The sequence below is a fragment of the Curvibacter sp. GW821-FHT09D12 genome (assembly GCF_059416245.1).
Genome location: NZ_JBWKOU010000029.1, coordinates 1 through 55446, shown reverse-complemented (window position 1 = coordinate 55446; position 55446 = coordinate 1). Strand labels below are relative to the sequence as shown.

The window sequence follows — 55446 nt, the reverse complement described above, 5'->3', positions numbered from 1 at the left end:
AGTCATCGTTGATGGCGACTTCGAGTTGGTGCACAGTGCGACGCCTTCTCCGACTCAGATCGCTGCTGGCGCCGTGAGGCGCGAGGATGGCGTTTGGGTCTATCGCAGAGTGCGAGCACGTGAGTTGTATGACACCATCATGCAGATCACCTACGAACGAGCAGAGCAGGGGGGCGTGATCTTTCTGGATCGAATTCAGGAAGAAAACAATCTTCGCTACTGCGAGCAAATCACGGCATCCACGCCTTGCGGTGGAGATCCGCTCCCGCCTTATGGCTGCTGCGAGCAGGGGCACCTGGTGCTTTCGCGCTTCGTGACAAGGGCAGCTTGGGAGGGGGCCCCGACGTTCGACTTCGAGAAGCTTGAACGACAGGCCACGGTTCTGGTGCGCATGCTTGACAACGTTTTGGATCTGATGCCCTGGCCTTTGCCTGAGCACCAGGCTGAAGCGCATTCCAAGCGCCGTATCGGTCTCGGATTTACCGGCCTGGCTGATGCATTGATCATGATGGGACTTCGGTACTCATCGAATGAGGGACGCGCATTCGCTGCGCGTGTTGCCCAGACCATTTGCAATGCTGCCTACGCCGCCTCGGTCGATCTGGCCTTGGAGCGGGGAGCATTCCCATTGTTTGACGCATCACAGTTCCTTCAGGGCGTGAGTGATGATGCCGAGGGAACCTTTGCCAGTCGCTTGCCAAGGGAGCTGAGACGGATGATCCGTACCCACGGAATTCGAAACAGCCACCTGCTGGCGCTGGGGACTACGGTCGCAGGTTCGCTCACTCTCGGCAACAACTGCTCAAGCGGTTGCGAGCCCGTCAAAGCGCTCGAAGAGGTCCGAGAAATCCGCCAAGCGGATGGGACGAACAAGACAGAGAGGTTGCTCAATGCGGCCTATCTCCAGTTCCTTCGCATGGGTGGAGATGCGGACAATCTGCCGAGCTACTTCGAGACTTCGAAGTCGATCGATTTGCAAGCGCACCTGGACATGCTGATCACGTTGGCGCCCTTTGTGGATGCCTCAATCAGCAAGACGTTGAAGGTTCCCGTTGGCTATCCCTTCGAGGATTTCAAACGCATCTTCATGGATGCCTGGGTAGGGGGGCTGAAGGGCCTCTCGGCCTGTCGTGTCAGCAAGGATCGGGCGTCGGCCTTCACCGTGGACAACGGAGGAAGCGGTGATGCCGAATGGCCATTGGCTTTGCTCAGTTCCGAGTTGGACCAGGAGTACCCAGATATCAGGGTTCGGATGCAATCGATAGAAGACACTGTGATGGCCAGCTACGCTGGCCTGATCTATATCGGGAGTTGCGGCTGACACACGTCGCGCACATTCCTTAACCCCCTCGCGGGGGTTTTCCAAAGCCAGCCTCCATTCAGAGGAGGTTTTGGAAAACAGGTTTTTGATCCTTGTCCGTAATGGCCTGGTGAAGAAAAAGGGTTGCTGCCCTTGTCGTAAGACGAACAGCTACTTTGCGCCGCATGTCGGCGTTATCAAACCCCATCGGGAACACCTCCCGTTGGGAATGGTGTGCACGGTGGAATTCCACTTGAAAGGTACATCATCATGAAACCAGAACAATTCGTTCTCATCCTGGCTCTCATTGGCTCCATCATTTCGCTGAAGAACGAGGTCATCTCGATCTTTGCGCGTGTGGCTGCGAGGCACAAGCAGAAGCTCGAACAGGAGGCCAAGGCATTGGAGGAGGCGAAAGCCCAGCTCCAAGCCGACGCCCAGGCCCGTCAAATCGAAAGTGCTCAACAGAGCATGCAGGCGTTCATGAAGTCCATCCGTGGGCTGAATGGCGCTATTGCTGGATTTGCGCCGGCACAAGAAGAAGGTGCGGCTCAGCAAGTCGCAGAGCCGCAAAAGCCGTCAGGCAAGCCCATGGGCACACTGACGATTGAGGAGCAACTGCGATGGCTTGCTGAAACTGTGATTGCTCAATCTGAGCAGTTGGAGCGGATCAATGCCACGCAGACCGCTCCAGCGGAGCCGCAGCAACGTCGCCGTCAGGCCGCCCGCAAGGGGGGTAATGAGGCTGTGTTGTCTGCATCCGCATCCGGCGCTGCACCTGCAGCTGCTGCAAAGCGTAAGGGCGGGGGCGATGCCATTCCACTGGAAGGGCTCGATCTCGGTCCTGAGCCGCAGCGTACTGGTGACTTCGAAGTCGTTCCTCATTGAGCGCCTGAAGAAGTAATTTTTCATCAACCCTTGCGGGCAATCCAGCCCGCAAGGGGGTTGGTGCGCCCGCGCATGCGGAGTACACATCATGGAAAAGAAAGAAGTCGCGCGTCCGGATTGGGCAAAGTTGTTTGAATCCATCCTGACTGAACCAGGTCGGCTTGGGGACTACTACAACGCCTTCCACAACTACAGCCTGGGAAATCAGTTATTGGCCATGGATCAGATGCACGAACGGAGGATCCCGATCTCTCCAATCGCATCGTTCAACGCCTGGAAGGAAAAGGGTCGTAGCGTGATGAAAGGGCAGCGAGCAATCGCACTCTGGATGCCCGTGACGATCAAAGGAAAGCCTGCAGAAGGTGAGGCGCCAGCAAGTGCCAAGGAAGCGCGCGAAGAAGGGAAGCCCGACAAGCGCATCTTTGTCATGCGCAACAACTGGTTTGCCTTTGCACAGACTCAGCCAGATCCGCACAGCGATGTGCCCTGCGAGTCTTTGCCACCAGCACCAAAGTTCGTTTGGAACAAGGTGCTGGCGCTGGAAACCCTTGGTATCACTGAACTTCCCTTTTCGCACGTCAACGGCAACTGCCAAGGGTTGGCTTGGACACAAATGCAGCAGATCGCCATCAACCCGATGGCAGGAATGCCGCACAAGACCGTCTTTCACGAACTCGCCCACTGCCTGCTACACGCTGGCAAGGACGATGAGGATGAAGTGGCGTGTGCGATTGAACTGAGCAAAAACCTCAAAGAGGCTGAAGCTGAGTCCGCCGCCTTTCTGTGCTGCGCTGCTTTGGGTCTCCCTGGCCTCCAAGAGGCTCGTGGCTATGTTCAGTCATGGCTGTCGAGCAAAAGCTCACGCGAGGCGTTCCAAAAGAGCGCTGGACGTGTCTTTCGTGCAGCGGATCGCATTCTCAAGGCCGGCATCGTGGAGCAGGAGCAATCTTGCCCCGATGTGGCACCCAGCACCCAGCTCCCGGAAACGGAGGCCGTGCTTGAAGGTCAGGGGATGTTGTTCGCTTGAGCCGTTGGCTTTATTACCATTTACCGGAGTGCCACCAGTCGTGGGGTTCTTCGGGTTTCATTTCTAGGAGTTCTTTATGTTGAAGTTTGAAGTTGCAAATGTGATGGGTCTGCACTATGCCAATCCTGCTCTGCGCAAGCCTTGTGCAGTTGTCGGTCAGGCCGAGCGTCAGAGTTATCTCCAACGCCTTCGCGCGATTTTCAAGCGTTGAAGATCTCTATACGGCGTCGGTAGTACGCGTGTGTGCCTTGGCGCTGCAGCCTTTCCTAGGGTAAAGCCCACCGTTGTAAAGTGCCCAATTGGACTTGATCTGATTGCGCTAAGCCACTGTTTCGACAGTTCACCCTGAGTCCTTGCGCCCCCCTGGGGGTGCGAGGGCTTTTCAAGTCGCCCATGCTCCATCAAGAGCGACTTGAAAAGTCACTTTTCGCCGAGTTGCTGCTAGAATAATTTTCACGTTGAGAGCCTTTCGAAGAAGTTCTGCGAGTTGCGATCCTTCTTCCAAAGTTTCTCTGCACCAAGCTATGCTTGATGCTCTGAACTCCTAGCTCGGGAGTCTAATCTGTAGCAATTTCCGGGTTCGCCCGTTTTTTAAACCCAATGGGGCCTTCAGTCCCTGTTGGGGATCGTGGCCTCTGTTTTTTCGGAGGTCATATGAATATGAAAATTGTCGAGAAGTCGCCACGACTGTCTCGGCTCATGCGGCGTCGAGTCCGCTTACGCTCTCGCTCTGAGCGCGCTGTACCAAGCCAGCAATGGTTCTGGTCGCGGCGTCACAAAAGCGAAAGGAACACCACCATGCCTCAAATTGTCATCAACTTCGACGATGACGACACGATGCCCGATCGCCTGCGCGAGCGGGCGGATGAATGGGGGATCTCTACTGAAGCAATGATCCATCGTGCGATCAACAGCTTCATGGGCGACTACGGACTCAAGTCGCCACCACCAGGCTTTGAAGCCAAAAACTTGCGCGAATTCTTCCAGGCCCATGGCGTGATGAAGACCGACAGCAAGTAACCACCACAACTCACCCCTCGGGGTAGGAGGCATCATGATTGAGCTTTCTGCCCCAATGGGGGCAATCGTGCGCGTCTGGTTTCCTGAATCAGAAGCGGTAATGCAGCCGGGACCAAAATTCCGGCCTGCTCTTGTGTTGGATGTGACCGAAGTCGATGGATGCCGAAAGGTGTTGGTCGCCTACGGAACCAGTCAAAACACAGAGCGCACAGGGCGCGGTGAATTCACCATTCGCGCCGAAAAAACGTATTCCCTGGAAAGTGACACCAAGTTCTGCCTCATGAGGCGGTTGTGGTTGCCATTGACCAAGGAATACTTTGCTGCAGGTAAGGGTCAGCCCAAGCCTGAGGAAGTCGTTCAGAAGTGCTTTTCCAGCTTCCGCACGGCAGCGGTAGAAGCATCCCTCATCTGAGGGGTCTGAGCATCTGTACCACCCATCGGGGCACGACCCCGATGGGGGCAGTGTCTCGATCCTTTGGAGACGTTCATGAACGCAATGCCCGCGACCCGACCCGCCCCTTTGGGCAGTCAGGCGCTGCTCATGCGCATGCACAAGCATTCGCACGTGCGCACCGAAAACCATGCAAGTCTTTTCAAGACCGGCGAGCTGGACCTGCAGCTGCTCGTTGATGCGGGATTGTCCGCGCCAGCTGAGGTGAACGAAGGTGGAATTGTCCAGGTGAAGCTTTTCCAGATGGCGTATTGCCAGCTGCAGAAATCGTTGCGCCCTCTCTATGAAACCTACAGCACCAGTGGTCAGTTTCTTGGCCACTATTTCATCAGCGCCTTCCGGTCGCTGACCTTGTAAACAACATCAGCCCCAGGGGGCGTCGTGCCCTTGGGGCATGACCGCTCCCATTTCAAATGGAGAAGTCATGAACGATAAAAGTGCAATCACCGCTGAGATGGTCGCAGCTGCCGAAATGGTATTGGCGCTGCAGGCATACATCCGGCTCATTGAGCCGGTAGTGCAGGGCTATCAGCGCAAGATCCTGCTCGACATGCAGGCTCGCCCGGCAAAGGATCTGCGTCAGTTTTCTTGAGCCGTGTTGTGCTGGACGAGACGCAGGCGTACCTTCTGGGCGACGAGGACCGCGCCCGATTCATCATCGAGTGCAACAAAGCCCGTGAGGCCGCAGGCTTGCTTGTCGAGTCGCCTGAACAGTGCCCACTGCTGGTTGCGCGAAACCAACTTATTGATGCCGAGAGCGCATTACTTGCGGCCATGGAACAGCATCGACGTGTGGGCTACCTATTCGGACCCGGCATGGTTTCGACCATCACTCATCGAACGCAAATGCTGGCTCTGGCCGTGCAGATGCTCACACCCCATATTCGTGACGCCCAGTCCATCTTGAGGGATCTCGTCAAGAAGGGCATGCGGTAATGCATGGTTGCTACACCTTGACCTAATTCAGGTTGATTCTTTAACCCCTGCGGTTTGCCCCGCTGGGGCGACCGCTTTTTTACTTGGAGTTCCCATGTCAAAAATGACTTTCGCCCCCGCCGATCAATCGACTGACACGGCAGAAGAAAAGCCCACCAAAGAGCAGCTAGAGGCCCTGAAGCGTTTCGCTACGGCCCATGGCCGTTCCTGGAAGCAGCGGCTCTCTACTGCATGGACAACCGGTCGAGATGAGCGTTTGCGTGATGGGGCTTTGCTGCGCCAGGTCCGTAATCAACTCGGGCCTGAGTGGCTGAGCGCTGTGCCCGTGAACATTCACAAGCTGGCTTGAGCTGGACACGCCACCTTCTTGGTGGCGTGTCCACCAAAACCGCTGGCCTGCCCTACACGGGCAGGCCAGCGGTAGCCAGGCTTTTGGTGCCTCCCACCCACCTTCAACCATCCTGGCAACAACAGGTGGTTTCTCAAAGGGCATTCCGTGCTCTTTGAGAAGCTAGCTTTTGACATCGCTGCGTAATGCGTCGGTGACATCGATCTGAGCTGCCAGAGATAAATCAAGTAGCAAACGATCCGCCAACTGGCGGCATTTCAACTCCCTGCGGGACACCACCCGCATGGGAGTGGTGTCTGCGGGGTCTTCCCAAAGGCACCAAATGAAAGTCAAAGAAATTGCTGAAGCATGCATGTGGCTTGCTTCGGCGGCAAATCGAACTCGATGCCGAGCTGGATCTGAGTACCGGTGATATGTCGGCGGTGGACGAATCAGAGCAATCTGACGAGGCCATGACAGTCTGACCAATTAAATCTACCTCGCGCCCCCAATAGGGTGTCGAGGTAGGTTTGCTCAAGCGCCCTTGGCCTATCCAAGGACGTTTCAGCAAACCAAGAATTGTCCCGTGCTGCGTAATGCGCTCGGTTCATGAGGCAGTCGCCCTCGCCACCCGGCAAGCGACAACAAGCAGGGGCCCTATGGCCTCTCTTATCTCAACCCTCGGGGCGACTTTTTGCCCCTGGGGCAAATCGTTGCCTTGGTCTTCTTTGGAGATCGCAATGATTGAAGGTACTTCTCACAACGTGCGCGAGCACGTCATCTCGTATGCATTCCCCTACAGCCGCAGCGCAGTTAAACGTGGCTTCGGCAACCGGGGGTGCTACATGGTCGCTGAGCGTGGTCGCACGATCGCGGTGGCCGATTACAACCAGGCGGTTCTTGAGGCGAGCAAGCTCGGTACGGTCCCAGGCCGTTGGTCTATCGACCATCCGAGCAATGCCCATCTGAGCGGTCTGCACAATCCGCATTGACCAACCCATAGGGGCACGCCCCTATGGGGGCGGTCTCTCTAACTTTCGGAGAAATCGATGCTGGATCAAATCTGTGAAATCGCGTGTGCTGGGATCCCCAAGTCCATCAGTGATGACGACTTGTGCTCTGGCTGCAGTAACTGCCAAGAAGCTGCATTTGGGATGAGTGTCTGCAAGGTCAACTTCCCTGGTCGCTTCGACTCGGATGGCTACGTACAGCAGTGCGATGCTTTTCTGAGCCTGAGCGAGTGATTGCTTCAAGCTGCTTGACGCCCGTTTCGAGGGGCTGAAATCACTTTCTAACCCATGGGGTGCTTGCCCTCATGGGGTAGGTGCCCCGACTTTAGGAGGGCATCAAATGCCAATCAATGAAACGTCGCACATGAAAGTGTCGTTGGCATCTCTGTCTACGCAGGGTGTGTCGAGCGACCAGTGGATTCAGTACCTGGTGAAGTCTCTCAGCACGGCCACATTGACGCTGGCGCTGGAAGAGACGGCGGTAGGAGTGAATGGCTGGCGCTTGCTTCGTGCACCACGTCTGGAGCTTGCAAGGAAATTCCTTGCCTTCAGGAGTGGGCCTGTATTCGAAGCAGAGGCGGGCATGCGGCTGCTCAACGGAAAGCGGGTTTCGGCCGAGACGTATCTGAAGTTCCACGAATCCTTGAAGGTTCAGGACTTTGGCGTCATGGCCATGGATCTGCTGGCCGACATCAGCGTCGATCGCGCCTACGAAAAGCGCATTCGCGGCTACCACGACCATGTTTGGGGGATCCATCCCACCATTCAGGACCATGGCGGCGACATGCTGCATGTTCAGGTTCGCCTGGACTGCGCAGAAGCGTTTGCATTTTTGGAAGCGTTGAACGCTACGGTTCACGTCAATGTGACCCCGAGTTCTCGACATGTCGCGCCGGCAGGCGAGACCATCGATATGTTTGCCTGAGGAGTTGCCATGTCTACAACCATCATCTACGAAATGAAGGCCATCCGTATCCCGGGGGCACCATTCGACCTTGCCTCTGATTTGTTCCTCCTCGCCATCCTCAGCGGTTCCAATAACTGCTACGCGGGCTGGGGTGCAAATGCGAAGCGAGCACGCAGCTGGGGCGCCCCGGTGTTGGGATCGTCCGAAGATGTCATTGCTCATGCCATCGATTGGGCTCGACATTTCGAGGGTAGGAACACCGTCTGGAAGAACATGGGAAAAACTGGGGAGTTGAGCGCAGCTGAATGGATCGGTAAGGTCCGTTCTACGCTCAGCCGACCCATTGAATGCCCTGAGCGTCACCTGGGCCTGACATCTGCAAATGTTGGATCTTTGACGCTCTCAGCCAAGCAGGCCGGGGATGAGTCTCTTGTGCGTGAGCTGCTTATCCAGCAGTTGATTTACGCGCGTGAGAAACCTGGCCAAAGCGCCTGGCACATCATCAAGGTTGAAGGCCCTGGTGCTGTCTAACGCGAGCGCCATCCCGTGATCCACGGGGTGCGTACTGCATTGGACTGGTGTACCATTGCTCTCAAAAAATCCCTCCAGCCTCCAGGCTGGGGTGGATTCCTAAAGCGCTTGATCTAGCGTTTTAGAAATCCAGTTTTTTTCGGAGTGGTTATCCACTTCGAGATGCTCCGAGCTGCCGGAGTTGAAACCGCAGAAACACTTACCTCTTCCAGAGGTTTTCATTCACCCATACGGGCTCGATCAAGCCCGTGATGGGATTTGAGACGGCTCGACTTTCATAGGAAGTTCATGAGCCTTGACGAGACATACGACGATCTCAAGAATCGTCTTTTGAGTGACCCGAGCACGTCCTTCACGCTGCGCAAGCGGATTGAGGAAGACGAGCGCCGGGATCCGGTGGACGCTTGTGCCGACGCGGAAATGCTGGTTCGCCTGCATGAGTTGCGTTGCAATGCCGTCTTGAACGGTAGTTAAGACTTCTCCTTGACCGTGCGTTTCCTGATGGCCTGAAGGCCAGATGGCAGCCGCAGCGGTGAGGGAAGTGTCGAGCCCACGAGTGCCAGATGGACGACGAGTCCGCTTCGCTTTCGTGGATGCCTCGACAAATTGACGGAGGGTCATCCCCTCCATTTGGCTGAGCTTTCGAGCTTGGTTCTTCTCAACCTGGCGCAAGCCAAAAAATCATTTTTCAACCCCATCATGGGCACGCTATCCCATGGTGGGATGGTGCGTCCATGGCTTTTCTTTTTTTGGAGAAACGACATGAACGAAACAACGACCAAGATCCTCGGTTCCTTCAAGGCTCAAGCGGCCCAATCCGCTGTGACCGGTGTCAAGAAGGACGATGTGTACAAGGTTCCCCCTGAGCAACTGGAAGAAGAGCCGGGCTTCAACGAGCGCGACTACTCGGATCCGCTGGTTGTCCAGCAAATTGAGGACTTTGCCTTTGCTTACGCTACGGGTGCGTTTGTGCCGCCGTTGGTGGTGCGCGTCGAAGCGACCACGGGAAAAAAAATCATTGTTGAGGGTCACCAGCGCAGGCGTGGCGCCCTGCTGGCCATCTCGCGCGGTGCGACCATCCCGCACCTCGTGTGCATCCCCTTCCGGGGCAATGACCGCGATCGGGTGATGTGCCAATTGAGCAGTCAAGAGGGTTTGAAGCTCTCAGCTGTGGGTGTTGGTCGCAACTACCTGAAGCTGATCCGCATGGGCATGACCGAGGAAGAAATTGCGAAAGAGCGCAACAAGTCTCTGGTGCACGTGCGTGACATGCTGGTCCTGGCAGAGGCTACGAGCGAAGTCCAAAAGATGATTCTCGCCGGATCTGTGGGTGCTTCGCTGGCTGTTGAGGTCATTCGTGAGCATGGCGATCAGGCGGCCGAATTCCTCAAGGGCAAGCTCGAAATCGCCAAAAGCCACGGTAAGACCAAAGTCAAGCCGTCTCTGGTTCGTGGGTGGATTCCTCCTCGCAAGAGCGTTGAACAGATCTACTCGTCATTGGGCTCTCTTGTGGGAGGGCTCAAGCAGCGCGCGGACATCGCTGAACTCATCCAACAGGTGGGCGAACGCGGTGCCCAGACCTTGGATGGCCAGGCCGTGTCTGTCGATGCATCCACTTTGATGCAATTGATGCAGGCCTTCGATGAGGCGGAACAGTTGAAGGCCAAGCGCCTTCGCAACACCGTCGAATCCAAGGGCGAGACAGATCCCGCTGAGGGTGCTGTTGAGCAGACTGCTGGTGAAGTCGCGGGCGCGTAATCCTGCAGCTTGCAAGCGAGTGCATTTTGTTGAAGTTCATCTTCGACAGAGGCACTTGCTTTGCATGGTTGCTTGGATGCGCCAGCAGGCATCACCACTTCCTGAATCCATGCGCCAGCTGGCGCGTGGGTTTTCGAAAGGTTCCAAGGAGGGGCCCTTTGGAAAGCTGTATTCACTCAACCGGCTACGCCTGTTGTTGATGCTCTAGCTGCAGAGTTAAAACGCAGCAAATCACGAGCCCATTCAGGGCTATTTCCTTGCGCTGGCCGTAATGGTTATCGCATTTCTCAACCCAGCGGGGTCACATCCGTTGGGGGTGGACTTCGCGTTTTTTTGGATCAGTCATGACTCTCAAAATCAAACCCGAAGACCTCGAAGTTCTTCGTTTGGCCGTTGCCCCCTTCGACACAGAGGAGCTGCGAGCCAAATACCGAAATGGTGACTTTCCACGTTCCGAACTGACTCGGGATCTGGACAAGCGCTATCGCTGGGATCTGATGTGGATGACCCGTCTGAAGTTGGGGGACGGCGTTGGCGTCAAGGGTGACCTTGATCTCTACGCCTATCTCAATGACCTGCACATCGATTCAGCACTGCGCTTTCTCGTGAAGCCACTGGGGGAAGCCGTCTGCGTCGCGGCTTGAAACGAACTCATCTTTAACCCACGCGGGCCTGGTCCCGTATGGGGGACTGGCTTCGCATCTCCAATGGAGGTCTACATGAAAGCATATGAAACCCGGAAAATCGGGTTGCATCGCGGGCGTCCACGCCTGTGGTTGCAGGGCCATCAGGCATCACGTGCGGGGTTCTTGCCAGGCAAACGCTTCTGTGTTCGCAAGGATGTAGAACGCAACATGCTCATCTTGGAACTCGCGGCTGATGGCTCTCGCCTGGTGTCGCGCAAGATGAAGGGCGAAGTTGAGCAGCCTGTCATTGACATCAACTCGGCTGAGGCCTTGTCGGTGTTCGAGGGCTTCGACTCGGTGCGCATCATCACGCAGAAGATGCGCATCATCATGCTGCCCTCGGCAGTGGAGTTGGGCAAGAAGGAGCGCTTGGCTCGCCTGCGGGCGAAAGTGGCCTCTGGGGCTCCGATCACTGTGGGGTCCATCTCTCACGGTGGCGGTGTCTTGTCGCATGCGTTGCACACGGGCTTGAAGGCTTCAGGCCTCCGGCCCAAGCTGGCGTTCGCCAATGACATTCGCCCAGAACTCCTCGACCAAGCATCGACTCACAACGACGCATGGGATGAGGAAACCATCTCATTGGCCGCCCCAATGCAGGAGTTGGCCTTTGACGTTTGGGCGATGGACCATTTGCCCAAAGTTGAGATATTGGAGGCCGGGATTCCTTGCTCGGGAGCGTCTCGCAGTGGACGAGCCAAGCGCGGTGCTGGGCATGCGGAAGCTCACCCAGAGGTTGGTCATTTGATCGCTCCGTTCCTGGCCATTGTCGCCAAGGTGCAGCCTTGCGTTTTGCTCGTCGAAAACGTGCCGGCATGGGGAAGTAGTGCGTCAAAGCACATACTGAACTACCAACTTCGTGACTTGGGCTACCAGGTGCACGAGACGGTCCTCCATGCTGGGGAATGGAATGTGCTGGAGCATCGTCAACGACTTTGCATCGTCGCAGTCACTGAAGGCCTTGAATTCGACTTCTCTCTGCTTCGGCGACCTGAAAAGGTCGAACGTCAAGTGGGTGAGGTGTTGGAAGATGTGCCTGAAGGTGACGAACGCTGGTCAACCATGTCCTACCTTGTTGAGAAAGAAATCCGTGATCGTGAAAAGGAGAACAGCAACTTCAAGATGCAAATCTTGACTGCGGCCAGTTCCTTTTGCCCCACGATCACTAAAGGGTACTCGCGCGTGAGGGGGACGGACCCCAAGTTGCGTTCACCTCATGATCCTTCGTTGCTCCGCCAATTCACCTTGGTGGAGCACGCGCGCATGAAGGGGATCCCTTTGCAGCTGATCGAGGGGCTGGGCTTGACCCTTGGACATGAACTGATGGGGCAGAGCGTCTGCTACGACCCATTTGTAGCGGTAGGTGAGTTGCTCGGCGTCACTGCTCGGGCGTCTTGCATACCAAAGGTGGTTCATCAAGTCACTGGCCCAGCGCAAGCGTCGCCGGCATCGGCAACTGAGGCTAGTCCTCAACTCGCGTTGCTCGATATCTAACGGTCTCCGAGGCTGGCCAGCACCCTTCCAGGTGTTGGCCAGCCGGTGATCGATTAGCCACGAGGGATTCGTTCCTCGGATTTATTCATTTCAACCCCGGTCGGGCCTTTCCCTTCCGGGGTAGGGCTCGCCTTTTTCTAGGAGAGTTCTCATGAAACCTAATGCTGCCAAATTGGCGTGCGTCTCAAACGGTCTGACGTTCGAGGAGTGGCGCTTTCGCCCCGTCTACCGGGTGCATTGCCACACCTTCCGCGTTGCTCGATCCTTGCTGAACCTTCCTGAGCTGCAGGGTGGGATGGTGACGGTCTATGGCGCGGCTGACTCAAGCGGCTTGACGCTGTTCCGAGCACTGGCGCCCTATCGGAGCCAGGAGGCGAACGCATTGCGCCAGCGTGTGGCTCGTCACCTTCGTGCCAATTCACAGCATCGAAAGATGCGTGTTGCGTAAACCGAAAGTAGTTCATTTCAACCCTATGGGGCAGCGCCCCAGGGGGGCCTGTCCGTACTTCTTGATGGAGCACGACATGGAATTGAAGATTCGAAGTCGAGATCTGCAGGTGCTGCGTGAAGCGGTGACTGCGGAGGACACGTGCGAGCGCCGCTCAGCCTACTGCTCTGGCAACTTTGCGTGGTCGGACAAGTGCAAGGACTGGCACATGCGATATCGCTGGGATCTCTTGCGCGCAAGTCGCATCCTCCTTGGTGGGGGCGCTCTCGCAAAAGGTGATCTCAACCTCTACGGCTACATGAACGACCGCAGCATCGATGACGTGCTGCGAGTGATCGTGCCGCCGCTGGGGAAGGGCGCTGATCCGCGACCCAACTCGCCGATGTAGTTCAAGGCTTCCAAGCCAACCCGAAATCAGCGATCGCATCCACTCAGTGGGCGATCGCTGGTGCATTTCAAGACTGGGTTTGGATATACTCTGTTGAAGAGTTTTTTCATCAGACTCCGGGTATGGAGTTCGATGAAAGAATTCTTCCTCTACTGGTGAACGCCAGCAGATGTTGTAACGGTAGCTGCCGTGTCCTTTGCGGGACGAGATGCATTTTTCAGACATGCTTGCATGGCTTTTTAAACCCACCCGGGAATCGACCCGGTGGGGATCGGTTCCTGATTTTTTGAAGGAACCGAATGAATCAAGAAGTATTTGCTGCGCCCAAACGCGCCAGCGATGTGCTCCCAGTGAGCGCTGTACAGCGGATCCTCGCTGCCGAGGATGAGTGTTGCGATTTCGATCGCATCGGGTACTACGACACCATTGACGGCCTCGCGGCGAAAGTCCGAAGCAGCAAGATGTGGTCGATCGGTGAAATCTTTGTGCACGCCGAATCTGCTGATCGCTTCATCATCATGAAGCAGGTGGCGCCGGAGAGCTGCGAGATGCTCACCATCACCCATCAAGGTAGCTTCGATGTGCTGACCGCCTACATGTACGAACAGGATGATTTGGTCAAAGTGCTGGCGCATCTCATGCGCTAACAACACTGTGCTCATGTCCTGATCCGCATTCTCTTTGCACCTCCGGGTTCCGCGCCCTGAGGGGCAGGGACTCGGTCTTCACTGGAACGATCCTATGAAAACCTCATCCACCACAGCTGGCGCCGATTCGCGTGCCGAAACTGAGCTTGGCCAGGACACTCCTCGCTTCTTCGTAGGCGAGTGGACACACCCTTTTGGCCCTGGCCTCAAGGAATCTCGATGCCGGCTGGTGCTCGATGCGAATGCGGGCCGCATGCTCGCTGCGCAGATCTGGACTGGCCTGCGCTTTGAGGGTATGAACCGCTTGATGCATGCTGATCTGGAAGAAACCGTCATCGGGGCCAACGCTGCCGATGAATGCCCTGATGAATTTGGGTTGGTGCCCTGTGACACTCTTCCTGAGTGGTCCGCCGCCAACTGACGAACCTCCTTTTACCAATTTTCAAAACCCTTGCGGGCCCACCGCATGGGGGCACCGCTTCCCCTGGAGTTGACGATGCCATTGAACAGTTCCCCCGCCATGACCAAGCTCGATGAATGGTCCCTTCGAATCCTTGCTGCTGCGCGATTGGGGCTCCATCCCAACCACGTGAAGGAAGCTCAGGATCACCTGCAGGGCAAGCCTCTGGAGGCCATGATGGACGTGTCCCTTTGTCGTGAAGCTGGCGCGATCAACAAGCGCCTTGCAGACGATGAGTTCATGGTCTGCGAAGCCAATGAGTGCATCTCCAGCCTGATGGCCCAGTTTGGGCTCAGTCAGGTGTCGTAGAGGCGCTCAATGCCGGCTGTGACACTCGAAATGTGATCAGCCCTGGTCACCCTATGTCCTGTGAGCCCAAGCGCTCACAGGGCTTTTCAAAGCCTCCGATGCTGGTGGTTTCGAAAAGTGATTTCTCTTTCCTCGCGTAATGCCTGGAATTGAAGCGGTAGCTGGCCGCGCAATAGCAACTCAGCAATCCTGTCGCCTCGGCGATTTTTCAACCCTCGCGGGCCTGCCCGACGAGGAAAGGGCTCGCGTATTCATCGGAGTGTGCATGCCTGTTGTTTTTTCCCCTGATCTGTCCCCTGCACAACGCATTGAGTTGCGCAATCAGACCAAAGCCCAAGTAGAGGAAGTCGTTCAAGCGCTTGATGGCAAGCTTGAATTGTGGTGCCAGAGCGCTGCTGTCGAGTGGGAGTACGTCAACGCATCTGTTGGCGACTTCACTTGTCGTGTCGGGGTTTCTCTGGGTGGCGTTGTCTCCGTCAATGGGGACCCTTTCACCGTCTCTGCGCGTGAGATGGTCACTTCGACGGAGCTTATTCGTCAATCCATCACTGAGCGCATCTCTCGCGGCTATTGAAGCCATTGTGTCGGCCCTCCGTGTTCGGTCACTCCTTGGAGTGATTTGAAGCGCTGGGGTCTAGCCTAAACGGCTCGTAAGAGCAATTTCACCCACCTGGGGCCAACCCCGGTGGGGAGGTGGCCCCCTTTCTATGGAGATCACCATGAAAAAAATGAAGACCGTTCGCACCAGCGAAATCTATGGCCGCGCTTTGGCCTGGGCAGTTGCTTTGGTTCAGGGCCGTGCGCTCAGAGAGCCGGTGTATGCCACCAATGACGATGTGAAGGATCTCCCGATCCCGTTCACGCTGTACGAGGTGACGCACGTTCTGCGCAACGATGTCTTGGTCAGCACGCATGTGCAGCCTGTGACGGTCGAGCGTTACGGCATCCTCCAGCACGTAAGGGCAACGGCGCCAAGCATCACCTTCCGAGGTGCTGACGGCCGCCGATCCCTGGGTTCTGTGAGTATGTTCTTCTTGACCGAGGAGGAAGCCCAGTTGGACGCCCAACTTCAAATGAAAGGCGGTCTGAAAGGCTTTGATCCCGAGAACGACTGGCGACAAACCGGCGACCTCATCGATGAGGTCGGGATCATGTTCCAGTCGAGCGGGCACCTTGAGGTTCTCGCATACACACGTATGCGTGGCACTAGCGGCCCCACAGCAATCGGCGCCAGCCACCGCCAGGCTGCATTGCGTTTGGTCGTGATGTTGAAATTTGGCAAGGAGATCGAGGTGCCCGTTGAGTTGTTGGGTTGACCCGATCCATATCGATGCAAGCTGCTCCGAGCCTGTGAAGGGTAGGGCAGCACGCTAGTCCCCTGTATTCGCTACAGGGGTTTTTGAAGCCTTGGGGCGTGACGCGATGCCCCAACAGGCCCGTCATGCCTCTTTCCATTGGAGAGACACATGACAGCAACAAGCCAGCAAAAGACGTTGGAGAAAAACACCAACATCGAATGCGAAAAGCCAGATCCTCTGTACGTCCGTACCGTGGCTGATGAATTGGGGCGCCATCTGGAGCGATCGAATACCTCAGTGCACTGGGCATCGCCTGCGGGTGGTGAGGTTTCCTGGGGGCCTCCCAAGCTGACCTGGCCAGCACTGCCCTGCCTTGGGTATGTGATTGAGCATGGCAGCAACGAAGGCATCAAGGTGACAGTCAAGCACAGCGAGTCGGCGCGCGATCCAGAGCACGGGAAGAGTCTCATCGTCATCAAGTTCCTGACGGGGATTCAAAATGCGCTCAAGGAAACGGCGCTGGTCGTGGACTTCCTGAAAAACATGAAGCCCGACGAAATGCTCAAGCTCCAGCAGGAGCGCGAGAAGAAAGAGAAACGGCGTCATTGACGCCTGCAGCGGTACCGGGCTCTGCCTGGTGCCTCAGAGAAGACCTTCCGATGGAGGGTTTTCCCAAGTGCCCCTGTGGACGCTTTGGAAAACGAATTCATCCGTCTGGCTTATGCCAGTCATTGAGACATTCCAAGCTGAGGAATCCAAACAAACAGCAAAACACTGACCGATAGCGCAAGCCAGAAGTCAAAATTCAACCCATAGGGGCACCGCTCTTATGGGGTAGTGCCTCTTTCTAAAGGAATCCATTTATGAAAGAGCCAAAGAAGCCACTACCCAAACCACAGGAACCAGCGCCTTTCCGTCACCCGGTCAGTCCGTTTGAACCTGTGAGCCAATTCCTTGGCCACTCCCTCGCTGCCGCCATCGGCTTCGTTGGGCTGGCCTTGATTTCTCGCATCCCCGTCCTGATACTGAGCCTCATCGCGAAGTGGCTGGGCATGGAGCTGCCTCCAGCTCTTCACGTTGTTGAAGAGTTGATGTTTTGGGCCGACGTAATCCTCTTCACCGTGGTGTTCGCATCCGGCGTGGTCATCTTCCTTGTGGAGATGTACGTCGAAACCAAAATCCGTATCATTGAGGCACTCCAACGGAGAACGTAATGAGCAATCCCATCGTTGATCGGTTTATCCTGGGTTTCCAGAAAGGCATGGCCATGTACTGGCACCCCTTTGTCACCATTTCCAACGAGGTTCGCAAGCTATGTCACTTACGGACACATCACAAGAAGAGACAGCACGCCTGACCTTCTAGGTGTTCCAAATCGAGCCACCTTCGGGTGGCTTTTTCGTGGGTCAATGACCCAACCGATCTGACGCCATCCTGGCGTTCGGTCTTTTCAACCCTTCGGGACTTTCACCCGAAGGGGTGGTGGTCCCGGTTTCCAAACAGGAGATCACCATGGAATGCACTGAAGTCATCACTGAGCCCCGCCGCATCTCTCGCGAAATCGAGGCGCGCATGTACAAGTTCTTGCAGCAGCGCTGCGAGGGCGACAGCTTGCGCTACGAGTTGATCGCGAAAAAGGTGCACCGCTCGGCCGATGGCACTGCCAACGACGGGGACTGGGCCATCGTCCAGGACTGGGTGGAAGCGATGCTCGAAGCAGAGCAGCCCAAGCAACTCCCGGCCCTCGCCGCCGCGATGAAGCCTCAAACCCCGTTTGAGTCTATTCGCTCAGGCAAGGCCGGAAATCCCCACTACCAGGCCTTTCTGGACACCCTGGAGCAGCACGAGCTGGATGCCATTGAGAACAACGCGCCATTCTTCATCTGGATGTCGCAACGGGTGGCTGAAAAGCCTGCCGGCGTTCAATTTGGCGCTGACTACCTGCGCGACTATGCCGACCGGCATCTTTCCGAGCGTGTGAAGGCCCTGCGGGCCGCCGTTTGAGTGAGGTTCACCGTGCCCCCCACCCAGCGCGTCCTCGCCAGTGAAAAGCGCCAGCGCTTCTTTGGCCACATTCGTGCCACCGATGTTCTGCCGCCTCACCACATGCTTCGTGTCATTCGCAGCAAGGAGCAGTACACCCCGTTCTTTCGGGCTGCTGTGCTGCGCAATCTGGTCTGCAACGCTCCCGTAGAGGTCACCCAAGGGCGACCCTACGCCGAGCGTCGCCGTCTCGTCAGAGACCATTACGGGGTCTGATTCACAACCACCCGGACGGGCCAGCCCCGTTCCGGGGTGGGGCTCGTCCATTTCTTGATAGAGGAATCCCATGAGCACCACGCAAGCAGAATTGTCCCCAGTCCGTAGCCTGATCGCCCAGCGATTGAAACGCTACGGCTGGAGACTCAACACTGGGTCGGCCTTGGCCGTGAAAACGTTCAAGACCGCCGTGGGCGATCGCGATGCGTTCGTCTACCTGGCCGACTTCGGCAAGGACTCCAGAGAGTTCATGCTGCAAGGCGACTATCAGAGCGAGGGGCGCAATCATCTCGATCCGCATCCCATTCTGTTTGCCAAGACATCGACGCCCGAGGAGATCCAGAACGCGGCCAGTCGGTTTGCTGTCCTGGTAGACGCTGCGATAGCTAACACCTACGCAATGCGCCTTGCATAGGCTCCAGGCACCTCACCCTTGCGGGTGAGGCTGCTTTTCAAAGCATCCCCAGAAGGATGCTCCGAAAAGTTGAATTTGTTGCTGCAGGGTAATCCTGAAGCTCAATGCTCCCAGCTGAGGAGTCGAATCACCAGCATTCAAGCTCCTTTGGAGCCTTTATCAACCCGGATGGGCCTACCCCATCCGGGGCTGGCTTGTCCATTTACCTGGAAAGCCAAGCAATTGCCACCCCACTAAAAATGGGGTGGCCACTGGAGTCCCTGATAGACCTTCCCTCAACCTGCCCGGGTTCTTGCCCGAGCGGGCAGGGCGCGGGCCACTTCGGAGATTTCAATGAATGAAAGAACAACGCATGCCCTTATCGATACCGGTGCACACCGATCACGGTCCTCGGCTGTCATGCAGTCTGGTGGTGTCAAAATGACGCCGCCTATTTATACTGGTGGTCTGAATTTTCAGGCTACCAAGGAGCCCTCCATGACCGTCGATACTGGAAAGCGGATCACCACACGTGTCACAGCTCATGTGCAGGGAAAGCTGCAGGCGGCTGCGGACCTGGTTGGTGCGACGCTCAACCAGTTCGTCGTGCAAGCTGCTTTGGAGAAGGCGGAAAAGGTCATCGAGAGCGAATCAACGATCTCCCTGACTCGTCGGGAGTCGCTGAGGCTGCTTGAGATGATCGAGAACCCTCCTCCCCGAAACGCGAAGTTTCTTCTGGCCAAGGCCCGCTACGAGAAGGTAAAGAACGATGCAAGTTCAACCTCTCAATGACGAACACGACAGGAAGAATTTCGACTGCGGTGAGCCAGCGCTGAACAACTGGCTGAAGCAGATGGCCAGGCAGCACAAAGAGAAGGGAGTTTCCTCGACCTTTGTCACCCTGGATCACGCCGAGGCCGTTGAAATTCTCGGCTTCTACTCGATCAGCCTGGCGGAGATGCTGAATACCCAGCTGCCTGCTCAATACGCAAAGCGATTGCCCTCCAGGGTTCCCGTTTTTCGGCTTGGTAGGCTTGCGACCGCACTCACGCACCAGGGCAAGCGCATCGGGGAGTTCATGCTCTTTGATGCGATTGACCGTGTGAAGAGGATCTCTGGAGAAGTTGGTGGCATCGGGCTTGTAGTCAATGCCAAACCAGCTGCACTTGGCTTCTACCAGGCCTACGGGTTTGAGCAGATGGTGGACCATCCTCATCATCTCTTCCTGCCCTGGTAGCACGTCTTCTGGTCCCTTGGATCGATGGCGACCTAACCCCTGATAGACCTTCCCCCAACCTGCCCGGGTTCTTGCCCGAGCGGGCAGGGCGCGGGCCCATTTAGGAGTTTTCAATGAATGCACGTGAGCAACTGAAGGCCATTGCCGAATGGTTCGGCTATCAAGAGGAATCACTGTCCTTTGGATTGGTCAACACGATGGACGCATTGCGCCTTTACGACTACGCCCAGTCACATCCAGATCTGCCCGAAATGGCTGATGACTGGAGCAGCCGAGATCGCATCACGGCCCTGGGTTACGACCCACTCAATACCCCCGAGGCGACAAAGGGGAGAGAGGTGGGGAGCACCGGCGCCCATGAGGCAATAGCAGCCCTGGTGCTGGCGCGAGAACTGTTGGACTCAGTGGCTTATGTTGCAAAGGAGGGTGACACCTCCGACGTTCTGAAAGCCATCGATTCAGTCCTGCATGAGAACAAGAGCAAGGCCCGAAAGGGTTCTTGAACCATTGCAACCCAGCCGGGGAACCAACCCCGGTCGGGGGATGGGTTCCCGGTATTCTTGAAGGAGAGAGCATGAACACCGATACCAATTCAGTTCAAGATTCCACGGTACTGATCGAGCCAGGTCAGAAATCGGGCTTTGCCAAGCGACTGGAGGCCCTCAGCAAAAAGGCGAAATCCTTCGGCTTGGCCCCTGTCGTGATTCGTAGCGTGACCGATGTCCTTTACGAGCGACGCACAGAGCAGATTGGACAGTCCGATGCAGTGATTTCGTATCTCAAGCCTGTGCCAGATGGGGTGCGTGTGCTTCACCCAGTGAAGCTGCTGCGCATCGATATCCAATATCCCATGGTCAAGCTAGGCAACTGGCAAGTCGTGGGAAAGCTGGAGGCGATGGACAAGGGCAACCTTCAGTTCCACGTCACAAAAAGAGAGGAGGATGGGAGGGCCATTTCGGACTTCGCATCTCGGCCCATTGCCTGTCAGCACTGCAAGACAAAGCGCCGCCGCAAGGACGGGTTTGTCCTGCGAGACCTGGTGGACGGTGGCTATAAGCAAGTCGGCGCCAGCTGCTTGCAGGATTTCACCGGGATTGACCCGGCCGCAGCGCTCTTCTTGGCGCGCATGTGGTCGGTGATTCGAGGTGAGGAAGATGGCTTGCGAGACTTCGCGGGGTCTGGGCGCCGCAATGCGGTGTCCACGCGCGAGTACCTCGCTGATGTGAGCTACCTTGCCGTGAAGACGGGCTTTCTGTCCTCGTCGAAAGCGCGAGACCTTGGAGTGCCGGCAACTTTCCACGACGCCATGGCGTTACCGAACCAGTTGCAGCGGGATGAAGATTTGCGCCTCGACTACATATCAAAGCGCGATCGTCACTTGGCCAAGGCCGACGAGATCCGAAAGTGGGTTGCGGAAAAGCCAGAGGCCTCAGCCTTCGACAGAAACGTCAAGTTGCTGCTGCAGGATGAAGCACTGGCCATCGACAACAAACACCTGGCGTTCGCCGCAGCTGCGGTGGCCTTGTTCAACAGGGCTCAGAGCACAGTGGTTGAAACAAGGGTCAGCCATCATGTTGGTGTGCCAGGTCAGAAAATGACAGGAGCACTCACTGTGCTGCGCGCAGTGCCCATTGATACGCGCTTTGGCACATCGATGCTGGTGTTGATGCGCGACGAGCAGGGCAACCACCTCACTTGGAAAACGAGTGCGTGCCCTCGTAGTCTGCTTGAACTCGAAGCACCACTTCGTGTTGAGGCTAGCTACAAGGTCAAGAAACATGACCTCTACAAAGGAGTCGCTCAAACCTCGGTCACCCATCTGAATGTGGCGGAGGTTGCGGCTTCTGCCTGAGATCGATGGATAGGGCAAAACCCTGTTCCTCGATGAGGAATCAATGCCCACAACAGATCTACCGATCCGTTGTGGGCATCCTTGACGGCTTTGCGCAAGCTCATTTCATTGAGTGACCTTGCGCAAGCTTTCAACCTGTCAGCCTAGTGCTGATGGTCGATACGGTCGCTGACCGTGCCATCCTGGCAATCAGCAAAGACGCGGCGAAAGTCGCATTGTTTTAAACCCTCGACGGGCCCCATGCCCGTGAGGGCTGGTGCCTGTCTCTTTTGGAGATGGAAACCATGAAAAATTGTCTTGGCGACGAAGCCGCATTGCCCTATTACATCTGGGCGAATGGCGATTGCGACGCAAAGTCTGAAGACTGGGTGGAGGCGAAAGCCATCTGCTTGACTCTCATTGCAGCTGGTGGCAAATCTGCGCACATCGTTGACGCCGATGGAGTGGAGGTGCCAGATGACGAGATTGACGCGGCAAAGCAGCCACCTGAGTCACCACCTGGTGGCAACTTCATCATGATGGACTACGAAACGAGCGCCGACCATCGGAACACACTGACTGAAGCGCGCCAGCGTGGTCAGGAGTTGTGTGATTCCGAGCCGGTTCCATGTTCGTGGAGCATTCATGATGCAGCTGGTGAACTTGTCGAGGGCATCACTCGTACTGATGGCCGCACCTTGGGCCAGGTGATGCAGGCGTTTAACACGCAGCATCTCAAACAACCTCGCTGATTCAGAGCTGGCGCTGGAGGCATCAACCTGGATGCCTCTCATTGATCAGCTCCGCGTGAGCCAGAACTTTCTTTTAACCCTGTGGGGCATGCCCACAGGGGGCATGTCTCTTTCTTTCATTAGGAAATGCCATGTCTATCTACATCCCTCTGTTCGTGACCATTTTTTCGTTCATCATCGTCACGTTCGTTGTCTGCAGGCGCTTGAACCTGCGGACGAACTACATAAGCCGCCACTTCATGACGGGGCCCACACCGGCTCTGGAGATGAATGTCTGGCATTGGTTCGTTTACTTCATCCTGGTCGTGATCTTTGTGCTGGTGCCAACCGTCATTGCATGGGTCGTTTGGCTGGGCTTCCAGGCCTTTTGAGCAATGCTTAGCTACACCTTTTCTACGATGAGCGGGGGTAAGAGCACTGCCCTATTGCAGCAGCGCTTCAATCTGACCTCAATCGGGAGGCGTGTTGTGGTCATGACCAGCGCGTTGGACAACCGCTTCGGCCTCGGCAAAGTGACCTCACGCATGGGGCCACAATGTGATGCTGAGTTGTTCGACCCAGAAACTGTCTTTGAGATGACTGAGAAACTGCGATCAGCAGATCACTTGCTCATCGATGAAGCGCAGTTCCTGACCAAGCAACAAGTGAAGCAAATCCACAAACACCTCTGTGCGGAATCCGGGCTCCGGGTTTCGTGCTTTGGTCTGCGAACTGACTTCATGGGCAATCCCTTCGAGGGTTCCTCGGCGCTTTTGGCCTTGGCCGATTCGCTGCAGGAAATCAGCACGCTGTGTCGTTGTGGAACCAATGCCACGCTGAATCAGCGGGTGGATGCTCACGGTAGCCCTGTTCGCAGTGGTGATGTCGTAGAGATTGGGGGTGACGGTCGGTATCGGCCTGTTTGCCCTCGCTGCTTCTATTGACGAACGATCCAGCCCCTTGTGGCTGGGTCTCTGCGCGGCGGTAGCTGCATGTACCAACTCAAGCGGGACTTCCCGTTTGAGTTGGCTACTGTCTCCTTCTGGGGATGGAAATTTGGAGCAAGTCATAGCTGACTGAGTGCTTCCCCAAATTACAGATTCGAAGGAATGAATTTGGGCAAGTATTCAACTCATCAGCGTAATGCTGATTTAGGCCCGTGTTTGCGTCAAACTTGGCCTAACTGGTCACGCTTGATCGAAAGCCCGAGGAATCGTTTGGTCCATCAAACCTCAAAGGCCGAAGCTGCTGTTCGACGTGTGCCACAGGCGAAGCGCCTAAGCTTGCGGCGTGCAAGAAGGGCTGTGACCATTCCTGCAAGATATCTCTGTGATGTTGAGCCAGGCTGAAGCCCAAGTGATTGCGAGAGAGACGGGGTACAAGCTCAATGCTTCTGCGGGCCGATTCTGTGCCACAGAGACGGCTGATATCGATAAGGCCAAAGCACGTATTTCCGCGGAGCAGTTTGGTAAGGCCTGACTTTTCTGCGTGACGGGCAGTGCTCAATTTTCGGGTCCGGGCCGCTCGTTTGCAGCTGGCAGATCGTCATGGATGACGATGATTTTTTGTGTCAATTGGTAGCAGGCGAGCAACCGAAGTTTCCCTATTTGATTCTGACTGTTCAGGAATACGGCAACATGATTGACCATGGGGCCTCACTAGCGTTATCACGATATTCGGGCTTGGTTCGCTCAAGTTGATGCGATGTGCTGTATGAGAATCGATTTTTAAATTTAATTCATCAGTGCTGGTAGATCTGATGCAATTGATGCATTACACTCGGTTCATTCAGAGTGAATCATGTAGACGAATGATGCTGCTTGTGCCAACAAGCTTCTCGTAGAGATGTACCTAGCATCCCAACAGTTGTAATTGCTAAGTTTGAATTGTTGCAAATTGCTACTCGCTCGCCTATTTTTAATGATTTGACGCTGACCTCCATTTTTCATCAGCAAAGGAAGTTTCATGTCCAGCTATAAGGATCTCCTGGCCCAGCGTGATGCGCTGGAAGCACAAATTCAAGAAGCCCGCAAGATTGAAGTCGCTGCGGCCGTTGCCAAGGTGCGCGAATTGGTGGCCGACTTTGGCTTGACCGCTGAAGACGTGTTCCAGATCCAGCGGCCCCGCAGCAGCGCCTCTAAGGGTGGCACTGTGGCACCGAAATACCGTGACCCAGCAACGGGTGCCACTTGGACTGGCCGTGGCAAGCCGCCGACCTGGATCAAGGACTTGGATCGTGAGCAATTCCTGATCAAGTGATTGGGTTTCGGCCAAAGTAATCTGGCCACGGGAGGCCGCTAGCGTCTCCTGTAGTTTGATTTTTCTGTCATTCCTCCCTTTTGACAGCCTCTCTACCCAGCCCTTGTGCTGGGTTTTTTCGTTCGAGCCTTAGTTTGTGGTTTTGCCTTCTCATAGCCGTTGCCCTACGGCGATTCCGGGTATTGGTGGCTGACGCGGGAACTCGACAAGGCGATCCAGATGTTCCAATTTGGCCTTGCCATAGCATGAAATGAATTTTATATTACATGACCAAAGTGGATTCCCCATCAATTCTCGCCACTCATTCAATTCCAGAGGTCGGTCATTTTCTTGGAGGTGATTCTTGACTGAACATGTTGTGCTGTCGCCTTTGCCGGAAGATACCGTGGTCATTGATCTGTGGCTGGAACACAGTTCGGTGGCTGATCGAGACCCGATTGGCTTGAAAGGCGAGCCCTCGTATCGGTATTTCTGGAACACCTGGGTTCGCTATCTCAAAACTGGCGGTAATGGCGCCCAGCCCGAAGCCATTGCCTGGAATGAGGTCACCAATGTCGATGTGGTGAGGTTTCTCCAGTCTGGCCCCACGTCAAGAAAAGCAGGTGCCAATGTCAGCGATATCACCCGGCGCCGCTACTGGCGGCTGCTGGAGCGCATCTACGATTACGCGAAACACCAGGGCTGGATTGGCAGCAACCCGGCCAAAGCCTTGGAAGAGGTGGACCAACCTCCTAAAGAGGACCACAAGGGCGCAATCATGACGCCAGCAGTCTGGGCCCAACTGCAGCGGGTTTTGGAAAAGCCGCAATCTGATGATCCGGTGGATGTGAGAAACCATGCACTGGTGCTGTGCCTGGCAGAGCTTGCACTGACTCCGATGGAGGTGCGGCAACTGAATGTGTCATCGATCCTGTTCGACCACGTTGCTGGCCGACAGCGCATGGCTGCATTGCAACTTGATGGACCCGGGCCAAAGCAACGCCGTCGCATGGTGCTCCCCGACAATGCAGTCCGCGCGATCGAGGCTTGGTTAGCAGTTCGTGACTTGGTGGCCAGCGGTCCTGATGTACCGACGCTTTTCTGCACCAACCAGGGCGCCAAGAACGGTGCAAAGGGGGAGATGACCTCGGTCATGTTGTTCTACGTAGTGGGGGAGGCTCTCAAGCGTGCGGCCGAGTTGGCCAAGCAGCCGCCACCTCCGCGGCTCGGTCCGCAGATCGTGCGCAACACACGCTTGGTCATGTGGCTCAACGAATGCGTCCCCGCAAGCCAGGTGGCCATTTGGGCGGGGCTGAAAAATGTGAAGGGCCTTTACCACCTCCGAGAGCACCTGAATCCTGAGGTGCGCATCACGGTGAAGAATGTTCGTGATGATGAGTAGAGTTATTTATATTACGTGACCGATTGGGCCGATGCCTCAGACCCTGTTTGGCCAGCAAGATAGGACCACGGGGTGAACCAGGGCGGTCACGCCGGCTCTTCGGCGCTGGCATTTGCCAGTTGCGCACGTGCTTCTCGAACGCCCATCTTGAGCACCGCCTGCAGGCGCTCCAGTTGCGCCGCGCGTGGAGTGACCTTGCCGGTTTCCCATTTGTAGACGCTCAGGCTGGAGGCGCCGATGAGTGCGGCCATCTGCTTTTGAGTGAAGCCCAGTGCTTCACGTTTGGCGATCAGGGATTCGTGGCTGAATGTGGCTGTCCCTGTCTTGGCAGTTTCGGCAGGAGGGCGCGGCTTTGGAGCTTTGGCTTCAGAGCCAGAAAGTAACTTTTCGATGGCCTTGGCCATGCTGCGAAGTTGCGCCGCCTGAGTCTTGTTGTCCCGCTTGAGCGCAGCGATTTCTGATCGATAGGCAGGCCGTCACCGCTTTGCGCAGGCTGGACACGTCGTCTTTGACTTCCTTGCGCGCAATGCGAGCAACCTCTGAACGAAACGATTCCGAAAACGCGGTCATGGTGTGAGTCCATGGGTTGACAAGACCTGTAGCTTGCCTGAATAAAGAAAGCCGCCCAAGGCGATGAGCCCGGGGCGGCGAGGTAGGGGAGGGGAGTGGTCCACCCAACCGGTAACTGGGTTACCGGATTATTTGGCGCTGGCCTTCTCAGCTTTGCGCTTCGCGGCCTTCGGATCGACCGCCGCCTTGAACTTGGCGCCGGCCACGAACTTGGGCAAGGTGGTCGCCGGGATCTTGATGGCTTCACCAGTCGAAGGGTTCTTGCCCTTGCGCGCAGCTCGCTTGGCCGACTTGAAAGTGCCGAAGCCCACGAGCTGAACGGCATCGCCTTTCTTCACGGCCGTTTGGATGGTCTCGATCAGGGTGTCGAGCACGGCATTGGCGGCGGCCTTGGTCAAGGCATTCTTGGTGGCCAGGATTTCAACGAGTTCTGCGCGGTTCATGATGTTGGATTGGGCGCTTGCATGTGCAAGCTCCATGTTGAACAAGCCCCGGGTTATAGCTTATTCGGGGCTGTTCCTGGTTACGTTTGACCCAGTAACTTGTGTAAATGGAGCCAGGATTGGAGGGGTATTCAACTGTTGGTGAGAACTTTGTTGGGTCCGGCGCTGATCACAGGTGAGGGTTTTGTTGTGCCTGAGTTCGGCCTCTTCAAGGGGCATTGAGTCGCTTGCCTAAAATAGGCGCCCTATGTTCAAAGAACTCCGTGCTCTCGACGAGCAGATCTCACAGCTCCAGTCTCGCCGCGAGGAGTTGTTCAAAACCCAGAGAGCTGAAGCGATCCGCGTCGTGCGTACTTTGGTGGATCAGTTCCAGCTTACACCGTCGCAGGTCACCTTGAGTTCTCTCAGCCGCAGTCTGGCGCCCGTGAAGTTGAAGCGGCCGACCACCTTTTACGATCCAAATCGAGGATTGGCCTGGGATGGATCACTGAGCGGCAAGGGAAGAAAACCCGACTGGATCAAGGCCGCGGTGGAGGATGGGACGATTGAGTTTTTCCGGGTGAACATCCAGCGAGCGTCATGAATCGAGTCGTTAGGCCGTCACAAGGCTGATCCGTTCGTTGCTAGCCAGGCCTCGCACGTTTGGATGCAACGCGCATGTTCCATTCTCGGAAATCGCCCTGAGCTCGCTTCGGATTTAGGGTTCGGCGCATGCTCCATCAGGGTTGAACTCTCATGGAGGCGTCGCTAGACGCTGCCGCGGAGCTTTTTGACGCCCTTCATCCTGGCCTCCAAATCCGCCTTCACGTAGATGGCCGTCGTTGAGATGGACTTATGCCCAAGCACCGCCTGGACCAGGGCCAGATCTCGTTCTGTTTCTTTGAGCAGATGATGCGCGAAGGTGTGACGGAGCCAGTGCGTTGACGCCCGCTTGAACGTCGCCATGTCGTCGGTCACGCTCTCTTGGGCGGTGTCTGAGCACTGCTTGAAGAACCCCTTCAGGATCTGATAGACCGACTGAACGGACAGGCCTCCAGTTTTGTTCACGGTGTATTGGGGAGATCGATGATCGAACTCATCCCATTTGCTGTTCGCGATGGGCGCCTGGTCGTCTAGCCTCTTGTCGTGAACCAGGATCCACTTGTCATCGAGCACGCCGAGCAGCGGCTGCTTCTTGTCGGTGACGGCCTTGAATTTCTGAAGTTTCTTGCCATTGGCCATCAGCTCTTTGCGATCCTGCAGGTGATCTCGCAGTGCGTCCAGAACAGACTCGTGAAGTGGCACGAAACGTTGACGGTTGCCCTTGCCGATCACCTCGATGCACATGTTGTCCGTGAGATTCCCGTCGATCCGCACCCGCTGAATGTCACCCCAGGTGGCATTGCAGGCCTCTTCGCGTCTCAGGCCTCCCAACTCCAGAAGTAGCAAGATCGCTCGCAGACGCCGTTTGGCTGGGTTGTCAGGTAGCTTCTCAAACGTGCGCGCAATGACGTCCATGTCTTGGTCGGTGAAAGAGCGCTTCACGTCCATCGACAATTCGTCGGTTCGCTTTCCAATGAGCTTGCGAGCTGGGTTCAGCGTCGTGTATTGCGACTCCATCCAGTGGCTGTACATGGCGCTCACTGCTGCAAAAGTCACGCGCAAGCTCGCGCCACTGAGGGGGCCTTTCAAAGGTCTCCAGGTGTTGGCTTTGCGCTCTCGATCAGTCATTGGATCTTGAAGCCAATGCGCAGGAGGGTCGCACAGGAACTCCCTGAAGTCCTGCATATCCAGCTCGTTCAAGGAGGAGAGCGCAAGGCCTCGTTCGTGCACTGCCCACAGAATCAGTCGTTCGATCGCGCGGCGGTAGGCGGTCTGGGTATGCGCGGACTTCTCCCTGATCAGACGAAACCAGGCCTGGACCGCCTCTTGATCGTTATGAGCCGCCAAGCTGTTCTCGGTGGGGCTGCGAAATTTTCCGTTGGAGCCGTTGAGAGCCGGAGGCCAATCCATGGACATGAGCGGTGCCAGCACAGCCCCAGTGTTGGCGACATTGACCAATGATCGTGCGGACGAGCGGGGCGGCGCTTTCTCTTTGGCCTGTATTGGTTTCAGGCCCTGCCGAGGTTCAATCTCCCAGCGCTTGAGCCACTGCAAGAGATTTCGCCCTCGGGCCAATCCATACCCTGGAACTTTGTCGACCCAGCGCTCCCCCTGAAGAGACATCCAGTCCACCAGGTCACCGAGGCTGATGACGCCGGCCTCACGCAAGGCTTGGCGCTGCGTTTCATTGAGCCGCACCCACTGATCAACATGGTGCTCTCTGGCGGGGCGACTTCCCAAGCGGTCATCGAGCCAGTTGATTGCCTTGAGTTGAATCTCGATTCGAGCTGCAAGTGACTTCGTCGCCAAAGCACCGGGAGACTCGATTGGCTGGTCGGCTGTTGAGACAGCGTCAAGCGCTGAGGTTGATGCAGTCCGGGTAGGGGAGAAGGGGGCCTGAGCTGGACTCTGGCAAATGATCAGGGAGTCGGCTTGTGCGTTCTGCGCAGATGCGGTTGGTGGCGCGACAAGCTCGGTTTGAGTTTTGAGGTACTCCTCCTCGTACAACTCCAGCAATTCCGCTTCGCTGTACATGTCCTCGTCGAACTGGGCTGCGAACTCCTCCAATGTGGGAAGGTTGAGTTTTCTGGTGGCCGCAGGAAATTGAGCAGTGGCTGTTGACGCTGCCATCTTTGTCGCGGAGTCAAGGTCGATTGGCGTTATGCCAGCTGTCTCAGGGGACTGGACCGGGGTCGAGGACGAAGTGGTCGCGATCCGACTCGTTGAATGGCCGGGTGTAGTCGCTGAAGCCGCTGCAACCGCGTGAGCAGCATCAGCGACCTGGTCAGAAGAAGTGATGCCACCGAGCACCACGGTTTGATGGTTGAGAAGGTCTCGAACCATACGCCGGGCGAGCATGTTCTCTGGCAATGCCTGAGCCCCGGCCTCCACGCGACACAACAAGTCGCTGTAGATTTTTAGCAACGCGGGGCGTTCGGGCACCCGGCCTGGCCAGAGTAGGTACTGACGAGCCGCGGCAGCAATGTCCACCCCTTGGGCCACCGCACGCAGCACGGCAAACTCGTCGGCCGTCACGTGTGCATGCACGACTCGGGTGGCTGATCCTGGTGGTCGACCACGGCGGCGCTTGGGCTTGTCTGCTTGGTTGGATTCCAGTGGTTCTTCATCGATCAAGACCGGGGGAAAAATGCGCGTGACCATACCTTGCTGAGGCAATCCAGCCGTTTCAGCCTCATGTAGCATTACTTGAGAATCGCTCATTGCGTTCGGGGATCCAGGGGCACTTCATATGTGTCGTCGCAGGTTGGGGGCGCATCGATTGTTGATCTTCAGTCCCGATTCTCTATGGTGTTGGTGCCGATGCAATCTTGACCTGATCACGATTGCACTGGCGCCAACACTGGGGCGCCACCAGCCGAATGGTATGACCTATCCCCTGGAGCTTGCGCGCTCAGTCGTGGGCACTGCCGCAAGCCTCCATCCCGACCAAGCAAGGCGGAAGGTTCACGAAGAATGACGCTACCTTGTCGCGGCGAGGCTGCTTCTTCACCAGCACCTTGCCGTGCTGGTCGATTCCGTGGACCTGGAACACGTTCTTCGCCAGGTCGATGCCAACAGCCGACAGCTTCATGGTGGACGCCCCTCTCGGTTCAAGTGGTTGATCAACGTCTCCACTTTGACACGTCGATGCCGTTACGGGTGGGGGCGGTTATCCCATTGCATACGAAGAACTGGCGCGTCGTGCATGGATCGGCGAGGATGCAGGCCAATGACGCACCTGCTTAAAGGAAGAAAGATGCGAGGAGCCGATAGCTACAACGAGGCCTTGTTCAGCACAGTCAAGCTCGACGAGTTCGTGCCGGTAACTTGCCTGTACCGCAGGTATTTCAATGGCCTGTTAGCGGTTGAACGGGTCGGAATACTCATTCGGTCCTCGCCGTTGATGAATCCCTTCATGCGCCACCTCACTCCGTACGGGTGATCAGATTTTACGAAGACCACGGGCGTTTCCACACAGCCTCGGCCCGTTGGGGTCTTTGCAGTTGTTCCAAAACTGACCACGCAATGGTTCTTTTGTATGAACCGTGTGATGGAGATGATGATCTCAACCCGGAACAGAGCTACGCCACAGCCCCTATTGGCATCACTTTACTGAACGTTCGTCGAAGATAGCTGTGCATCCAAGTGATCGACAAATACACGCACTTTGGGAGACAAATGCCGACTGGAAGGCCACAGCGCTTTGAACTGGCCACCGCCCCCGACTTGATCGGGGAGCACACTTTGAAGCCGGCCATCGGCAAGTGCCTCTCTGACCAGAAAATCCGGCATGCACGCTATGCCCAGGCCACGTACGGCAGCTCCGAAAATTGCCTCCACGTTGTTGCAGGCCAGCACGGTGCGCAGACGGGCCTCCGTAAAGTCTGTGGCCTGCAACAAAGGCCACTCCAGCAACTTTCCCGAATCTGGGTGACGAAAGCGAATCACGGCATGCCGCTCCAGGTCACGTGCCACCATTGGTGTGCCATGACGCTCCAAATACCCGCGCGACGCGCACAACAGCAGTCGAAATACGTTGAGTGGCCGGGACACAAGTCGGGAGTCGGGCAGATCACCGCTGCGGATCGCGACATCGACGCCCTCATCGATCAGATCCACGGTACGGTCGCTGAAGTTGATATCGAGCTCCACCTCCGGATAGCGAGCCAGAAAGTCCTCAATCACAGGCAATAGAAAGTGGTGTCCAACGATGGGTGCGCTCACGCGCAGTTTGCCGCGGGGCGCATCCCTTGCATGCGAGAGCATCGCTTGCGCATCGTCAAGATCATCAAGGATGCGGCGGCAGCGCTCGTGAAATAGCCGTCCCTCGTCGGTTAGCTGGATGCGACGCGTACTGCGCTGCATCAGTCGCACGCCGATCTGTTTCTCGAGCCGAGCCACGCCTTTGCCAACTGCTGACGCCGATATTTCAAGAGCGCGACCTGCAGCGACGAAGCTCCCGAGCTCCGCCGTCTTCACAAAGGCCAGCAGGCCACTGAGTTTGTCCATCAACGTACGTTTTCCTTATTACGGATATTCCTTCCGTTATGAATGGAGGAAATGCATATTTTCGATTGATTCGATCCACTCTAACATTTGCAGATCACTACCCAACCTCTGTAAGTGTCAGAAGCGCATGCCACGCCCTCTATTCGTCCTTGTTGATCCTGGCGTCCACTGGGATGCACTCATGAGCCTCCATAGTGAGTACATGTCCTGGGTCCATCGCGAAATAGAGCGATGCCTAGGAGATTCTGCGCATGGCAAGGCCGGCTTGTTGTGCCCTAAGGACAGCACCGGTGTGATTCATCAGATTTGCGCTGACCAAGCAGCGAGGGGGGTGTTCTATCTGATCATGTTGGATGAAAATGTCGCCGGAATGTGTGGCTTGCGTTCTTCCCACGGCGACATTGCTGAGGTCAAACGTATTTATGTTCGCCCTCAATACCGGGGCAAGCACTTGGCGCAGCAGGCCCTGAGGCGCCTCATTGAGGACGCAAGAGGCCTGGGATTTGGCGGAGTCTGTCTCGACACAGCCCCGTTCATGACAAAGGCGCACCGCTTATACGAATCCCATGGATTTGCAGACTGCCCAGCATACGAAGGCACAGAGGTCCCTCCTGAGTTTCGCGCTGGCTGGCGCTTCATGTACCGCTCCGTAATGGATACACCTGCAGGCTGGCGGTCATGAGAGATCGCCAACGACGTCAGATTGGTTCCTCGTCCATCCATATCGGTTTCAAAGCGGACGGAAAAACGCAGGCTGCCGGCGACGAAGCCAGTGTCTCAACGTGCGCACGATCCATCCAAACACAAGCGCGCCAGAAGCATGAGCATCGGGATGCTTGGCCTGTTCAATGGACAGGCGCAACGACACTCCTGCTGCTTCCTCTGGTCTTGCAATACTTTGGTCACCACTGGGTCCGCATTGCCGACACCTGTCTTCTGTACATGATGTTGGCTCTGGGAATGAATATCGTGGTGGGTTTCGCCGGACTGTTGGATCTCGGCTATGTGGCCTTTTATGCGCTGGGCTCCTACACGTTCGCCCTGTTGGCGTCACCGCATCTGACTGAAAACTTTGCCTGGATCGCAGCCGTGTTCCCAGAAGGGCTGCATATGCCATGGTGGATTACCGTTCCGTTGAGTGCCATTCTTGCCGCATGCTTGGGTGTGTTGCTAGGAGTCCCCACACTCAAACTGCGTGGCGATTACCTGGCCATCGTCACCTTGGGTTTCGGGGAGATCGTGCGACTCCTGGTTGTCAATATGGTCCATCCGGTCAACATCACGAACGGGGCCAAAGGAGTCGGTCCCATCGATTCAATCCGCATCTTCGGTCTGGATCTGGGTAGGCCGCTGTCCTTCGCAGGCTGCCAAGTCGCTTCGGTCACCCTGTACTACTACCTGTTCTTGGTACTGGCAACGCTGACGGCAGTCATCTGTTACCGCGTGGAGGATTCACGTGTAGGCAGAGCCTGGAAGGCCATTCGCGACGATGAAGTTGCCGCCGAGGCCATGGGGGTCAACACCCGAAACATGAAGCTGCTCGCCTTTGGGATGGGGGCCGGTTTTGGAGGCATCGCGGGGACCATGTTTGGTACGTTCCAGGGGTTCATATCCCCCGAAGCCTTCAGCCTGCAGGAGTCGGTCATGATCGTTGCCATGGTGATGTTCGGCGGCATCGGTCATATCCCTGGTGTGATTTTGGGGGCCGTTCTACTGACGGCGCTGCCGGAGGTGCTTCGTTATGTCACCGGCCCCCTTCAAACCATGACAGATGGACGACTGGATGCAGGCATTCTTCGCCCCTTGTTCATCGCGATGACCATGATCGTCACCATGCTTTTGCGTCCGCACGGCTTATGGCCCTCGCCTCAATATGGCAAGGCACTGCAATGAGAAAGCAGCAGATTTTTTATGCCTATAAGCAATTTGCCAGATAGCATCTAGAAAATAAGGACTTGAGCCCAGTCCAGCTTTCTCGCTGCTAACTTGTGATGGATGAAGCTTGCAAATCATGAAATAAAAATGCGTGCATTTGTTAAGAGTGGCTAACACGACCGGTCCACGAACCGAGAACAGATGATGGCTCACCCCAGCGCTGTACGACCTCTTCGTCGCTTTCGTTGAAGGCATGCTTGAGGTACAGCAGAGCCACCATCAGCCGGGTGGGCAAAAGTGGGCGACCTGCCGCAGCCACACCCGAGCCCACCACTGAGACGCTGGGGCCGAACAAAACCATGTCCTCGATGCGCTTGCCGGCGCGCACCTGGCGTGCAAACCGGTGAGCCAAAGAGGCCTCCAACTCTTGCCAGGGCATGCGGTTGGCAAGCACCGCCAACGGGTGGCGCAGATCAATCATCTGGTCAAGGCGGTTGCGGAAGAAGTCAGCGGTCATGGTTGATCGGGCCTCAGGCAAAACTCCCAGGAATTGGGCTGTGGTGAATATTAAATTGGGAGTTCTGGGCTGAGGCAATGGCCTGCGGGGCCAATGTTCATGCGGGTTGCTGGGGTTTGGCAGGGACGACTAATTAAAGAGCTGTATTTATTTATATTTGGAATGATATTGGTCTTTATTGCCCTCTTTCATATAAATTTGGATAAATTAAGGCGACCAATATCATTCTGTCATTTTCAAATTTGTTCAAATTAAGAACGGCTAACGCTACTCACTCCTGAAGGCCTGCGGAGCAGTTATGCTCTGCGCCCCCATGGCCCGACGTCCCGTAAGCAAAGAACTGCGGCAGCAGCTACAGCCCCTGATCACCGCCTGTGTTCCATCCAATAAGGGAGGCCCTCGCAAGCGCACTGTCAGCGGGACCAATCGGCACGACTCAATGCTGTTCGAGCCATGCATTGACGTCATCCCAGCGCTGAGAGGATTGCCGGGTCACCCACGCCAACGCCCCAGAAAACTGCATGCGGACAAGGGCTACGACTACCGTCGTTGCCGGGCCTATTTGAAGGCCAAAGGCATCTTGTGCAGGATTGCCCGTCGAGGCGTTGAAAGCAGTCAACGGCTGGGAAAACACCCCTGGGTTGACGAACGCACGCACGCCTGGTTTGGCGGGTTTGGAAAACTGAGGATCCGATTCGAAAGACGGCTCGATATCCATCAAGCCTTGCTCACGTTGGCCGCAGCCATCATCTGTTCTCGGTTCGTGGACCGGTCGTGTTAGCCAGTCTAAAGCGCAGCTGATCACGATTGCACTGGCACCAACAAACGTGTGGGTCTATGCTCTGATCCTACGTCGGATTGAAGCCGAAGTGGATAGGGAGTGGTATGGATGGGTTGGGCTTATCTGAAGCGACTGGAGCGGCGTTGCCCGTGGATTACCAAAGGCTGTTTGATGGCGCTCCTGGGCTTTTCCTTGTTCTGGACACCGATCTGCGGATCGTCGCGGTCAATCAGGCCTACGCGCAGGCCACCAAGACGCAGCGGGAAGTGATTCTTGGCAGGGGAATCTTCGACGTCTTTCCTGACAACCCGGATGATCCGGCCACCGAGGGCGTGCGCAATCTGCGTGCTTCACTCGTCCGGGTGCTACAGACCGCACAGGCCGACGCGATGCCGGTGCAAAAATACGATATCCGCCGCCCGGAGTCGGAAGGCGGCGGGTTCGAGACTCGCTATTGGAGTCCCCTGAATACCCCGGTCGTGAATGAGCAGGGGCTTCTGATCCACATCATCCACCGGGTCGAGGATGTGACCGAACTGCTGCAACTGAAACAACGGCTAGCAGACGGCGTGCAGACGGTGGAGCCGGTGGCTGGGGCATTGGCTCAGGAGGCCGACATCATTGCCCGCACCCGCGAGGCGGCCGATGCCAATGCCCAACTTAAGACCTCCAATGCAGTTCTGGATCGTCTGTACCGACAGACTCGAGAGCTGGACGATCTCAAGACCCGTTTTTTTGCGCATGTCAGCCATGAGCTGCGAACTCCTCTCACCTTGATCCTGGGGCCACTTGGCAGATTGCTGGCTTCCCCAAGGCTCAACGACTCAGAGCGCCAAGCGCTGCTCATGATGCAGAGAAATGCACGGTTCCTGCACCGTCAGGTCGACGATTTGCTGGACATCGCGAAGCTGGATGCCGGCCGATTGGGACTGCAATACAGTGAATTGGACTTAGCGTCACTGGCTCGCAGGTTGGCTGCAAACTTCGAAACCCTGGCTGAGGACCATCGAATCCGCTTCCGCCTGGACCTGCCCGGCACGCTTTGGGGCCAGTTCGATGGGGACAAATGCGAACGGATTCTGTTGAATCTTCTGTCGAATGCTTTCAAGTTCACCCCGGACGGGGGGATCGTGAGCCTGGCATTGCGTCAGGAGGAAGGCTTTGCGGTATGCAGGGTAGGCGACAGTGGTCCTGGGATTGCGCCAACGCATCAAGAGGCCGTGTTCGAACGCTTCCGCCAACTCGACGGAAGCCCAGTACGCGGCTCCGGAGGCAGCGGACTCGGTCTGGCCATCGTCAAGGAATTCACCTTGCTGCATGAGGGCTCGGTCACCCTGAGCCAAGCCCCCGAAGGGGGGGCCTGTTTCCAGGTCAGGCTTCCTCTGCAGGCCCCCCAGGGGGTCACTGTCGAGCCTGCGCGCCCTGAACCGGTCCAGGCGCCCACGCCGGAGTATTCCCCTGTGGCGCAGACCGACGACAGAGAAGAGTCCGAGGCCGGTGGTCGTGACAGACGCCCCTTGGTTCTGGTGGTGGAAGACAACCCGGACATGAGCGCCTTCATCGCTGCGGTGCTGAGCGCTTCCTGTCGGGTGGTTCAAGCCGGAGATGGTGTGGCAGGCCTGCAGATGGCGCTGGAACGGCTGCCAGACCTGATCGTTTCCGACGTGATGATGCCGGGCATGGACGGTGAACAACTGGTCCATGCCTTGCGCGAACACCCTGAGCTTGACGACTCTCCGATTGTCATGCTGACCGCCAAGGCCGATGATCGCCTGCGCTCGCACCTGCTGCTGCAGGGCGTCCAGGATTTTATGCAGAAGCCTTTTTCGGTGGACGAGCTGCTGGCGCGCGTCGGTGGCTTGCTCAAGGAACGACGCCGGGTGGGGCGCCGTCTGCACAGCCTGGAGGAGCGTTTCAGGGCCACCTTCGAACAAGCGGCTGTGGGCCTGGCCCATGTCGCACCCCATGGCCATTGGCTGCGGGTCAATCAGAAGTTGTGCGACATCGTCGGCTACCCGCGCGATGAGTTGTTGAGGCTCAGCTTCCAGGACATCACCCATCCCGATGATCTTGACCGCGATGTGGCCCAGGCCGGGCGTGTGCTGACGGGTGAGTTGAACCATTACTCGCTGGAGAAGCGCTATCTGCGCAAGGACGGTCAGGTGGTGTGGATCCAGCTCACGGTGTCCTTGGTCCGAGACATTGAAGGGCAGCCCGAGCACTTCATTTCGGTGATCCAGGACATTGATGCCCGCAAGGCGGCGGAGCGGGCCTTGACGCACAGCGAAGAACGCTTTCGCCACATCGCCGACACCATCCCGCAGGTATTCTGGCTGTCAGAGGGGGATTCTGGCCAACTGAGCTATGTCAGTCCGGCCTGCGAAAGAATCTGGCGCCAGACGCCCGCTTCGCTCTGTCTGGACGCCGAGTCCTACCTGTCTTCTGTGCACCCGGAGGATCGGGCGCAAGTGCAGAAGACCAAGCGCCATGCCGTCAGGGCTCAGCTGGATTTCGCGCTGGAATACAGGATGCAATTTCCTGATGGCTCCGTGCGTTGGGTTCAAGAAAGCGGTCGACCCGCTGTGGGGGAAAATGGTCTCAGACTGTTTGTGGGCATGGCCCAGGATGTGACCGAACGCCACTTCAACGAAGCCCGGCTGCGTCAGGCCGCCACGGTGTTCGAGTCGGCGCGCGAAGGTGTGATCGTCACCGACGCCAACTGCGCCATCCTGGCTGTGAACCAGGCCTTTTCAGAGATCACCGGATTCTCCGAGCAACAGGTGCTGGGAGAGAACCCGCGCCTGCTGCGCTCGGATCGACACGGCCCCGAGTTCTTCCAGGGGATGTGGGCGAGCCTGAAAGAGAGCAACCACTGGCAGGGCGAGATATGGAATCGCCGCAGCGGCGGCGAGTTGTATCCCGCCTGGATGACCATTTCCCGGGTACTCGATGCCAGGCAACAGCCGACCCACTACGTCGGCATGCTGACGGACATCAGTCAACTTCGACGCAATGAAGAGCAATTGGCCCGTCTGGCCCACTACGACGCCCTGACCCAATTGCCCAATCGACTCTTGCTGCTGTCACGTCTGGAGCACAGCCTGGATCATGCGCGCAGAGCTGGGCATGAGGTCGCGGTCCTGATCATCAATCTTGACCGACTCAACACCGTGAACGACAGTCTGGGCCATCAAGCGGGTGATCAATTGATTCAGGCCGCTGCGCAGCGCCTGGATGCGCTTGTCCGGGAGTCCGATACCCTCGGCCGACTGGGCGGGGACGAGTTTCTGCTGATTCTGGAGACCATTCCGACACCGAGCATCGCGGCCCAGATTGCGCAGACTATCCTGGAGGCCCTGATTGCGCCTTTTGAGATGGCGGATGGACAGCGGGTCTATCTGAGCGCGAGCCTGGGTATTGGCCTGTATCCCGACAATGGCGAGACCGCGGCAGAACTGCTGCGGGACACCGACACCGCGCTGCAACAGGCCAAGGTTCAGGGCGGCAATCAGTTCTGCTTCAGTACCTCGGCCATGAACATGGACGCGCGTGCCCGGCTTGACATGGACAGCGCACTGCGAAAAGCCATCGAGCGTCACGAGTTGCAGCTCCATTTCCAACCTCAGATCGAGTTGAAGAGCGGGCGCATTGTCGGTGCCGAGGCCTTGATCCGGTGGCGCCGTTCGAATGGCAAGATGGTGATGCCTTCGCAATTCATCCCTTTGGCGGAATCGACGGGACTCATCGTTCCTATCGGTGCCTGGGTGATGGACGAAGCCTGCCGTCAACTGAAGCACTGGATCGACCTGGGCTGGCAATTTGGCCGGGTCGCGGTCAATGTCTCTGCCCGACAATTCCGTTCGGGGGATCTGACCGAAGTGGTGAGCGCGACCTTGGGTCTGCACGGCATTGCGCCCGGACACCTGGAACTGGAGTTGACGGAGAGCATGCTGATGGACGACCCGGAGCGTACCATTGGCACATTGCACCAGCTCAAGAACCTGGGAGTGCAACTGTCGCTTGATGATTTCGGCACCGGCTATTCAAGCTTCTCCTACCTGAGTCGATTTCCCATCGATACGCTCAAGATCGATCAGTCTTTTGTCAGACCCATTGCCACAGATCGCGAGTCCGCCCTGATCGCTGCGGCCATCCTGGACCTGGCCCATCGTTTGAAGCTCAAGGTCATCGCCGAGGGCGTCGAGACTCGGGAGCAACTTGACTATCTACGCGACAACCAATGCGACGAAATGCAGGGTTACTGGTTTTCCAGGCCAGTGCCTGCCGCTGACTTTGAAACCATGCTGCTGCATCACGGGTTGCTTTCTCCTTCTTGAGAAGAATGGATGGCCCATTCATTGAAGCTCAGTTTGGTGGTGATCACGACGCTGGTGCGTTCGTAGAGTTTGGACAACAGGTGGAACAGAAGTGCCCCACCAAAGGCACTGAAGGGCAGGTAGCCCAGCTCATCCAGAATCACCAGGTCGGCATACGCCAGCCGGTGAGCGAGCTGTCCAGCCTTGCCTTGAGCTTTCTCGTCCTCCAATGCGTTGACCAACTCCACCGTTGAGAAGAACCGCACCCTGCGGTGGTGATGTTCAATCGCTTGCACGCCCAGGGCTGTGGCAATGTGGGTATTACCCGTGCCCGGTCCGCCCACGAGCACCACGTTGTTGGCATCCTCCAGGAACTCACAGCGGTGCAACTGCCGAACCAAGGCTTCATTGACCTCGCTGTGGCTGAAGTTGAAGCCCGTCAGGTCTCGATAGGCTGGGAACCTTGCCACCTTGAGCTGATAGGCCACCGAGCGTACCTCGTCGTCCCTGCCAAACCCCAGCAACCCGCATGAACATTGGCCCCGCAGGCCATTGCCTCAGCCCAGAACTCCCAATTTAATATTCACCACAGCCCAATTCCTGGGAGTTTTGCCTGAGGCCCGATCAACCATGACCGCTGACTTCTTCCGCAACCGCCTTGACCAGATGATTGATCTGCGCCACCCGTTGGCGGTGCTTGCCAACCGCATGCCCTGGCAAGAGTTGGAGGCCTCTTTGGCTCACCGGTTTGCACGCCAGGTGCGCGCCGGCAGGCGTCCTGTTAATCGCTGCATGGCTGGTGCTGGCCTGCTGGTCCATGTGCTGATGAGCATGTATGCCGATCACACGCCGCTGTATTGCCTGTTGCAGATCTACGCCCGCCAGGGTGCCGATCTGGAGCGTTCAGTCCGAGCGTGAAACTTGGTGTTAGCGGACGGGAAGAGCAGAGCGATACTCTGAGGCCGCGTTCAGTCGGCTGCGGAGGGCGCAGGTACCTCGTCAGTCCTGACTGGGTTGCTGGCCGTGGGTAAGGGCAGCGCCTTCACACAAATCCGTCCCCGACCACTCGCCTTGGCTTCATACATGGCCTGGTCTGCCTTGCGCAGAAGCATGTCTGCCGTGTTGCCGTGGTCTGGAAAGAAGGACACACCAATGCTGGCCCCTACCCGCACCTCGACGCCGCTGTCCAGCACAAAGGTGCGGCGCACGCAGGCCAACACGCGGTTCAAGACCTGCTCATGATCCGGCTTGGCCGCCAGGGGGTTCAGAATCAGTACGAATTCATCGCCACCGGTACGGCATACCGTGTCCGCCGGCCGAAGTTCTTGTTCAAGCCTTCGGCCTATCTCCCGCAGCAGTAAATCACCGGCCTCGTGGCCGTGTTGGTCATTCACGGCCTTGAACCCATCTAGGTCGAGAAAACACACGCCAATGACTAACCCATTTCTGCGCGCGTTCGCAATTGCGATCTCCAATCGATCCGTCATCATTCTTCGGTTGGGCAGGCCCGTCAGGCCATCGTGATAGGCCAGGGCCTCAATCTTCTCGAACAGTAGATGGGCTTGGGTGACATCTTCCAGCAACCATAGCGACTCGCCATCCTTGCCCGCCAGATAGCTGCCGAACACCTTGATCCAGAGCACTTGCCCGTTCTTGCTGCGCATCTGGATTTCGGTGCGGTAGCGGCCATGATCTTCCAACTTGGCGTAGGCCTGTTCGCCGACCCGGACATAGGCGGCCTCATCGACATACAGTGCGCGTATCGGCTGCCCCACCAGCTCGCTCTGATCGAAATCGAAGATCCGAGTCATCCCCCGATTCATCCAGATCACCTTTCGGTCCACCAGCTTTACGATCCCGATCAGGTCGTTGTCAAGCATGGCTTGCTGTTCATTGACTAGGCCATCAAGCTGCTGCTTCAGGTAGTACATGCTGGTGATGTCATGCATCACCGTGCGGATCTGCCAGCGAGGCTCCAGCCCCTCGGCTATGGCGGTTGCACTGAGGCTGACCCGGCGTCGGGGCGCGCCAAGTGCAAGCTGCAAGTTCACTTCGATGTCTTGGGCGCGGCCCTCGGTCTTGACCCTGTCCAGCAGGCCCGCCAAGGCCTGCTGGTCTGCGCCATCCAGGAAGTCGGCCAAAGACCGGCGGCCGATAAGATCTTCGGGCGCTTGTTGCAGCCAGCGCTGACCTGTGGCATTAACCTGTAAAAAAACACCTTGTTCATCCATCACGTGATAAGCACAAGGCGCGTTGTCCCAGAGGTCTTGGGCGCGGTCGTTGGAGGCCTTGAGTTGGGCTTGCAGTTCGTTGCGGTGTGTCATGTCCCGTGCCGAACAGAATACCAGAGCCTGTCCATCGATTGTCACTTTGGAGGCGTAGATCTCAACGCAGATCTGTTGTCCGTCGGCCCGCCGGTAGAGGGTTTCGCGACGCAGGCTCGGCCGCCGATCAAGCACCTTGCCCCAGACCATCACGTGCCTCGAGCTAAAGCCCGGCAGCCAGGTTGACACCGAACGCCCGATCAACTGCCCGCGTCGATAGCCCAACAATGTCAAAAAAGTGTCCCCCACCTCCACCAGGGTGCCCTTCGAATCCAGAACATGGGTGCCGTCGCTGGCAGTCCGCAGCAGCGCCTGGATGCGTTGCCCCTGGCGCGCTAGGGCCTGGGCATGGGTGGATTCGCGGTCCCAGGCGCGATAGATCAGCCAGGCACACCAGGCGATCACGCCAATTGCCAACACTGCCAATACTGTCACCTGCAGCACCTGAAGATGCCAAAGGCGCAGATAGCCCGCCGTGGCCACTCCAGCAATGACTGTCAGCGGCTGTTGGGGCACGCTCAGGTAGACGTTGTTGCGCTCGATTTGGTCGATGGCGGTGTGGGCGGTGAATTCGCCCGAAGCTGTCTGGCGAGCCAATGCACGAAGAAAATCGTCGGACAGTCGTAAGCTCCCGATCGGCTCTGGCGCATCATCGTCCGGCTCGAAGGTCTCGCGGGCAAGCAGCCGCATCGAGGGGGTGTAGCGCAGGCTAATGGCGCCTTGTGGCCCCAGTGCAACCGAATCCATCAATGATTGAAAATGGGCGGTGGCCAGCAGGCCATAGACCGCCCCTTCACCACCGCCGTCGCCATCCTCAGCAGACACCCTGCGTCGACCCAACAGAAGCACCCAGGTGTTCTTGGGCGCTGCCAGTTGAACCAGGGACAGCACCGTCAGCTTCGTCGAGCGAGACGCCTGCAATGCATCAAAAATCTCATGCTCCAGCGCGGGCAAGTCAGGAATCTCCTCCAGTGCAGCTAGGCCGATTCGCTGACCAGCTGAGTCAAGAATCCCAACAGCCAGCAGACCCTGTTCCCGGTCCAGCGTGTCATGAATCTGGCGCAACGGCACTAACTTCCCCCTCAGAGGGGCTGCATGCCGTGGTTGGGCCAACTCGGCACGGGCCAGGACGCTGTCCAGGCGCAGTAAATCCAGCGCAATCGCCTTCTGCAGACTCTGCGCAGTACTGCGGGCGATTCCAAACGCCTGCGCCTTCAAGCTGGCCTGACTTGTGTAAAGCCAGAACATAGATAGTGCCACCAGACAAACCCCCAGGATACCGATGCCAACCCAGGTGCGGCGGATCAACAGAGCGCGCAGGTGCGGGCTCGCTGTTTCATACTGAGGAATTTGAAACATACTAGTGCTAGGTCAAGTTTGACTTGAACCGAATTTATCATAAATACCATTTTAAATGGTATTGTTTACCCGAAAATAGGGGATTGACATGGTATGGGCAGCTTGAAATAGGCCGAAAAAGCGCAAAACGCATTCCAGGGCGGATCTGGGTGTTCCACTGAGCTGCTGAATCCTTCAGCAGGAAGATTCGAGGTGATCACCATGGACATGACTGGCAGAAGCCCCGTTTCGCCTCAGCACCCATGAGCGGCGGAGGCGTTGCTGTCCAACGCCACTGCTTTGTGAATGCTCTCCATGTCACCTTTCCGCTCTGTTCCATGCCGATGTCATGGGCAGCTATATTCAGCTTGAAAGGTTCGAGCAGGCTCGGTAGGCCGTTGCTCAAGGAACGCAACAGTTGACCGAGTCGGAGGACTAGGGCGTGTTAACACTAATTCCCAAGACGTATGGAATCGGTGAAACTCGCCACATGGAGATAACGCCCGAACAATTTGCGCGCATCGAACACTGCCTACCCACTCAGCGTGGCAATGTGAGCATGACAAACCTTCAGGTCGTCAACGCGATGCTTTACGTCGCCGAGCATGGCTGCAAATGGCGGGGCCTACCCAAGAGATTTGGTAATTGGCACACCATCTACACGCGCATGCGCCGCTGGGAAAAGGTGGGCGTGCTGGACAAGATGTTTGAAGAGCTGCAACGCCAGCAGGTGGTGCGTATCCGCATTGAAGCGGTCTCACTTGATTCGACCAGCATCAAGGTCCACCCCGACGGGACCGGCGCACTAAAAAAAGCGGTCCTCAGTCCATCGGCAAATCTCGGGGCGGATGGAACACCAAGATTCATCTGGTTGCCGCGGATGCGCGAACGGTCGTAACTTTCAGCCTGTCGCCAGGACAAGCGCATGATGCGCCCGAGGGGCGGCGCCTTCTGCAAAGCCTGGGGCCGACAAACCGTCCCATTCACTTGCTCATGGACCGCGCATACGAAGGCAACGAGACGTGGCAGTTGGCTCTTGACTTGGGGTTCATCCCGGTTGTGCCTCCTACCAGGACACGGCTTGACCCCTGAGAATACGACAAAGCCATGTACAAGCGCCGCAACGAAGTCGAGCGCTTATTCCGCCGCCTTAAAGGCTACCGACGAGTCTTTTCCCGATTTGAGAAACTCGATGCGATGTTCATGGGCTTCCTCAACTTCGTACTGGTTGCCGATGGTCTGAGTGGTTTGTGTTAACAGGCCCTAGGCCATCCGTTACGTGCGTGCAACTCCAATGTGCCTGCGGCCTGCAGATGGTGACTGATGGTGAGTTCCGTCGTGCCTGGTTGCACGTTGAGCGATGAACGTGAAATCCGAGGCACCTCACTTCATCCAGCGGGCTTCCTTTCGGGCCTCACGCAGGTAGTGTTGGTTGGATTCCGAGCAAAGCCATTGTTGGGCTGCCACTCAGATGGCCTGGGCATCACGTGCATCGGTCTTGTCGCGCAGTACAAAGGGGCGGACATGTTTGGCTGGTAGCAGCTTCACTTCATGCCCCAATGCCTGCAGCGTTCTTGCTCAATGGTGGGCGCCGCCACGGGCTTCCAACGCGACGAGCGACCGCTGACAATTGGCAAAGAATGTAGGCACCCGATCACGCCTGAGTTTGTGTCGTTCGACCACGCCTGTCGCTGGCGTCTACGATGTGGAGCTGGAACACGTTCTTGGCAATATCCATTCCGATCACAGGCAGAACTGGGGAAGATTGCATGGTGGGGCCTCCGGTTTTCAAGTGGTTGCGACGAACTTCCACTTTGGCACTTTGATGCTGTTACCGCGAGGCCCTGCCTGAATCTGGTCATAGGCCTACGCGTTCATTAGCGGTGTAGGTGGAGACGTCCATGCCATCTGCACAAATATGAGTTGAACGCGGCAGTGGGCGGGTCATAAGGATTGCCGCTGGTTTACAGCCCATCTAACTCCGTCGATTTGCCCACTGCCGGCGCGAATCGGCGCCGCCCATGCCGATTTGGCGTGTAGCAGACGCGCTCATGCCGCAACTCTCATGAGTTTGCGCTTTGCCATCCACAGATTGGCCAACGCAAGCAGCGTGTGCAACTGCGCCGTGTTCTTGGCCAGCCCTCGGTAGCGCACCTTCACGTGCCTAAACTGGTGCTTGACGACCCTGAACGGGTGCTCCACCTTGGCTCGGATGCGTGACTTGATGCGCTCGATTTCGTCGATGTGGCGTTGCCTGGGGTCATTCTTGTCCAGCGCCCGGCGCTGGCCTGGGCGCGTGGCCACGTTCCAATTCACGCCGGCATTGGCATCAGGGTGCTTTTGCGCGCCCTGGTAGCCTTTCCACCAATCTTGTGCATGACCCCGGCCAAGCATGGAACGCGATCACGGTGGGCGCTTGCACCGACAAGATCGACACAGAAGGACATGCGTCCTTGAATCCAGTCGCTGAAGCCGGTGGCCTCAGTCCCTTCACAACGACAACTAGAACGTGGGATCGAGCATGGCCGTTGAACCCCGAAGTGGTGCTGGAAGGTGGCAATGCGGCCAAGGATGATCTTGGCGCGGTTGACATGGCCAGCCTGAACGTGCTGACGACCCACAACCAGCCGCTGAATCGCTTGTTCACCACCAGCAACGCCACCGGCGCAGCGTCGGCTTTGTGTGCGGGAATGAGGGCGCCCCAGTGAATCCCTCTGATTCCAACTGGCTACTGGGTGAACGGCAACGACATCGTGGATCGCTGCACCAGGATGTCTGGAAAGGCACGGCTGCTGAATTAGCCAGCCGTGGCTTCGTCGCCGTCTATCCTTCGGCAGGGTGGTGGCGGACGCGGCCTGTGCTGGAACGCTATGGCCTGCCAGCACGGTATAGCCTTCTAGTGTCCATTCAGACGCAGCAGATGAACGTTGATCTTTACGCTGCTGTCGCCCAGAAAATCCCTGCCGCGAATGCCGTCGTCGTTCGTAACGAGCGTCCCGGCGCGCCGCCGTCGGGCTCGCGGGCTGCGCCCCACGCTTTGTGCCGAATCGCAGCCATCCGGCTTTGATCCCTTGTTTATCCCATTCCACGTAATCGGAGTGCCGTTCGCGCCCGGTGCCGTTTGGCACCGGCGATTGGCCGCAGCATGTAGCTCGTTATCCCTCGGTGCTTCCAAGCCCGTACGTCAGTCCTGAGCGCATGTCTGCGACTGGTCGGGTAACAGCGCGCAGCGCTCTCTACATGGCGGCAATCGTGGTGATGCGGCACAACCGAACCTGCTATGAGCAGCTGGTAGCAGCAGGCAAGCCCAAAAAGGTCGCCATCGTGGCTTGCATGCGCAAGCTACTGATCATTCTGAATGCCATGGTAAGAACCGGCAGGCCATGGAAAGAAAAGGCGGCAACTGCCCAGGACGATGCGGAGGCTGACATCGTGCCACCACGCGGCCAGTTGGCCTGATCCCTCATGGTCTGCGGGCGACCCAGCCCTTGAAGGTGAATGCGCAATAGAAAAGTTCGATATGAGTGAATCCGGCCTCGCGAAGCAGATCGGCATCCTGCTGGGGTGAAAGTACGGGTAGCCGCTCCTTGATCGCAGCGATGCTGCCTTCGGCCTGTGCGATAGGCACGCCGGATGCAGCCGCGAACGCCGCATTGCGCGCGAGCCATCTGTCCCTGACGGGATCCTCGCTGGGAAAGCTATGATGTGCAACGACAAGGGGGCCACCGGGCTTGAGCCGCAAGTGGATTTCCTTCAAGGTTCCGAGGCGTTCGACCGGCGGCAGAAAGTGAAGCGTCAGAAGACAGGTCGCGCCATCGAAAGGCCCGATGGGCGCACTGTCGATATAGCCTTCGTGCAGGCGCACAAGAGGCGTCATAGGCCCGAGGGTCGTGCGGGCCAGGTCGAGCATCTCGGCAGAAGGGTCCACGCCGTCGAAGTGCCAGGCGGACTGCATCTCGGCGAAGGCCTTCAGCTCGAGCCCGCCGCCGGCGCCGAGCACCAGGATGCGTGCGTCAGCTGGCGCACGTTCGGCCAGCAGTACACCCGCCATCCTGTGCAAGTCCCGAAGGCCGGGCACTATCCTCGCGGTTCTCTCTGCATAGCTCGATACGGCCGCCGGGTCGGAAAACGGGGTCATCGGCAGCCGCCTTCCGTTTGCACGGGTGCGATGGTTTCGGGCCAAAGCAACGAACGGTGGACCTGGGTGCCTGCCATGGCGCCGCTGCCCACGGCCAGCGACACGGATTGAGGCGCCCGCGCTACATCGCCGCAGGGAAATATCCCAGTGACTGAAGTCTTGTTCTCGGAATCGGTGCGCACCTGAACTCCCATGGGCGTCTCTTCCAGCACGCTGCCTACCACTTCGGCCAGAGAACTGGAGGGAGATGTGCGCGTCGCGGTGAACAGACCCGCAAAGCGCAGCAACCGCCCGTCGGCCATCACCACGTCTGCCGTTCCTTCGATCCTGCCAATGGGCGCTTCCTCGATCGTCACGGCCCGTCGCTCCAGCGCGGACCTGGCTTCCTGACTCAGTTCCACAGCGCCGTTGACCAGCAAGGTCGCATCGCCCCAATCAGTCAGCAGTTCAGCCTGGTGGATGGACATCGGGCCGGTGGCGACGATGCCTATGCGACCCTGGCCGAGCTCGTAGCCATGGCAGTACGGGCAATGGAAGACCGCCTCGCCCCAGCGCACTGCGAGGCCTTCGACGGCAGGTAGCTGGTCGGCCACGCCGGTGGCCACCAGGATGCGGCGGCCTTGGTGCGATACGCAATCGGACGTCGTGACATTGAATTCATCCACCTGCCCTGTGATGGCATCGATCCGGCCTTCAAGCCACGTCAGCGTCGGATAGGCTTCGACCTGGTGGCGCGCGCTCGCCGCTATTTCGCCGGAGGCAACACCATCCTGGCCGAGAAACCCGAGGGAATGGCTGGCGAAGCGGTTGCGCCGCTCGCCCGCATCGATCACGAGCACGGACCTGCGCGCCCGCACCAGTTGCATGGCCGCGGCTATTCCCGCGTAGCTTCCGTCGATGACGATGACGATGACGTCGTGGTGCATGCTCAACTCCTTTTGCGTCGTGCAGCCGCGTGCCGTCGCGAAAAGTCCGCGGCCAGATCGGCGAGGGTAATTTCGGAGAACCGCTTCAGGAGCAGCGCCTCGGCCTCGGCAAACGTGCCCTCGAGCGCGGCATTTACCGATTGCTCGACCAGGCACTCCGGTGTCTCATTGCGGTTGCCAACGGCAAACACGGCCGGCTCACCCAACGCCTCGTGCAACTGGCGCAGGGTGACCGAGCCCAAGTCGGCATGGATGCGCCATCCGCCCGCGTGGCCGCGATCGGACGTAACGATGCCCGCTTCGCGCAGATACCCCATGGTGCGCCGGACGACGACGGGGTTGGTGCCCAGGCATTGGGCCAAGGTCTCGGAGGTGACCGGTCCATCCTGCTCGGCCATGTGCAGCAGCGCATGCAGCACGGAAGACAGGCGGCTATCTCGTTTCATGTAACTAATGATGTTTCATTTAAAGCGATGCGTCAAGACAGATTTGACCTGCGGATGAGGTCCCAACGCAAGCCATCGTGGGCGGGCGGTGCGAACTTTCGGATGGCGTGTTATACGATTTGGGGCTCATCTACATGGAGGTCAGTTAGGGAACGTCTTATATGGGCGCCTCCCGGATTGCAAGAACTCGTGTGTGTGACGATTCAGGAGGCAGGGCTGCAGTCTTATATCCGGCCTGTTGTGCAAGCTGGTAAGCCTGCTGGCCCTGATGGTTTTCGCTGACGAGGTTCCCATCTGCACACCGAGCTCCTTGCTCTTGTTCCCTAGCCGTAGCACCGGTGATTCGACTCGAAGATCTCAGTAATGGACTGCCGGACCTAGAGGTATTTGTCGCCCACCGCTGTACGGGCCCGGTGGTAGAAGTACGAGCTACGGGCCAGCCCTACCTGCGCGAGGAGCTCTGGGAGGCCGTATTGCTCTCTCAGGGCGTCAATCAGCAGTGCCTTCTCCCTGTTGCTGAGGAGCTGCAGATTGACGCCCAGGCCTTTTTTTAACAGTTCATGGACCTTATTCAAGAGGTCCTCAATTGCCGGACCTCGCGGCGCAATGCAGCTACTTGCAGCTCGAGTTCGTCGCGCTCTCGTTGCTGCGGGGATTGATGGGTGTGTTTCATTGAAGCAGGGGCCTCACGCCCCAGAAGCTGATTCTTCCAGTTGTACAACGTCGGCCTGCTCACACCAAGCTTCTGGGCAACCACCTGCGCACTTCCCTCGCGAGTGCACGGTTCAAGGACCGCCAGCTTCTTCAGTTCCGGCGGCCGAGGTGCGCTGACTGCCCTGCCGACAACGGGCTGCCGGGAGTCGAGGGCCAGTTCGTTAATCCAGGAACGAAGCAAATCGCGGCTCGGATAGCAACATCAGCGCAGCCACTTGACAGCGTCGGTGCCGATGCAATCCGTGCTCGCTCCGATGACTCCATACAAACGTTCGTCTTCGGGTTAGTCCTCGTTTGATATCAGTGCGCTGATATTAATATCAGTGTGCTGATACAAATCGTGCTAGACAAACAATGGAGAAATGTATGTTCCAAACGGAAAGCAATACTCAAATTAGAGGTGAGCGCCAGCGCGGCCACAGTCCAATAACGTCCTGGTCGACTTTGTGGATGGTCACCTTGGCCTTGGTCGGTACCACGCTGCTATCAGCTTGCGGCGGCAGCAGCAGCAGCAGCGGTAGTTGGCTCACATCCTGGGCTGCGTCGCACAACCGTCCTGAGACACCAGCGAACCTTTCAGACAGTACGGTGAGAATGATTGTGCGTCCGACGGCAGCAGGCAATGCAGTGCGCGTGCGCATTGAAAACTCCGTGGGCACTGCGCCGGTCACTTTCTCTGCGGCCTATGTCGGAGTGGCTGGTATTGGTGCAACGGTCGACGGCATCAACGTACGAATGACCTTCAATGGCAATGCCTCGCTCACTCTGGCACCTGGTGCGCAGGCTTGGAGCGATGCCGTCAATCTGCCTGTAAATGCCTTCCAGCGCTTGGCCATCAGCCTGCATGCGAGCTCAGCAACCGATGCGAGTGCACACACGTTGGGCCTGACCAACAACTTCATTGCACAGGGCAACTTGGCTAATTCAGTGGAGGGGAAAGGCTTCAGTCCCGTGAATCCAGTATTGACGGGAACAGCCATCGCCGCCTACCCAGTCTACTGGGTGGGCGCCGTTGACGTCATGTCAACAATGCGTGGAACGATCGTCACGCTAGGCGATTCAATCACGGACGGCTTTTGTAGCACAACGACCAACGGTGGAACTTTGACTGGAGGCGTCGCAGTGATGGATCAATATCAACGCTGGACCGACATTCTGGCCAATCGCCTCGCGGCCCTACCCGAAGATCAGCGAAAAGCCGTTGCTAACGCGGGCATATTGGGAAATCGTGTTGTGTTAGCTGGAGGTTTCGGACCGTCGGCGTTAGACCGTTTGGACCGAGACGTGCTGGCGCTTTCGGGCGTCAGTCACGTAATTTTCTTTGAAGGCACCAACGACATCGTAGGTGGAGCTTCTTCGGCAACACTGATTGCTGGGTCACAGCAAGTATTGGACAGCCTCCGAGCACGTGGTCTGAAAGTGATTGCAGGGACGATCATCCCCCGTGGTGCCCCAACTGGAGGTCTTACGGCGGAACAGGAAAAAGTGCGGCTTGAGGTGAATGCCTGGATTCGTACTCCTGGCCGCTTTGACGGCGTGATTGATTTTGATGGGCTGATGGTCGGTGGAGGAAAGTCCACGACAGGTGCTGAGACCATCAAGCCTGAGTTCAACTGTGACAACGTGCATCCCAACGCAGCGGGATATGCCGCGATGGGCAATGCAATCAATTTGGACCTGTTCAAGAATTGAGAACTTGGATTGACGGGCCAAGTCCATCTTGAAAGTGGGCAGCAAGAAGCAGGTGTTCGAGCCTACCCAGCTGGTCGAAGATTCATGCTTCTTGGGCCACCCCTTGATTCCTCTATCAACGGAGCGCCTCTGCGAGTCGTCGTAGCAGCGCTGCGACTGCCTTTGAGTCGATCGGGGCAGAAGCGCTCTGTAGACGGGTCTCAGCGTCTGCCACGATCCCACCAGCTGCTTCCAGTACGTCACGTCCCAATGCCGTTAGCTCCGTCATTTGAACCCGTCCATGTTCAGGATGTGCAGTCCGCGAGATGAAACCTGCACGCTCAAGAGCAACGAGGATGCCCTGCATCGTTTGTGGCGTCACAAACGCGCGGCGCGCAAGCACAGCGTTCGACGCCCCGGCCTCCTTCTTGAGTAGTGTAAGAGCCGCATATTGAGGCGTGGTTAGGCCGATCTCTCGCAGTCCTGCATCGAGCCGAGCGCGAAGGGCCTGTTGGGCCAACTTCAACGCAAAGCCGATCGTCGCATACGGATCGCTCATTTCAGGGGAGACTTTTGATCTAGACATGTCAGTGTCCTTATATTAGTATCAGTGCATTGATATGCTACTTTATTTAACCAAAGGAACCCTGCAATGTCTCATCTCATCGGACCCGATTTCATCGGCATACAAACCAAAGATCTCGAAGCCGCGCGGACTTTCTATGCAGAAGTCCTTGGACTGGCAGTCGCCGCCTTTAGCCCTCCCGGCGCGGTCGTCTTCGACACAAAGCCAATTCCATTCGCTATTCGAACGCCCATTGCGGAGCTAAAAGGGACAGGTGGGCTCGGAGAGGGGATCGCAATCTGGTTCGGTTGCGACGACGCTGATGCGCTACATGAACATCTTGTCGAGCACGGGACAGAAATTGTCTTCGCACCAAAAGACGGGCCGTTCGGCCGCTACTTTGCGTTCCGTGACCCCTTTGGTTACACGATTACGCCTCATACGGTTGTGAGGTCTTGAGTGCTGCACATCAGAAGAGACCGTCGCAAGATTTCATCTTCAGAGATCACCACATTCGCGCTCAGTGATCTTCATTCCAACCCCTAAGGAAAAGCCATGGCGAGTTCCAATCAATCTCAACTTTTCGTCACAGGCGCAACTGGGCAGCTCGGGCGCCTAGTGATCCATGAACTGCTGAAGCGGGCTCCCGCACAAAGTATCGTGGCGGGCGTCCGATCGCCGGATCACGAGGTCGCCAAGCAGTTTGTTGTCCAGGGTATCGAAATCCGCGTCGCGGACTATGCGCAGCCCGACACGCTTGTCGCAGCGTTTCATGGGATAGACCGGCTGCTGCTGATCTCGTCCAGTGCGGACGATGGACGCTGCGCTCAGCACGAGAATGTCATCAACGCGGCCAAAGCTGCGAGAGTAGGGCTGCTGGCCTATACAAGCCTGCTTCACGCCGATACGTCTGCACTCGGCTTCGGTGACGACCATCGCCGGACCGAAGCGATCCTTGAGGCGTCAGGCGTTCCCTATGTCCTGCTTCGACACGGGTGGTACATGGAGAACCACATGCACCTCATTCCACCGGCGCTTCAGTACGGTGCAGTGCTCGGCTGCGCAGGCGAAGGACGTTTCTCGACTGCAACACGTGCTGACTTCGCCGAGGCCGCCGCCGTCGTGTTGACGTCTGCAGGCCAGGTCGGCCGCATCTATGAGCTGGCCGGTGACGAGAGCTATACCCTGGCCGACTTCGCTGGGGCGATCTCGGCCGCCGCCGGCAAACCCGTCGCCTACAGGGACATGCCCGAGGCCGCTTACAAACGCATGCTCATCGACATGAAGCTACCCGAACCCGTCGCCGAACTCATCGCGGACGCGGATACGGGTGCGTCGAGGGGGGCACTGGAAGACGGAGGCCGGCAGTTGAGTGCGCTGATCGGACGCCCTACCACCGCGTGGCGCCTGGTCGTTGAGCGGGCATCAAGTTCAGGTAACGTGCAATGACTTGCTGGATCGGTGTCGCGAGTCGCGACCGTGTGAAGGTGGCCATTGAAAGAGGCTTTGCCCAGGCCGGTCTCGGCAAGATGGCGCCGGTAAAACGCCTGAAGCGCTGCGACCTCCTCCTCTACTACTCCCCACGGGAAGGACTACCGCCGGGTGCACGTGATGCTTCGCCGCGAGGGCCACAGGGACAACGTCAAACGTGTCTACCGCTTGTACAGGGAAGAAGGTCTGTCGCTGCGCCTGAAAAGGCCGCGGCGCAACAAAGCGGCCAAGTTGCGCCAGCCCAAGCAGTTGGCCCACGCCATGAATGAAATCTGGAGCATGGACTTCGTGGCCGATGCCTTGTTTGATGGCCGAAAGCTGCGCATGCTGACGGTCGTAGATCTGTTCACCAGGGAGTGCCTGGCCATCGAGGTTGGCCAGAGCTTGAAGGGGGAAGATGTCGTGCGAACGCTCAGCGATGTCTGTGTCCAACGTGGCCTACCAGGCACGATCAAGACAGACAACGGAAGCGAGTTCATCTCCAAGGTGATGGACAAATGGGCCTACGAGCGCGGCGTTGAGTTGGACTTCAGCCGGCCAGGCAAACCGACAGACAACGCGGCAGTGGAGAGCTTCAATGGTCGACTGCGGCAGGAGTGCCTGAACGCGAGTTGGTTCTTGTCATTGGCGGATGCACAGACCAAAATCGAAGCGTGGCGCAGGTACTACAACGAGAGTCGTCCCCACTCTGCGCTGGAGTGGGCCACACCCGCTGAATTCGCCCGCAGTTGCTGCCTGCAGGCAGCAACTGCGATGTCAGAGAGGCCGGAAGTTTCTACTTCTGAGCGGTACTGAAACTGGGACAGGGTCAGCACTGGTCGTGATGGAGGCTTGTGGCGGAGCTCACGAGTGGGCTCGCTCGCTGCAGCGATTCGGGCATGAGGTGCGGCTCATCTCCCCGCGTAAAGTTCGCCCCTTTGTCCAACGTAACAAAACGGACGCGGCCGACGCGCAGGCCATTTGGACCGCATGCCAACAACCAGGCATGCGTTTTGTACTCGTGAAAACCGAGGCCCAACAGGTCGTCTTGTCGCTGCATCGCATTCGGGTGCAGCTCATGAAGTCGCGCATCATGCAAACCAACGAACTGAGGGGAATCCTGTACGAGTTCGGCATCGTCCTGCCTGAAGGGCATATGCAACTACTCCTGGCGCTGCCAGACACGTTGAACGAAGCAAGGCAGCGTTTGCCGGCCATGCTGATGGACAGTTTGGATGAGCAGGTGCGACGCATCAAACAAAATACTGAGGACATTGATAGGATCGAGCGCAGGCTTGCGCAGCAATTGCGCGAATCCCCTTCGTTCCAGGCCATCGCGCAGATTCCACGCGTGGGGCTACTTACCGCAACGGCGGTCGTGGCCAGCATGGGCGACCCGCAAGCGTTCAAAGATGCCAGGGAGTTCTCTGCCTGGGTTGGCCTTGTGCCTCGGCAAACCGGGACTGGGGGCCGCATCAGGCAGCTGGGTATCAGCAAGCGAGGCGATGCCTACCTGAGGACACTGCTGATGCATGCCGCACGGTCAGTGGCACTCAAATGCAAGGAAGGCAGCACGTGGCCATGGCTGACGGAAATGCTCAAGCGCCGGCCACACAACGTGGTGGTCGCCGCAGTTGCCAACAAACTGGCACGCACCATCTGGGCTGTGCTCATCAAGGGCCAGTCCTGGAACCCCAATGCATGGCAGGGCACCGTATGACGGGGCTTTGATCGGAAATTCGAAAACTACTGTTTGAGGAGAGCAAGCGACGTCAAGTGTGTGATGGGACAGACAGGTTGGACCGTGATGGGGATACTCCGATAAGAACCGAGAGCTTCAAGCTCGAGTGTTAGATGGGAACCTCATCAGCGAATGCCATCAGGGCCAGCAGGCACCGCCTGCACAACAGGCCGGATATGAGAATGCAGCCCTGCCTCCCGATCCCTTACGCATCCAAGTCACTTGTAATCCGGGCGGTGTCCATATAAGCCAGTCTTAGCAGTTGCTCTGCTCGGCAGCGTCAACCGCTCCTCAGCTTGGGATGGACCCATTGCGCGCAGCCGCACGCCACAGTTATCACGCATCACTTGTTCGTTGCTGCGTTGGACTTGGAGAATGACCACTAGCACCTGTCAAGCGTCTTTCCTCGCCTCGCTGGACTTCCTTGTCTCTGTAGGCTGAAGTAGGTCAAGTTGACCCATGGGTTGCCCTAACAGGCTGAAGAAATACTCCCCAGACTCCAATCCCGACCTGCCCCACAGCCGCAGGCTGGCGCGCTTTTTTCA

Annotated in this window: 55 protein-coding genes and 11 pseudogenes (1 of these 66 only partly in view); 51 read left to right on the top strand and 15 right to left on the bottom strand. The window is 57.4% G+C overall.

Features of this window, described 5'->3' with window-relative positions:
- The 37 genes from AC07PT_RS27350 to AC07PT_RS27170 form a co-directional block, all read left to right on the top strand.
- On the top strand, positions 1 to 1321 hold the 3' portion of the coding sequence (locus tag AC07PT_RS27350) for an adenosylcobalamin-dependent ribonucleoside-diphosphate reductase (protein ID WP_494658789.1). 656 nt of this gene lie to the left of the window's left edge; the window shows 1321 of its 1977 coding nt (coding positions 657-1977); the start codon falls outside the window, past its left edge; its stop codon occupies positions 1319 to 1321.
- 249 nt (positions 1322 to 1570) lie between these two features.
- Positions 1571 to 2188, top strand: a complete 618-nt coding sequence (locus AC07PT_RS27345; protein ID WP_494658788.1) for a hypothetical protein — start codon at positions 1571 to 1573, stop codon at positions 2186 to 2188.
- 88 nt (positions 2189 to 2276) lie between these two features.
- Positions 2277 to 3215, top strand: coding sequence for an ArdC-like ssDNA-binding domain-containing protein (locus tag AC07PT_RS27340; protein ID WP_494658787.1), 939 nt, complete (start codon positions 2277 to 2279; stop codon positions 3213 to 3215).
- 76 nt (positions 3216 to 3291) lie between these two features.
- Complete coding sequence (locus AC07PT_RS27335; RefSeq protein WP_494658786.1) at positions 3292 to 3426, top strand: hypothetical protein; 135 nt, start codon at positions 3292 to 3294, stop codon at positions 3424 to 3426.
- Between the two features lie 587 nt (positions 3427 to 4013).
- Entirely contained in the window at positions 4014 to 4235 is a 222-nt protein-coding gene (locus tag AC07PT_RS27330) for a hypothetical protein (protein WP_494658785.1), read from the top strand.
- Positions 4236 to 4269: 34 nt separating this feature from the next.
- Positions 4270 to 4647 carry a hypothetical protein gene (locus tag AC07PT_RS27325; protein ID WP_494658784.1) on the top strand — a complete coding sequence of 126 codons (378 nt, stop codon included), beginning with the start codon at positions 4270 to 4272 and terminating at the stop codon, positions 4645 to 4647.
- 75 nt (positions 4648 to 4722) lie between these two features.
- Entirely contained in the window at positions 4723 to 5043 is a 321-nt protein-coding gene (locus AC07PT_RS27320) for a hypothetical protein (protein WP_494658783.1), read from the top strand.
- 67 nt (positions 5044 to 5110) lie between these two features.
- Positions 5111 to 5278, top strand: coding sequence for a hypothetical protein (locus AC07PT_RS27315; RefSeq protein WP_494658782.1), 168 nt, complete (start codon positions 5111 to 5113; stop codon positions 5276 to 5278).
- Complete coding sequence (locus AC07PT_RS27310; RefSeq protein ID WP_494658781.1) at positions 5275 to 5622, top strand: hypothetical protein; 348 nt, start codon at positions 5275 to 5277, stop codon at positions 5620 to 5622. The genes AC07PT_RS27315 and AC07PT_RS27310 overlap by 4 nt, the downstream gene beginning before the upstream one ends.
- Positions 5623 to 5716: 94 nt before the next feature.
- A complete protein-coding gene (locus tag AC07PT_RS27305) occupies positions 5717 to 5971 on the top strand; it encodes a hypothetical protein (RefSeq protein ID WP_494658780.1) in 255 nt (84 codons plus the stop codon).
- Positions 5972 to 6690: 719 nt separating this feature from the next.
- Positions 6691 to 6942, top strand: a complete 252-nt coding sequence (locus AC07PT_RS27300) for a hypothetical protein (RefSeq protein ID WP_494658779.1) — start codon at positions 6691 to 6693, stop codon at positions 6940 to 6942.
- 358 nt (positions 6943 to 7300) lie between these two features.
- Entirely contained in the window at positions 7301 to 7885 is a 585-nt protein-coding gene (locus AC07PT_RS27295; protein ID WP_494658778.1) for a hypothetical protein, read from the top strand.
- A gap of 9 nt (positions 7886 to 7894) precedes the next feature.
- Positions 7895 to 8398 (top strand): hypothetical protein, encoded by a 504-nt coding sequence (locus AC07PT_RS27290; protein WP_494658777.1) that lies wholly within the window; start codon positions 7895 to 7897, stop codon positions 8396 to 8398.
- A 288-nt stretch (positions 8399 to 8686) separates the two neighbouring features.
- Positions 8687 to 8872, top strand: a complete 186-nt coding sequence (locus tag AC07PT_RS27285; protein WP_494658776.1) for a hypothetical protein — start codon at positions 8687 to 8689, stop codon at positions 8870 to 8872.
- 174 nt (positions 8873 to 9046) lie between these two features.
- The gene (locus AC07PT_RS27280) at positions 9047 to 10156 is read left to right on the top strand and encodes a ParB/RepB/Spo0J family partition protein (RefSeq protein WP_494658775.1); all 1110 of its coding nucleotides are present in this window, start codon (positions 9047 to 9049) and stop codon (positions 10154 to 10156) included.
- 344 nt (positions 10157 to 10500) lie between these two features.
- On the top strand, positions 10501 to 10800 hold the full coding sequence (locus tag AC07PT_RS27275) for a hypothetical protein (RefSeq protein WP_494658774.1): 300 nt from the start codon (positions 10501 to 10503) through the stop codon (positions 10798 to 10800).
- Between the two features lie 75 nt (positions 10801 to 10875).
- Complete coding sequence (locus tag AC07PT_RS27270) at positions 10876 to 12333, top strand: DNA cytosine methyltransferase (protein WP_494658773.1); 1458 nt, start codon at positions 10876 to 10878, stop codon at positions 12331 to 12333.
- Between the two features lie 151 nt (positions 12334 to 12484).
- Entirely contained in the window at positions 12485 to 12781 is a 297-nt protein-coding gene (locus tag AC07PT_RS27265; RefSeq protein ID WP_494658772.1) for a hypothetical protein, read from the top strand.
- A gap of 76 nt (positions 12782 to 12857) precedes the next feature.
- Entirely contained in the window at positions 12858 to 13169 is a 312-nt protein-coding gene (locus AC07PT_RS27260; protein WP_494658771.1) for a hypothetical protein, read from the top strand.
- A 299-nt stretch (positions 13170 to 13468) separates the two neighbouring features.
- Positions 13469 to 13816, top strand: a complete 348-nt coding sequence (locus AC07PT_RS27255) for a hypothetical protein (RefSeq protein WP_494658770.1) — start codon at positions 13469 to 13471, stop codon at positions 13814 to 13816.
- Positions 13817 to 13910: 94 nt separating this feature from the next.
- The gene (locus AC07PT_RS27250) at positions 13911 to 14237 is read left to right on the top strand and encodes a hypothetical protein (protein WP_494658769.1); all 327 of its coding nucleotides are present in this window, start codon (positions 13911 to 13913) and stop codon (positions 14235 to 14237) included.
- Positions 14238 to 14312: 75 nt separating this feature from the next.
- A complete protein-coding gene (locus AC07PT_RS27245) occupies positions 14313 to 14585 on the top strand; it encodes a hypothetical protein (protein WP_494658768.1) in 273 nt (90 codons plus the stop codon).
- A gap of 265 nt (positions 14586 to 14850) precedes the next feature.
- Entirely contained in the window at positions 14851 to 15159 is a 309-nt protein-coding gene (locus AC07PT_RS27240) for a hypothetical protein (RefSeq protein WP_494658767.1), read from the top strand.
- A gap of 145 nt (positions 15160 to 15304) precedes the next feature.
- Entirely contained in the window at positions 15305 to 15901 is a 597-nt protein-coding gene (locus AC07PT_RS27235) for a hypothetical protein (protein ID WP_494658766.1), read from the top strand.
- A gap of 150 nt (positions 15902 to 16051) precedes the next feature.
- Positions 16052 to 16492 carry a hypothetical protein gene (locus AC07PT_RS27230; RefSeq protein ID WP_494658765.1) on the top strand — a complete coding sequence of 147 codons (441 nt, stop codon included), beginning with the start codon at positions 16052 to 16054 and terminating at the stop codon, positions 16490 to 16492.
- Positions 16493 to 16746: 254 nt separating this feature from the next.
- On the top strand, positions 16747 to 17097 hold the full coding sequence (locus AC07PT_RS27225; protein WP_494658764.1) for a hypothetical protein: 351 nt from the start codon (positions 16747 to 16749) through the stop codon (positions 17095 to 17097).
- 298 nt (positions 17098 to 17395) lie between these two features.
- On the top strand, positions 17396 to 17887 hold the full coding sequence (locus tag AC07PT_RS27220; protein ID WP_494658763.1) for a hypothetical protein: 492 nt from the start codon (positions 17396 to 17398) through the stop codon (positions 17885 to 17887).
- A gap of 325 nt (positions 17888 to 18212) precedes the next feature.
- Positions 18213 to 18557, top strand: a complete 345-nt coding sequence (locus AC07PT_RS27215; protein ID WP_494658762.1) for a hypothetical protein — start codon at positions 18213 to 18215, stop codon at positions 18555 to 18557.
- A 477-nt stretch (positions 18558 to 19034) separates the two neighbouring features.
- On the top strand, positions 19035 to 19328 hold the full coding sequence (locus tag AC07PT_RS27210) for a type II toxin-antitoxin system TacA family antitoxin (RefSeq protein WP_494658761.1): 294 nt from the start codon (positions 19035 to 19037) through the stop codon (positions 19326 to 19328).
- A complete protein-coding gene (locus AC07PT_RS27205) occupies positions 19306 to 19773 on the top strand; it encodes a GNAT family N-acetyltransferase (RefSeq protein ID WP_494658760.1) in 468 nt (155 codons plus the stop codon). Before AC07PT_RS27210 ends, AC07PT_RS27205 begins: the two co-directional genes overlap by 23 nt.
- 113 nt (positions 19774 to 19886) lie before the next feature.
- A complete protein-coding gene (locus tag AC07PT_RS27200; protein WP_494658759.1) occupies positions 19887 to 20276 on the top strand; it encodes a hypothetical protein in 390 nt (129 codons plus the stop codon).
- A gap of 71 nt (positions 20277 to 20347) precedes the next feature.
- Positions 20348 to 21625 (top strand): hypothetical protein, encoded by a 1278-nt coding sequence (locus AC07PT_RS27195; protein ID WP_494658758.1) that lies wholly within the window; start codon positions 20348 to 20350, stop codon positions 21623 to 21625.
- 284 nt (positions 21626 to 21909) lie between these two features.
- Positions 21910 to 22356: a hypothetical protein gene (locus AC07PT_RS27190; protein ID WP_494658757.1), complete on the top strand. Its 447-nt coding sequence runs from the start codon at positions 21910 to 21912 to the stop codon at positions 22354 to 22356.
- 131 nt (positions 22357 to 22487) lie between these two features.
- Complete coding sequence (locus AC07PT_RS27185; RefSeq protein WP_494658756.1) at positions 22488 to 22727, top strand: hypothetical protein; 240 nt, start codon at positions 22488 to 22490, stop codon at positions 22725 to 22727.
- 3 nt (positions 22728 to 22730) lie between these two features.
- Positions 22731 to 23279 (top strand): thymidine kinase, encoded by a 549-nt coding sequence (locus AC07PT_RS27180; protein WP_494658755.1) that lies wholly within the window; start codon positions 22731 to 22733, stop codon positions 23277 to 23279.
- 1021 nt (positions 23280 to 24300) lie between these two features.
- On the top strand, positions 24301 to 24594 hold the full coding sequence (locus AC07PT_RS27175) for an H-NS histone family protein (protein WP_494658754.1): 294 nt from the start codon (positions 24301 to 24303) through the stop codon (positions 24592 to 24594).
- Positions 24595 to 24937: 343 nt separating this feature from the next.
- A complete protein-coding gene (locus AC07PT_RS27170; protein WP_494658753.1) occupies positions 24938 to 25975 on the top strand; it encodes a tyrosine-type recombinase/integrase in 1038 nt (345 codons plus the stop codon).
- Between the two features lie 86 nt (positions 25976 to 26061).
- On the opposite strand, the gene AC07PT_RS27165 is transcribed toward AC07PT_RS27170, so the two are convergent.
- Positions 26062 to 26379, bottom strand: coding sequence for a helix-turn-helix domain-containing protein (locus AC07PT_RS27165; protein ID WP_245615220.1), 318 nt, complete (start codon positions 26377 to 26379; stop codon positions 26062 to 26064).
- Between the two features lie 294 nt (positions 26380 to 26673).
- Positions 26674 to 27024: an HU family DNA-binding protein gene (locus AC07PT_RS27160; RefSeq protein WP_492350141.1), complete on the bottom strand. Its 351-nt coding sequence runs from the start codon at positions 27022 to 27024 to the stop codon at positions 26674 to 26676.
- 211 nt (positions 27025 to 27235) lie between these two features.
- On the opposite strand from AC07PT_RS27160, the gene AC07PT_RS27155 reads away from it, so the two are divergent.
- Positions 27236 to 27571: an H-NS histone family protein gene (locus AC07PT_RS27155; RefSeq protein WP_492350140.1), complete on the top strand. Its 336-nt coding sequence runs from the start codon at positions 27236 to 27238 to the stop codon at positions 27569 to 27571.
- Between the two features lie 164 nt (positions 27572 to 27735).
- Here the strand turns inward: AC07PT_RS27155 and AC07PT_RS27150 are convergent, their stop codons facing one another.
- The 3 genes and pseudogenes from AC07PT_RS27150 to AC07PT_RS27140 all read right to left on the bottom strand — a co-directional run bounded on the left by AC07PT_RS27150 (position 27736) and on the right by AC07PT_RS27140 (position 32079).
- Positions 27736 to 30291 carry a site-specific integrase gene (locus AC07PT_RS27150; protein WP_492350139.1) on the bottom strand — a complete coding sequence of 852 codons (2556 nt, stop codon included), beginning with the start codon at positions 30289 to 30291 and terminating at the stop codon, positions 27736 to 27738.
- Between the two features lie 193 nt (positions 30292 to 30484).
- Positions 30485 to 30661 (bottom strand): annotated as a pseudogene (locus tag AC07PT_RS27145) (IS110 family transposase); the annotation flags it as partial.
- A gap of 518 nt (positions 30662 to 31179) precedes the next feature.
- Positions 31180 to 32079 carry a LysR family transcriptional regulator gene (locus AC07PT_RS27140; RefSeq protein WP_492350138.1) on the bottom strand — a complete coding sequence of 300 codons (900 nt, stop codon included), beginning with the start codon at positions 32077 to 32079 and terminating at the stop codon, positions 31180 to 31182.
- Positions 32080 to 32206: 127 nt separating this feature from the next.
- Between AC07PT_RS27140 and AC07PT_RS27135 the strand changes: the two genes are divergently transcribed.
- Both AC07PT_RS27135 and AC07PT_RS27130 read left to right on the top strand, forming a co-directional pair.
- On the top strand, positions 32207 to 32761 hold the full coding sequence (locus AC07PT_RS27135; RefSeq protein WP_492350137.1) for a GNAT family N-acetyltransferase: 555 nt from the start codon (positions 32207 to 32209) through the stop codon (positions 32759 to 32761).
- The gene (locus AC07PT_RS27130; RefSeq protein ID WP_492350136.1) at positions 32758 to 33972 is read left to right on the top strand and encodes a branched-chain amino acid ABC transporter permease; all 1215 of its coding nucleotides are present in this window, start codon (positions 32758 to 32760) and stop codon (positions 33970 to 33972) included. The genes AC07PT_RS27135 and AC07PT_RS27130 overlap by 4 nt, the downstream gene beginning before the upstream one ends.
- Positions 33973 to 34162: 190 nt before the next feature.
- Here AC07PT_RS27130 and AC07PT_RS27125 read toward each other — a convergent pair.
- Positions 34163 to 34492, bottom strand: a pseudogene (locus tag AC07PT_RS27125) (IS5/IS1182 family transposase); the annotation flags it as partial.
- Between the two features lie 391 nt (positions 34493 to 34883).
- Between AC07PT_RS27125 and AC07PT_RS27120 the strand changes: the two are divergent.
- Positions 34884 to 35252: pseudogene (locus tag AC07PT_RS27120) on the top strand (transposase); the annotation flags it as partial.
- Between the two features lie 149 nt (positions 35253 to 35401).
- Positions 35402 to 39589 (top strand): EAL domain-containing protein, encoded by a 4188-nt coding sequence (locus AC07PT_RS27115; RefSeq protein ID WP_494658752.1) that lies wholly within the window; start codon positions 35402 to 35404, stop codon positions 39587 to 39589.
- A gap of 11 nt (positions 39590 to 39600) precedes the next feature.
- Here the strand turns inward: AC07PT_RS27115 and AC07PT_RS27110 are convergent.
- Positions 39601 to 40068, bottom strand: a pseudogene (locus AC07PT_RS27110) (ATP-binding protein); the annotation flags it as partial.
- Between the two features lie 109 nt (positions 40069 to 40177).
- Between AC07PT_RS27110 and AC07PT_RS27105 the strand changes: the two are divergent.
- Positions 40178 to 40483 (top strand): annotated as a pseudogene (locus AC07PT_RS27105) (IS66 family transposase); the annotation flags it as partial.
- Between the two features lie 53 nt (positions 40484 to 40536).
- Here the strand turns inward: AC07PT_RS27105 and AC07PT_RS27100 are convergent.
- Entirely contained in the window at positions 40537 to 43251 is a 2715-nt protein-coding gene (locus AC07PT_RS27100) for a diguanylate cyclase domain-containing protein (protein ID WP_494658751.1), read from the bottom strand.
- Between the two features lie 469 nt (positions 43252 to 43720).
- Here AC07PT_RS27100 and AC07PT_RS27095 point away from each other — a divergent pair.
- Positions 43721 to 44487, top strand: a pseudogene (locus tag AC07PT_RS27095) (IS5 family transposase).
- Positions 44488 to 44700: 213 nt separating this feature from the next.
- Here AC07PT_RS27095 and AC07PT_RS27090 read toward each other — a convergent pair.
- A pseudogene (locus AC07PT_RS27090) lies at positions 44701 to 45001 on the bottom strand (IS110 family transposase); the annotation flags it as partial.
- A gap of 278 nt (positions 45002 to 45279) precedes the next feature.
- Positions 45280 to 45588, bottom strand: a pseudogene (locus AC07PT_RS27085) (transposase); the annotation flags it as partial.
- A 14-nt stretch (positions 45589 to 45602) separates the two neighbouring features.
- Here AC07PT_RS27085 and AC07PT_RS27080 point away from each other — a divergent pair.
- Both AC07PT_RS27080 and AC07PT_RS27075 read left to right on the top strand, forming a co-directional pair.
- Positions 45603 to 45938 carry a S8 family serine peptidase gene (locus tag AC07PT_RS27080; RefSeq protein ID WP_492350133.1) on the top strand — a complete coding sequence of 112 codons (336 nt, stop codon included), beginning with the start codon at positions 45603 to 45605 and terminating at the stop codon, positions 45936 to 45938.
- 502 nt (positions 45939 to 46440) lie between these two features.
- Positions 46441 to 46689 (top strand): annotated as a pseudogene (locus AC07PT_RS27075) (hypothetical protein); the annotation flags it as partial.
- Positions 46690 to 46693: 4 nt separating this feature from the next.
- On the opposite strand, the gene AC07PT_RS27070 reads toward AC07PT_RS27075, so the two are convergent.
- From AC07PT_RS27070 to AC07PT_RS27055, 4 genes and pseudogenes are all read right to left on the bottom strand, one after another.
- Positions 46694 to 47368, bottom strand: coding sequence for a class I SAM-dependent methyltransferase (locus AC07PT_RS27070; RefSeq protein WP_492350132.1), 675 nt, complete (start codon positions 47366 to 47368; stop codon positions 46694 to 46696).
- Entirely contained in the window at positions 47365 to 48294 is a 930-nt protein-coding gene (locus tag AC07PT_RS27065) for an NAD(P)/FAD-dependent oxidoreductase (RefSeq protein ID WP_492350131.1), read from the bottom strand. Before AC07PT_RS27065 ends, AC07PT_RS27070 begins: the two co-directional genes overlap by 4 nt.
- A 2-nt stretch (positions 48295 to 48296) precedes the next feature.
- The gene (locus tag AC07PT_RS27060) at positions 48297 to 48740 is read right to left on the bottom strand and encodes an Rrf2 family transcriptional regulator (protein WP_492350130.1); all 444 of its coding nucleotides are present in this window, start codon (positions 48738 to 48740) and stop codon (positions 48297 to 48299) included.
- Positions 48741 to 49120: 380 nt separating this feature from the next.
- A pseudogene (locus AC07PT_RS27055) lies at positions 49121 to 49650 on the bottom strand (transposase); the annotation flags it as partial.
- A gap of 170 nt (positions 49651 to 49820) precedes the next feature.
- On the opposite strand from AC07PT_RS27055, the gene AC07PT_RS27050 reads away from it, so the two are divergent.
- Positions 49821 to 51146 (top strand): GDSL-type esterase/lipase family protein, encoded by a 1326-nt coding sequence (locus AC07PT_RS27050; protein ID WP_492350129.1) that lies wholly within the window; start codon positions 49821 to 49823, stop codon positions 51144 to 51146.
- A 115-nt stretch (positions 51147 to 51261) separates the two neighbouring features.
- Here AC07PT_RS27050 and AC07PT_RS27045 read toward each other — a convergent pair whose 3' ends face one another.
- On the bottom strand, positions 51262 to 51711 hold the full coding sequence (locus tag AC07PT_RS27045; RefSeq protein WP_492350128.1) for a MarR family winged helix-turn-helix transcriptional regulator: 450 nt from the start codon (positions 51709 to 51711) through the stop codon (positions 51262 to 51264).
- Between the two features lie 66 nt (positions 51712 to 51777).
- Between AC07PT_RS27045 and AC07PT_RS27040 the strand changes: the two genes are divergently transcribed.
- The 4 genes and pseudogenes from AC07PT_RS27040 (at position 51778) to AC07PT_RS27025 (ending at position 54880) form a co-directional block, all read left to right on the top strand.
- The gene (locus tag AC07PT_RS27040) at positions 51778 to 52149 is read left to right on the top strand and encodes a VOC family protein (protein ID WP_492350127.1); all 372 of its coding nucleotides are present in this window, start codon (positions 51778 to 51780) and stop codon (positions 52147 to 52149) included.
- Between the two features lie 96 nt (positions 52150 to 52245).
- Entirely contained in the window at positions 52246 to 53139 is an 894-nt protein-coding gene (locus AC07PT_RS27035) for an SDR family oxidoreductase (RefSeq protein ID WP_492350126.1), read from the top strand.
- Positions 53140 to 53289: 150 nt separating this feature from the next.
- Positions 53290 to 53976: pseudogene (locus tag AC07PT_RS27030) on the top strand (IS3 family transposase); the annotation flags it as partial.
- Entirely contained in the window at positions 53870 to 54880 is a 1011-nt protein-coding gene (locus AC07PT_RS27025) for an IS110 family RNA-guided transposase (RefSeq protein ID WP_492363003.1), read from the top strand. The pseudogene AC07PT_RS27030 and the gene AC07PT_RS27025, both read left to right, overlap by 107 nt.
- Positions 54881 to 55446 lie beyond the last annotated feature (566 nt).

Bases quoted from the DNA above. Each gene is read 5' to 3' on its own strand.
- AC07PT_RS27340 (WP_494658787.1), top strand. From the start codon at position 2,277: ATGGAAAAGAAAGAAGTCGCGCGTCCGGATTGGGCAAAGTTGTTTGAA.
- AC07PT_RS27325 (WP_494658784.1), top strand. From the start codon at position 4,270: ATGATTGAGCTTTCTGCCCCAATGGGGGCAATCGTGCGCGTCTGGTTT.
- AC07PT_RS27315 (WP_494658782.1), top strand. From the start codon at position 5,111: ATGAACGATAAAAGTGCAATCACCGCTGAGATGGTCGCAGCTGCCGAA.
- AC07PT_RS27335 (WP_494658786.1), top strand. From the start codon at position 3,292: ATGTTGAAGTTTGAAGTTGCAAATGTGATGGGTCTGCACTATGCCAAT.
- AC07PT_RS27210 (WP_494658761.1), top strand. From the start codon at position 19,035: ATGACCGTCGATACTGGAAAGCGGATCACCACACGTGTCACAGCTCAT.
- AC07PT_RS27060 (WP_492350130.1), bottom strand. From the start codon at position 48,740: ATGAAACGAGATAGCCGCCTGTCTTCCGTGCTGCATGCGCTGCTGCAC.
- AC07PT_RS27100 (WP_494658751.1), bottom strand. From the start codon at position 43,251: ATGTTTCAAATTCCTCAGTATGAAACAGCGAGCCCGCACCTGCGCGCT.
- AC07PT_RS27260 (WP_494658771.1), top strand. From the start codon at position 12,858: ATGGAATTGAAGATTCGAAGTCGAGATCTGCAGGTGCTGCGTGAAGCG.
- AC07PT_RS27135 (WP_492350137.1), top strand. From the start codon at position 32,207: ATGCCACGCCCTCTATTCGTCCTTGTTGATCCTGGCGTCCACTGGGAT.
- AC07PT_RS27190 (WP_494658757.1), top strand. From the start codon at position 21,910: ATGAAAAATTGTCTTGGCGACGAAGCCGCATTGCCCTATTACATCTGG.
- AC07PT_RS27160 (WP_492350141.1), bottom strand. From the start codon at position 27,024: ATGGAGCTTGCACATGCAAGCGCCCAATCCAACATCATGAACCGCGCA.
- AC07PT_RS27270 (WP_494658773.1), top strand. From the start codon at position 10,876: ATGAAAGCATATGAAACCCGGAAAATCGGGTTGCATCGCGGGCGTCCA.
- AC07PT_RS27330 (WP_494658785.1), top strand. From the start codon at position 4,014: ATGCCTCAAATTGTCATCAACTTCGACGATGACGACACGATGCCCGAT.
- AC07PT_RS27240 (WP_494658767.1), top strand. From the start codon at position 14,851: ATGCCTGTTGTTTTTTCCCCTGATCTGTCCCCTGCACAACGCATTGAG.
- AC07PT_RS27040 (WP_492350127.1), top strand. From the start codon at position 51,778: ATGTCTCATCTCATCGGACCCGATTTCATCGGCATACAAACCAAAGAT.
- AC07PT_RS27035 (WP_492350126.1), top strand. From the start codon at position 52,246: ATGGCGAGTTCCAATCAATCTCAACTTTTCGTCACAGGCGCAACTGGG.
- AC07PT_RS27275 (WP_494658774.1), top strand. From the start codon at position 10,501: ATGACTCTCAAAATCAAACCCGAAGACCTCGAAGTTCTTCGTTTGGCC.
- AC07PT_RS27185 (WP_494658756.1), top strand. From the start codon at position 22,488: ATGTCTATCTACATCCCTCTGTTCGTGACCATTTTTTCGTTCATCATC.
- AC07PT_RS27065 (WP_492350131.1), bottom strand. From the start codon at position 48,294: ATGCACCACGACGTCATCGTCATCGTCATCGACGGAAGCTACGCGGGA.
- AC07PT_RS27305 (WP_494658780.1), top strand. From the start codon at position 5,717: ATGTCAAAAATGACTTTCGCCCCCGCCGATCAATCGACTGACACGGCA.
- AC07PT_RS27295 (WP_494658778.1), top strand. From the start codon at position 7,301: ATGCCAATCAATGAAACGTCGCACATGAAAGTGTCGTTGGCATCTCTG.
- AC07PT_RS27050 (WP_492350129.1), top strand. From the start codon at position 49,821: ATGTTCCAAACGGAAAGCAATACTCAAATTAGAGGTGAGCGCCAGCGC.
- AC07PT_RS27300 (WP_494658779.1), top strand. From the start codon at position 6,691: ATGATTGAAGGTACTTCTCACAACGTGCGCGAGCACGTCATCTCGTAT.
- AC07PT_RS27180 (WP_494658755.1), top strand. From the start codon at position 22,731: ATGCTTAGCTACACCTTTTCTACGATGAGCGGGGGTAAGAGCACTGCC.
- AC07PT_RS27220 (WP_494658763.1), top strand. From the start codon at position 17,396: ATGGAATGCACTGAAGTCATCACTGAGCCCCGCCGCATCTCTCGCGAA.
- AC07PT_RS27130 (WP_492350136.1), top strand. From the start codon at position 32,758: ATGAGAGATCGCCAACGACGTCAGATTGGTTCCTCGTCCATCCATATC.
- AC07PT_RS27070 (WP_492350132.1), bottom strand. From the start codon at position 47,368: ATGACCCCGTTTTCCGACCCGGCGGCCGTATCGAGCTATGCAGAGAGA.
- AC07PT_RS27150 (WP_492350139.1), bottom strand. From the start codon at position 30,291: ATGAGCGATTCTCAAGTAATGCTACATGAGGCTGAAACGGCTGGATTG.
- AC07PT_RS27140 (WP_492350138.1), bottom strand. From the start codon at position 32,079: ATGGACAAACTCAGTGGCCTGCTGGCCTTTGTGAAGACGGCGGAGCTC.
- AC07PT_RS27225 (WP_494658764.1), top strand. From the start codon at position 16,747: ATGAAAGAGCCAAAGAAGCCACTACCCAAACCACAGGAACCAGCGCCT.
- AC07PT_RS27290 (WP_494658777.1), top strand. From the start codon at position 7,895: ATGTCTACAACCATCATCTACGAAATGAAGGCCATCCGTATCCCGGGG.
- AC07PT_RS27205 (WP_494658760.1), top strand. From the start codon at position 19,306: ATGCAAGTTCAACCTCTCAATGACGAACACGACAGGAAGAATTTCGAC.
- AC07PT_RS27235 (WP_494658766.1), top strand. From the start codon at position 15,305: ATGAAAAAAATGAAGACCGTTCGCACCAGCGAAATCTATGGCCGCGCT.
- AC07PT_RS27155 (WP_492350140.1), top strand. From the start codon at position 27,236: ATGTTCAAAGAACTCCGTGCTCTCGACGAGCAGATCTCACAGCTCCAG.
- AC07PT_RS27165 (WP_245615220.1), bottom strand. From the start codon at position 26,379: ATGGCCAAGGCCATCGAAAAGTTACTTTCTGGCTCTGAAGCCAAAGCT.
- AC07PT_RS27255 (WP_494658770.1), top strand. From the start codon at position 13,469: ATGAATCAAGAAGTATTTGCTGCGCCCAAACGCGCCAGCGATGTGCTC.
- AC07PT_RS27345 (WP_494658788.1), top strand. From the start codon at position 1,571: ATGAAACCAGAACAATTCGTTCTCATCCTGGCTCTCATTGGCTCCATC.
- AC07PT_RS27215 (WP_494658762.1), top strand. From the start codon at position 18,213: ATGAGCACCACGCAAGCAGAATTGTCCCCAGTCCGTAGCCTGATCGCC.
- AC07PT_RS27175 (WP_494658754.1), top strand. From the start codon at position 24,301: ATGTCCAGCTATAAGGATCTCCTGGCCCAGCGTGATGCGCTGGAAGCA.
- AC07PT_RS27245 (WP_494658768.1), top strand. From the start codon at position 14,313: ATGCCATTGAACAGTTCCCCCGCCATGACCAAGCTCGATGAATGGTCC.
- AC07PT_RS27230 (WP_494658765.1), top strand. From the start codon at position 16,052: ATGACAGCAACAAGCCAGCAAAAGACGTTGGAGAAAAACACCAACATC.
- AC07PT_RS27250 (WP_494658769.1), top strand. From the start codon at position 13,911: ATGAAAACCTCATCCACCACAGCTGGCGCCGATTCGCGTGCCGAAACT.
- AC07PT_RS27265 (WP_494658772.1), top strand. From the start codon at position 12,485: ATGAAACCTAATGCTGCCAAATTGGCGTGCGTCTCAAACGGTCTGACG.
- AC07PT_RS27285 (WP_494658776.1), top strand. From the start codon at position 8,687: ATGAGCCTTGACGAGACATACGACGATCTCAAGAATCGTCTTTTGAGT.
- AC07PT_RS27200 (WP_494658759.1), top strand. From the start codon at position 19,887: ATGAATGCACGTGAGCAACTGAAGGCCATTGCCGAATGGTTCGGCTAT.
- AC07PT_RS27320 (WP_494658783.1), top strand. From the start codon at position 4,723: ATGAACGCAATGCCCGCGACCCGACCCGCCCCTTTGGGCAGTCAGGCG.
- AC07PT_RS27045 (WP_492350128.1), bottom strand. From the start codon at position 51,711: ATGTCTAGATCAAAAGTCTCCCCTGAAATGAGCGATCCGTATGCGACG.
- AC07PT_RS27195 (WP_494658758.1), top strand. From the start codon at position 20,348: ATGAACACCGATACCAATTCAGTTCAAGATTCCACGGTACTGATCGAG.